The following is a 56,972-nucleotide window of genomic DNA, read 5'->3' as shown; positions in this document are numbered from 1 at the left end:
GTTGTTTGCCTACCTGGCAGTGGGCAAGCACAGCCTGGTCTGCGATCTGTCCACAGAGGAGGGGCAAGCGCTATTGTCGCGCGAGTTGGATCAAGCCGATGTTTTCATCGAGGATAGCGCGGTGCGTGATCGCGCAGGCCGTGGCCTGGAGCCGCAATCGCTCAATCAGCGATTCCCGTCGCTAGTGCATGTCAGTGTCCTCCCTTTTGGCGCAACGGGGGCCAAGGCGGATTGGGATGGCGTGGAATTGAACTTGATCCACGCTGGCGGAGAGGGGTATTTGCTGCCCAATGGTTTATCACATGAGTTGTTCCCCGATAGGCCGCCGTTAAAGATCTATGGCCATTTTGGTGCTTATCAGGGGGGAGCGATGGCGGCATTCTGCGCGCTATCGGCATGGTGGGCCGTGCCACAGAGAGGTGGACAGTATGTCGACGTGTCGGTGCAGGATGCCGTGCTGGCTGTCGGGGCGTTTGCCTTGCAACGATTGGGAGATGGCTCGTTGGAGCATCGCACTACGCGCAGTTTTCGCTATGGTGGCGTATTCGAGACACGGGATGGTTATGTTGAACTGCTGACATTGGAGGACAGGCAATGGCTGTCGCTGGTGCAGTTGTTGGGCAATCCAGAATGGGCCGGCGATGAGGCGCTGCGCGACCCGTTGGAGCGCAGCCGGCGCGGTCGTGAAATCAATGCGCATATACGTGCGTGGATGTCTATGCATCATGCCGACGACATCGTCATGCGGGCTCAGGAATTGGGGGTGCCTATTGCCAAGTATCGGACACCGAATGAAGTGATGGCGGGAGACCAGGAGCGGTCACGTGGGCTGTTTGCCCCAGCGGTGCTGGAAAGCGGCAAGCAGACCGATATTCTGGTGGCGCCCTTTCAGTTCAGGCGCTCGCCGCTGCCAGGCGGTGGTTGCGTGCCGGCGTTGAATGAAATGGCTGGGGAGGAAATGGTATGACTCTCGCAAATGCTCCACTGGCGGGCGTGCGCATTGCCGATTTCACCATTCACGCTGCAGGCCCGTTCTGTACGCATCTGTTGTCTCAGTTGGGTGCTGAGTGCATCAAAATAGAAAGCCGTACGCGCCCAGATGCTTTTCGCAAGCCGCACGCTGTTTATGGACGCATGTCGGCGGCGACGTTCGATCAGGTGTCCGCAAACAAGTTATCGGTGCGGCTGAATCTAAAACAACCCGAAGCTGTTGCCCTGGCCAAGCGCCTGGTGGCGGCATCGGATATTGCCGCGGAGAGCTTTCGTCCGGGAGTGATGGCGCGTTTGGGATTGGGGTTTGACGATTTATTGGCGGTCAAATCTGATCTGATTCTGCTGTCGTTGTCGTCTTGCGGTCAGAGCGGTCCCGACTCGCATTTTGCGGGGTATGCACCGTTGTTTGGTGCTTGGGGCGGTCTGGGGTGGATGAGCGGCTATAGCGATGGCCCGCCTATGGAAATGCGCCATGTGATGGATCACGCCGCCGGTGTGCACGCGGCGCTGGCTGTTGTCGCCGCGTTGAATCAACGGCGTCGCACCGGCCAAGCCCAGCATGTCGATCTGGCGGCGCGAGAGGTTGCCGCGGCCATGATAGGGGACGCGCTTGTGATGGCGTCCCAAGGTGAGACTCCTGCGCGCCCGGGTAACGGCGATGCCGGTATGGCGCCGCATGGGGTATATGCGACGGCGGACCCTGACCGCTGGTTGACCGTGGCGGTACGCACGGATGCGGAGTGGCGAACACTGGCGGCGCAGTTGGGGCCGGAGGCCGACGACCCTCGCTATGCCACAATGGCTCTGCGAGTGCGCTACCGCGATGAATTGGATGGATTGCTGACACGATGGCTGTCATCTCGCGATGCGGAGCAGACCGCCAGGCAATTGCAGGACGGCGGCCTGTGTGCGCATGTGTCCTGGAATATGCAGGACATTGCTGCCGATCCGCATTTGCGTGCCCGTGGTGTGGTGACCGAGGTGAGCGCACCCGATATCCCCGCCCGCCTGGCGGTAGGCGCGCCGGCGCGATTCAGTCGCACGGATGAGGTGGGCATACGACGGCTGACGCCGGCATTGGGACAGGACGAGGACTATGTGTTCGGCGAGCTGTTGGGATTGAGCCGGACACAGCGCGCGGATCTGGAGTCTCGCGAGATCATTCTGTGATATCCCGTGTGGATAGACCATCAAACAAATCAAGGAGCCGTAGATGAAAGAGGCTATTTACCTGGTGCTGGATATGGAAAATGATCTGGTCCACGCTGATGGGCCAAACGGCAAGGCGGCCTATGGAGAGCAGGTGCGCGGCCGCCGTATCCTGGAAAACACGCGCCGCGCCTTGGACAAGGCGCGCGCTGCAGGGGTAGATATAGGCTTTGTCCGTGTAGGCTTTTCTCCTGACTACCGCGAATGCCCGCCGAATTCCCCGATATTCTCGGGCGCGCGCAAGGCCGGAATCTTCAAGCTCGGGCATTGGGGAACCGAGGTTCATCCCGATCTGGGCAAGCAAGACAGCGATTTCGATATCGTCAAGCATCGCGTCAGTCCGTTCTATGCGACTAATTTGGAAGCCATTTTGCGGGCGCGCGGGATCAAACGGATCTATTGCTCCGGTATCTCGACCAATGCTGTGGTGCAGGCCGCCGTGCGGGAAGGGCATGATCGCGACTACGAGATCGTGGTGTTGGAAGACTGCTGCTGCGGGACATCGGCTGAGGAGCATGAAAATGCAATAAAAGGCTTGCAACGGTTCTGCCGGATCACGACTTCCGACGTCGTCGTGTTCGAGTGAGGTTTTACCCGGGTACCGTGTAAGCCTGGTCTAAACGTATAAAATGCATTAAATACGGAGTGTCAAAACTCGAGACAGATTTTCCGGCCGCGCACGGCCGCTTCGGGCTATTAGATGGAATATCGAACAAAAGAAGAACAGGTCGCGGATTATCTCCGCGAGCGCATTATTTCCGGCGTCTATCCGCGCGGCTCGCGTCTGAAACAGGCCGAGATTGCCGAGCAACTGAAGTTGAGCATCACGCCCGTGCGCGAGGCGCTGAAGCTGCTGGTGGCCGAGGGCTATATCAGTGGCGATTCCTATCGTGGCGCCCGTGTCGTGCCGTTCGATGCGGCGGCGTCGGCGGAAATCCTGCAGTTACGCTTGGTGCTCGAGTCGCAATTGGTTCGAGGCGCCATTGAAAAAATCACCACCGACGATATCGCCGAGCTGCGCGCATTGGCCGCGCAGTTTGCGGAAACGTTCGCGGCGGGCGATCGGGCCACCGCGCGGGGCGTGAATTACCGTTTTCACCGCCGTCTGTATGACATTGCACAGATGCCGCAGACGTTGCATTTTGTGCAGATTCTGTGGGCGCGCTATCCCTTTGACCTGATCAATTCGGTGTCAGGACGTGGCAAAGAGGCCGTGCACGAACACGACGAGATCCTGCAGGCCTTTGCCGCCGGCGACGCGTCGGCCGCCATGCTGGCCATGCGTAAACATATTGAGTCTGGCTGGACGGTGTTGAAGGCGATCAGCGAAGAGCAAGCGCGGGAGTAGCAGAGGGCAGGCTTGTCAGTGCACCCAATCTTCGTAAGTAAGGCCAGAGACACGGCCGAACTCACGGACATTATTTGTGATGAGAGTGCACCGCGCCGCGATTGCATGACCTGCAATCGCGGTGTCGTTTTCGCCAATGAGTAGACCGGATTGCGTGAGTTGCTGCTTTACCTCGATGGTCGCGTCCACAGCGCGTTGATCCCACGGCAGTACTGCATCCAATCGTCTGACAAATTCATCAACTAATGTTTTGTGTCGAGGAGAGGCTTTTTTGCCGATCTGCCCGTAGCGCATCTCAGCATAGGTGATCGCAGAAATAACGATCTGGTTGTTTCTTCCAACCTCTGCTGCCAATCGTTGCAACACACATGCCGGACGTTCTCTCATAATGAATGAGCATATGCAGGTGTCCAACATAAAGGTCGTCACAGTGTGAACCTGCCTTCATCGTTGACGACGGCCGGACGCTCTTGTAGAAAGTCCTGATCCGCGGCGGGCAGCTCGGCCAGGGATAGCCAGCTCGGACGCACTGGACGCAAGGTGATCACGTCTCCATTTCGGGTGATCTCTAATTCGCCCACACCTTCGTAGGCCATATCGTTAGGAAGACGGATAGCTTGGTTTTTACCGTTCTTGAAAATCGAAACAGTTCGCATGGCTGGTCCTTTGCATATGCTAGGCATATGTTATTTTGCCAGTTATGCATGGCATATGCAAGGCATATGTGACAAAAAGGTCACTGCGTCAACCTAACCCCAACATATCCGCCAGGCTCAATTCCGTCTGCTCTTCGTCCAGGTGGATATGGGATTCCAGTTCTCGCAGATGGTGGTCCATCTCTTGGACCGCCTGGGCAATCTTGCCCTGTTCCAAGTACTCGACAACCCGGGCGTGCTCGTCATGCTCGCAGGTGGCATTGCCGGGCGGTTGAAAGATCGCGACGACGAGGGCGCAGCGTGAGATGACCTCCATCAGATAGCGTGCCAATAGCGGGTTGCGTGAAAGCTCGCCGAGTTTCAGGTGAAATGCGCTGGCCAGGCGCGCCCATTCTGTCTGCGGCGCGTGATGCATGGCGCGGTGTTCGTCGCGCAGTTGGCGGCGCAATGCGGCGTAATCGGCACGCGTGGCGGATTGGGCGACCAAGGGCAGGATCGCTGCCTCGAGCGCCCGGCGTGCTTCGAAGAGCTTGCCTATTTCTTCGCGCGTGGGCATGGCGACGATGGCCCCGCGATTGGGGCGCAGCTCGACGACGTGGTCGTGGGCCAGGCGTTGCAACGCTTTTTGTACGATGCTGCGGCCCACGCCGAATAATTCGCATAAGGCCGCCTCGGGGAGCTTGGTGCCGGGCCGCAGGCGCTGGCTCATGACGCCACTGACCACGGATTGGTAGATGCGTGTCTCGGTGTCGTCGAGGGTGTCCAGGTTCGGCGCAGGCAGTGCCGCGGGCCGTACCCTGGGACGGCCTCGTGTAGGAGGGCTGCGGTCTTCAGGCATCGCGCGTACCTAATGCGGAAAGTTGTTGCCCGGCAGCGATGGCCAGGCGGATCAGTGCCAGATCGCTACCTGCAGGGCCCAGCAGCGAGATGCCCGCAGGCAAACCGTCCTCGCCGATAAAAGGAATGTTGACTTGCGGCAGTCCGGCCAGGCCAGCGATCGACGTGATGCGAAAGGTGTTGGCGCGGATGGCATCCACGGTCGCTGGATCGGCGGTGAGGGAAATCGCGGCGCTGGAGGCCGAGGGCAGAATGGCGATGCGATCCGCGCCCAGCAAGGTGCGAATCTGTTCGCGCAGGCCGGCTTGCCGCGATTGCGCCGTGGCCGCGGCCTCTGCGCTGACGTTTGCTGCCGCCTGCCAGCGCCCCTCGATGGCGGCGCCGAAGGTGGGGCGGGCGGTGGTTATCCAATCCTTGTGGGTTTGCCACGCATCGTAGGCCGACACGGTGACATAGGTCTGCCGCCAGATTTCCAACTCGGTGTCCGAGGTGGGAGCATGACTGATGGGCAGGCCAAAGTGGCCTTGCAGGGTATCAGTGACTTTGTCGATCAAGGGGGCAAAGGCGGCGTCGGCCTGTGCGCAGGCGTCGGTGAGTACGACGGCGCCACGCCACGCGATATCGTTTGAACCAGGCATCAGGACATCGCCAACGCGCAGGAAAACCTCGGCACGGCTGGCGAGCCACGTCATCGTGTCAAACAGTGGCGATAGCGGGACGACGCGCTCTGCGCTGAGCAAGCCATGTGTCGTGCGCAGTCCCCAGAGGCCACAATAACTGCCTGGCACGCGAGTGGAGCCTCCTGTGTCGGTCCCCAGTGCAAAATCAACTAGTCCCGCTCCGACGGCGGAGGCTGAACCGCTGGACGATCCGCCGGGGACGCGGTCGGGGGCGCGCGTATTGAGTGGCGTGCCATAGTGGACGTTTTCGCCTTGAATGCTGTAGGCCAGCTCGTCGGTCAGCGTTTTGCCGTGCAAGGTCGCGCCAGCGGTCAGCAACTGCGTGATCAGCGGACTATGCGCAGTGGCGGGTCCATGGGTGTCCAACCATGAAGGGTTGCCTGCGCCAGTACGGTGGCCTGCCACGTCGAACAGGTCTTTGGCAGCGAAACTCAAGCCGTTCAAGAGGCCGCTGCCGGTAGGTGCGAGGCTGAATCGGCCGTGCGGTACCCACGCGCCTACGGTGTCGTCGAAAGGTAGCGTGGTAGCGTTTGAGGATGAGTTCATGCTGCAGATTCCTGAGTGAGTGTATCGACGTGGGCGCAAATAGCACCGGGTGTGGTGAACCACACCTCGCCGCGATCGCGATGATGGGCAATGTGCGCCAGCGCGCGGCGCAGGTGCCGCAAGCGGTACGGTTGCCCGACGAGATAAGGATGCAAGGCTATGCCCATCACCAAGGGTTGCCGTTGCGATTGTTCAAGCATTTCATCGAAGTTGTCGATGATCAGTTGCGCGAAGTCTTTGCCATCCATGTGACGCGCGACGATCATGGGGATGTCGTTGACTTCTTGGGGATAGGGTACGGACCATAGCGATGATCCGCCGCGCGTGCGTAGCTGTGTGGGTTGATCGTCGTGGCACCAGTTCAGCGTATAGCGATAGCCTGTCTCGGCCAGCAGGTCTGGCGTCAGATGAGACTCGGCGATCCATGGGGATAACCATCCGCCGGGACGTACACCGGCAACCCGTTCAAAGCGCTCAGCGCAATGGCTCAGCAGCGCGCGCTCGGCGGCCTCTGTGTAGGTGCCCTGTTGTTCGGCATTGGTGTGCCCATGCGCGATCATTTCGTCGCCGCGGGCGACGCAGGCGTGGATGAGCTCGGGGCAGTGGTCGAGGATCGCGGTATTGGCAACGATGCCGGCGGGCAGGTCGAAACTGTCGAAAAGATCGAGGCAGCGCCAGGCGCCGACGCGATTACCGTATTCGCGCCAGGTGTAGTTCAGGACATCGGGCTCGTTGAAACTGGCGCCCAGTTTTGCGCCCATGCCGCTGCCAAAGGCAAAGTGTTCCAGGTTGAATCCCAGATAGACGGCGAGCCTGGCACCGCGTGGCCATGAATAGTCCTGACGGCGGTGAATCGGCGAATAATCGAACCGATGGTGGCTGGGCAACAAGCCGAATGTGCTGTCCGTATGTGATGTGTGGTCGGGAGGGGCGAAATCAATGGCCGGCATGGTTGAGTATCCTGCGATTCAAAGTGTGGCCAATCCTGCCCGGACCAGCATCCATTCCGCACTGTCGTTCCAGACGTCCATTTCCGTGATCAGGCCGTTGCGCACGACGTAGCGGTCGACATAACGGTTGCCTTCGAATGGTGTGCCGTCCAACCATTCTCCATATAGCGTGCCACGGTTGTAGACCACGGCATGGTCTGCGGTGGCTCCTGCGATCACGTCCGTGGATTCAAAACTTTTTTTCACCCAGGCATAGCGTGCCTTGTTAAATGCGGTGCATTCCGATGGGTCGCGCATCTCGCGGCCGCCTGTGAAGCGAATACGCAGATCGTCGCTGACGTATCGGCGAGCGCCTTCGGGGTCGGGTTTCATCAGTGTGATCAGGTAGGTATCGACCAAGGCGCCGGGATCATTCGCGTCGTGAGCGGTGTGCTGTTGTGGTGCGTCGTGCATCGTTTTCTCCCATTTGATGCGCCAATTCGGTGCATAAGAACTGCAATCGTGATGGGCTCAGAGAGGCCGGCATGTCGTGCTTCAACCTATTCTGACCGCATGATTTCCAAAGATTGTCGGCAATAACTCCATATGGATTGCCGACAAAAACTCATACGGAAATAAGCAAACAGCGTGCCAGGATGGTGGCAGAAAAAAACAATTGGCATGGCTTTTGCTTGAGTGCAGGGCAGGGCCACTTCAGCGCCTTTGACTACCACCACTTTCGGGAGCAATCCATGTCTCGCTTTTCTCGCCGCACATTTGTCTGCACGACTATCGCCCTGTTTTGTGCGGGGTTGGGGGCCGGCGCGCAGGCTGCCGAGCCGATCAAGATTGGTTTGATCACTGCGTTGTCCGGGCAGTCAGCGTTGGCGGGGGAGGCCATCACTCGTGGAATGCAGGTCGCCATCGACGAGATCAATGCAAAAGGCGGTTTGCTGGACGGCCGCAAGCTGGAGCTGGTGCGCCGTGATGATGAAGCCAATCCTGCCAAGGGCGTGGTCGCTGCACGCGAGTTGATCTACAAGGAAAAAGTCGCTGCGATTTTTGGCGGTCTGGATACGCCGGTATCCATGGCGATCGTGCCGTTGGTCAATCAAGCCAAAATGCCCTTTATCGGCCCATGGGCCGCAGGCACGCCGATCACCAAGAACGGCGCGAATCCTAACTACGTATTCCGTGTTTCCGCGGTTGACGAGGTCGTCGATGTCGCGATGGTGGACTATGCGCAAAAGACTTTCAACGCCTCGAAGTTCGGTCTGATCATGGTGAACAATCCGTGGGGCGAGTCGAATGAAAGAGGGCTGGTTGCGGCCTTGGCGGCCAAAGGCATCAAGCCTGTCGGCAGCGAGAAATTCGAGGGCAACGACGTCGATGTCGTGCCGCAATTGACGCGGTTGAAAGCCGCGGGCGCCGATGCGTTGTTCCTCGTGGGTAACGTCGGTCCCTCCGCACAGGTTGTGAAATCGTTGGATCGCATGGGGTGGAAAGTGCCCGTGGTGTCGCACTGGGGACCTGCCGGCGGCCGGTTTACCGAGCTCGCTGGCCCCAATGCCAAGGAAGTGCATTTCGTGCAGACGTATAGCTTCTTTGGCAAGCAATCGCCGGTCGGCGAAAAGGTCATCACGGCGCTGAAAGCCAAGTACTCCAACATCAAGGGACCTGAAGACATCACACCGGCCGTGGGCGTTGCGAATGCCTATGACGCGATGCAGTTGACGGCATTGGCGATTCAAAAGGCGGGTTCCACCGACGGCAATGCGATTCGCGAGGGTTTTTACAAGATCGACAACTACGACGGCTTGATCAAGCAATACAAGCAGCCGTTCTCGCCCGAGGTGCATGACGCATTGACCGCACAGGACTACGTCTGGGCGCAGTTCATTGATAACCGCATCTTGCCCGTCGGGCTGGCGAAATAACGTAATCGGTCGGAGCCTTTAATGCAGTTACTAGCGGCGCTAATCAGTGGACTGGGCCTGGGCAGCATGTATGGCCTGATGGCACTGGGCTTTCATGTGACCCATTCTGTTTCGGGTACGGTCAATTTTGCGCAGGGCAGCTCAATGATGTTGGGCGCTGTGCTGTGCTTTACCTTTGCCCAGACGCTGGGATGGGGAATGGGGCCTGCCATTGTGTTGGCGTTGCTGTGCTGCGCGTTGTATGGCTTGCTGGTGGAGTTCCTGGCGGTGAGACCGTTTGCCTCTCGTGGGTCCAACGCCTGGCTGATGTCTACGGTGGCGTTGGGCATTGTGCTGGACAACGTGGTGATGCATACCTTTGGCAAGGAGCCTCGCAGTTTGCCTTCGCCTCTGGCGGTGTCGCCGATCGAGGTGTCGGGTCTGGGATTGGGTGTTTATCCGCTGCAGCTGTTGATCCCGTTGATAGGCTTTGCGCTGGCGGCCGCGCTGCATGTGGTGGCGCGGCGTACCCGTTGGGGTACGGCGTTGCTGGCCGTGGTGCAGAACCGTGACGCGGCGCGTTTGATGGGCATTCCCATAAAACGCGCGGTGGCGGCGGCCTTTGCGGTGTCGACCGTGTTCGCCGGTATCGCGGGCATCTTGATCGCGCCTTTGTTCAACGTGAATGCCGATATGGGCACGCTGTTTGGCCTGAAGGCATTTGCCGTGGCGATCCTCGGAGGTATCTCCAGCGCATGGGGCGTGATGTTTGCCGGTTTGATTTTTGGTATTGCCGAAGCCATGGTCACGGTCACGCTAGGGTCCGGCTACACGCAGATTATTACGTTCGCATTGGTGATCGTGGTGTTGGCCGTCAGGCCCAATGGTTTGTTTGGACGGGCAGAGGTCAAGAAGGTATGAAGCTCAAATCTCTTGCAGCAGGAGCGGTGCTTGTCGCCGTGGCATTGGCGCTCGCGTTCACGCTCAATAGCTATTACGTCTTTGTGCTGGCCAATATCGCGTTGATTGCGATCGTCGGGATTGGCCTGAATGTGTTGTTGGGACTGACAGGACAGGTGTCTTTCGGGCATGTGGGGTTCTATGCCATAGGCGCCTACACCGTCGCGATTTTGACGACCAAGGCGGGTTGGAGTTTCTGGCCTGCTTGGGGGGCGGGTACCTTGATCGCGGCAGCGCTGGGCGCGGTATTGGCATTGCCCGCGTTGCGGGTAAAGGGACCGTACCTGGCGATGATCACGATCGCGTTCAGCTTCATCGTGCAGCACGCGATTGTGGAGATGCCCGATCTGACCGGTGGGCAGAACGGCATCATGGGCATCATGCCGCCGCAATTGGTCGCGAGTTGGGGGCCTGAGCAAACCGTGACGGTGTTGGCGGTGTTGGCGGCCGCGGTGTTGATGATTGGCTATGCCTTGCTGTCGCGTGGGACGTGGGGCGCGGCGATGCGCGCCGTGAACGATAGCGAGACCGCTGCGCAATCCATTGGACTGAATCCCTTGGTGGTCAAAACGGTGGCGTTCACCTTGTCGGCGGCGACGGCTGGATTGGCGGGCGGGTTGTTTGCGCCATTGTCCAGCTTCGTGACGGCGGAAACGTTCAGCTTCATGCAATCGATTCTGTTCGTGCTGGTGGTGATCGTGGGTGGCGCGGGGACGATTGTTGGTCCTATTGTGGGGGCCTTGATTGTCGGGATGTTGCCCGAGTTGCTCGCATCGTTGGAGAGTTATCGGTTGCTGTTCTTTGGCGCGCTGTTGTTGTTGGTGTTGTGGGTCGCGCCCGAGGGACTGGTGGGGTTGTGGCGTCAGGTGATTGCAAAGGTTCAGGGCGTGGCGCGTGTGGGTGGTGTCAGCGAGTTGGCTGACGGCGAGTCTGCTGCTGGCACGATGACAACGGCCCAGGTTGCGCCTGAGACGACTGCTGCTATCGGGACGCCCATAAATGCTGCCGCTGCTTCAGCCTCTGGGCATCGTGCCGGGGTCTCGACACCTGTTGATGCGGGCACGCTGGCGCTGCCACAACGCGAACGCGCGTCGTTGGCCGCAGATGGGCTCGGTATCACCTTTGGCGGCGTGCGCGCCGTCAGCGAGTTATCGATGCGTGTCCCTGTCGGCGCCGTGACAAGCCTGATCGGTCCTAACGGTGCGGGTAAAACAACGGCATTGAACATGCTCAGCGGGTTCTATCGGCCCTCGACCGGCAAAGTGACGTTGGGGAGCAAATCGTTGGCGGGTTTATCCGCATTCCGTATCGCGCGTGCCGGTATAGCGCGTACGTATCAAACGTCTCAATTGTTTGGCACGCTCAGCGTCGAGGATAACGTTGCCTTGGCGATGAGCCGCGGCCGTCTGGGTGGCTTGTTTGCATCGGGACGGTATCGCAGCGAGGCGGTGCGCCAGCAGGCGAGGGCGTTGCTGGCATTTTGCGGCTATGAGGGATCGCCTGCGATCAATGCGGCGGGCTTGGCGCACGTGGATCGCCGTTTGGTGGAAATTGCCCGTGCATTGGCCACGGATCCCGATGCGTTGCTGTTGGACGAGCCTGCGGCAGGACTGTCTCGCGAAGACAAAGATCGTCTGGCAACGCTGTTGCGACGTATCGCGGATGCGGGCATAGGCGTCGCCTTGGTCGAACACGACATGACGTTGGTGATGTCGATCTCGGATCAGCTGGTGGTGCTGGACGCAGGGCGCCGTCTGGCGGTGGGGACGCCATCCGAGGTGCAGAACGATCCGGCGGTCAAGCAAGCCTATCTGGGCGAGTCGCTCGAGGTGGGTTCCAAGGGATCAAGCGCGACACGAACACCTGGCGCGGAGCTGCTGGGCGTCGATGCGCTGGTGGCGGGCTATGGCGCCGAGCCCGTATTGCATGGCATCAGCCTGCAAGTACGTGCAGGAGAAATGGTCGCGCTGTTGGGCGCCAATGGCGCAGGCAAATCGACGTTGATGCGTACATTGGCCGGCCTGCACAGCAGCCAGTCGGGGGCAATGCATATCGATGGCCATCAACTGGAGGGCCGCGCTGCAGAGGATATCGTGGGCCTGGGGTTGGTGCTCGTTCCCGAAGGCCGTCAGGTTTTCCCCGAGCTGTCCGTACTGGACAACATCAGATTGGGAGCGTTTCTGGATCAGACGGATCGCGAGGCGCGTGTGGAAAGCATGCTGCAGCGATTTCCGCGATTGCGCGAGCGCTTGCATCAGCGCGCGGGCCTGTTGTCTGGTGGTGAACAGCAGATGCTGGCTGTGGCGCGCGGCTTGATGAGCCGTCCGCGTGTGCTGTTGCTGGATGAGCCCTCGCTGGGCTTGGCGCCTAAAGTCATTGCCGAGCTGTTTGCCGCGTTGGATCGTCTGCGTGACGAGAACATGACGATCTTGCTGGTGGATCAGATGGCAGGGTTGGCATTGGCCTTGGCCGATCGTGCCTATGTCATGGAAGGAGGGCATGTCGTGGCGCAAGGCACGGCAGCGGAGATTGCAGCTAATGACGAATTGGCAGAGGCTTATCTCGGCGGGCATGGGTAACGAGCGTGCTTATCGATTGAGTTGCCTGTGAGTGACAAGGGCTGAACCGCGTTACTTACGCGTGAGTCGGTATTCGCATAAGCGTGACGAATTGATCATTCATGCGCGAGACAGGCCATTCGGTTTGTGTGAGAATTTCTTCGGAGTCTTGGCGTTCGCTTTTGATCTGGCACGCTTGACTCCAGTCTTCTCGAACCGAGTAATATATGCACATGTCAGCGCGGAACATCAAATCTGTCGAGCTCGCCGATGGCCCCATGGCTACGGACGCTCCTCCTGAAAGCCCCTGTTCCCGGGGCGAAGAGGATCGGCGCGTCTATGATTTAGTGGCGAGAGGCATGAATAGCGGCCAGCCTATTCCCGTTGACGCGTCATATTTCATTGGCTTGCGCGCCCGTTTCCCGTCCAAACAGCCTGATTGATCTTGCTGCAGGTTGTCATTCAGCCGGACGCCTCGGCTGAGATTGAGGCTGCCGTAGATTATTACGCCTGGAAAGTTTCCGAGGCACTGGCAGAGCAATTTGTCACTGAGTTCCAAGCGGCGTGCGCTATCTTGGCCAGACGCCCGGGCATGGGTTCTTTACGCTTTGCGCATTTGCTGGAAGGCAGGCAACTGCGTACTTGGTCGTTGCGCCGTTTTCCCTATCGGTTGTTTTATGTGGTTGAGGCGGACATGCTCAATATCTTGGGGGTCGAGCATCAGCGACGTGACACGATGCCGACTTGAGATGACAACCGCTTGCTGAGGGCCAGAAAGGTGGCATAGCAATCGAGGGTTTTCCATGATGTAAATTGGCCATCAAGGTAAGTAGGATGTCCAACATCCTACAAATATATTGAGACAGCTCCATGATTTTTGCACCCCTCGATCGCTTCACCGTACTCGATCTGTCGCGCGTCCGTTCGGGGCCGACTGCCGTCCGGCAGTTTGCGGATTGGGGGGCGAATGTCATCAAGATCGAAGAGCCTAGCGAGGTCAAGGACGACAAGCCGGGTGGCGCCGCCAAGTTCAGCGACTATCAGAACACGCATCGCAACAAACGCAGTTTGACCTTGAACCTGAAGCATCCCGAGGGCAAGGCCATTTTCATGGACCTGGTCAAGCGCGCCGATGTGCTGGTGGAAAACTACCGGCCCTCGGTCAAGCGCAAGCTCGGGATTGATTATGCGTCGCTGCGCGAGATCAATCCGGGACTGGTCTACGCCAGTATTTCGGGCTTTGGCCAGGATGGTCCCTATGCAGACCGTCCCGGGTTGGATCAGATTGCCCAGGGGCTCAGCGGCCTGATGTCGGTGACAGGTGAGGCGGGACGCGGTCCCATGCGGGCAGGGATTCCCGTGGCCGATTTGAGCGCGGGCCTGTTTGCGGCGATTGGCATCATGATGGCCTTGCTGGATCGTGAACGGTCGGGGCAGGGCCGATGGGTGCAGACCTCGCTATTGCAGGCTCAGGTCTGGATGATGGATTTCCAGGCGACGCGCTGGTTGATCGATGGTGAGGTGCCTGGGCAATCAGGCAATGATCATCCCACCAGCGCGCCCACCGGCGTCTATCCCACGGCGGATGGCTATATCAACATCGCGGCCATGGGGTCCAGCATGTTTGCGCGATTGTGCGATGTGCTGGGCATGCCGGAAATGAATGCGGACCCGCGTTTTGCGTCGGCGGGACTGCGAGTGGAAAACCGGGCGGACCTGAATCGCGAAATCATCGCGCGTACGATGACTGCCAGCAGTGCGCAATGGATCGAGCGCTTGAATGCGGCGGGCGTGCCCTGCGGGCCGATTCTGTCGATGGATGCGGCATTCGAGAATGAGCAGGTACGGCATTTGGCCATGACGCGGCGCGTGCGTCATCCGCAACGCGGGGACATCGACATCATGGCGCCGCCGGTCGTATTCGGTGATGTTGAGATGCCGCCGGTGCATGCCGCGCCGGAAACGGGGGCGCATTCGGACGAGATTCTGCGCGAGCTGGGTCTGGATGCGGCGGCCTGCGAGCGTTTGCGTGCGGCTGGCGTCGTGTGACAACATCCGGTTCTCACACGCTTATTTGCCGGGACTTTCATGGCCAATCCGAAACCGACGACCGGATCAATGTTCGACAACTTGAGCCGGCCTGACAACCTGCCTGACGAGATCGCGCAGCAGATCCGTCAGAAAATCATCAGCCAGGCTTTCGAGCCGGGTCAGCGGTTGCCTACCGAGTTCGAGTTGTCGCAGTTGTTCGGCGTGAGCCGCAACGTGGTGCGCGAGGCGATTGCGCGGTTGAAACTGTCGGGGTATATCGAAACGAAGCGTGGCGTGGGCAGTTTTGTGGCGGCTGAGCCCGGGCCGCACAATTTCGAAATTCTGCCGGCCGATCTATTGCAGGCAGACGCCCTGGAGCATGTGTACCAATTGCGTGTGGAAATCGAAGCGGGCGCGGCGGCATTGGCGGCTCAGCAGCGCACAGAGGCTCAATTGGAGGCATTGCGCCAGGCGCTGTTGCGCGTGGACGCGGCGGGCGAAGACTGGCGTCATGGCGCGGATCGCGCGCTGGATTTTCATATGGCGGTGTGCCAGGCCACCAATAATCCGTATTTCGTCCGCCTGTTGTCGCTGTTTGGCCGCGCGATCGGCGATGCCGTTCGCACGTTGCGCTATAGCAGTGCCGGCACGGACCGCGTGGCCCAGATCGAAGCCGAGCATCATCGCATTTTTGACGCTATCGCCGCGCGCGATAGCGACGCCGCACGCGCCGCGATGCGCGAGCATCTGACCAATGGCATGCAGCGTCGGCATGCCTTGTTGCGAGGCAATGCCTGTGCGACAGAGTCAGAGTCAGCGGGGCGAGGATAGTCCTTTATCGATTTTTGCATTGGTTCATTGGTATGGCTTTGCCACGGCACACGGATTTCACCAGATCAGGATACAAGCATCATGAGCGCTGAACGCATTCTGCAAGACCGCATCACTGAAAATCTCATTGTTGAAAAACGTGGGGCTGCTGGATGGATTACGTTTAATGATCCGGGACGCCACAATGCGGTCTCGTTCGCTATGTGGGATGCCATTCCGCAGGCGTTGCAGGCATTCGCAGAGGATCCGGCCATACGCGTCGTCGTGTTGACCGGGGCCGGTGAACGGGCCTTTGTCAGCGGCGCCAATATTTCGCAGTTCGATACGCTGCGCTCGGGCGAGGACGCGGTGCTGGCGTATGAAAAAGTCGCAGAGACGGCGCAGCTGGCGCTGTACGACTACGACAAACCGACCATTGCGCGCATCAAGGGGTACTGCATCGGCGGCGGGCTGAACATCGCGCTGTGTTGTGACCTGCGCATTGCCTCGGATGACAGTTCATTTGCGATCCCTGCGGGCAAGCTGGGGTTGGGTTATCGAATGACAGCAATACGCAATCTCGTGACGGCGGTGGGGCCGGCGCGTGCGTTGGAGATCTTTCTGACGGCGGCGCGCTACACGGCCAGCGAGGCTCATGCCCGGGGCCTGTTGCATCAAATCGCGCCTGCCGAGGAACTGGATCAGATCGTGCAGGACTACGTATCGCAGATTTCCGCCAATGCGCCACTGACCTTGTTCGCCGGCAAGAAAATGATACGCCAGCTGCAGCAGCTGGGACCAGAGGTCGATACGCAGGCGATGCGCGAGCTGGTCATGGCCTGCTTTGAGAGCAACGATTATCGCGAAGGGCGCAAGGCATTTGCCGAGAAACGGCCGCCGGTGTTTACCGGGACCTGATCACGGCCGCTGAGTCAGCGGCATCAACGTTTCAGCCGAAGTAGAGATTCATGCCGGGCATCTGCCTGGCAGGGACGCGTGCGCTCGCCACGCGCAGAGCCCCCTGTGGGGACATGGAGTGCGAGCGAGTCTGGCATAGAGAACCGGTGCACGGTCGCATGCCGGATGAATTCAATACCAATAATCCGGAGACACGCATGACACGTAATTTCTTCAGAGGGTGTGCGGCGATGGCGTTGACGTTGACGGCGGTCGTGGGCAATGCGCCTGCAGCCTCGGCAGCCTATCCCCAGCAGCCCATACGCATTGTGGTCGGTTATGCCGCGGGCGGCACGACCGATATTCTGGCTCGTGTGTTGGGCGAGCAATTGGGTAAAGAGCTCAAACAATCGATCATCATTGAGAACAAACCCGGCGCGGCGGGAAACATCGCGGCATCGTATGTGCAGGATTCCAAGCCGGATGGCTATACGCTCTTCATGGCTACGGTATCCAGCCACGGGATTAATCCTGCTTTGTACAAACGGACCTTGGGTTATGACCCTATCAACGGATTCGAGCCAGTCGGTATGGTGGCATCGATTCCGTTATTGCTGATTGCCAATCCAAAGCTGCAGATCAAGAGCGTGGACGAGTTGGTCGCTCTGGCGAAATCGAAGCCTGGTCAATTGAATTATTCGTCCAGCGGCAATGGGTCCCCGGTGCATTTGGCGGGCGCGATGTTTGCCCAGCAGGCGCATCTGGATCTGGTGCACGTGCCGTATCGCGGCGGAGCGTTGGCGAATACGGCTGTGATGACGGGTGAGGCGCAGTTCAGTTTTGCAACCCTGCCAGGTGCGATATCGCAGGTCCGTGCGAATAATCTGATGGCGCTAGCCGTCACGACGAGCGAGCGCTCCCCGCAATTGCCCGACGTGCCGGCGTTAGGAGAGCTCGCCGGATTCAAGGGCTACGACATCAACACCTGGAATGCGTTGCTGGCCCCAAAGGGAACGCCACAGGCTGTGATCGATACGCTGAATGCCGCAGTCAATCGGGCGATGTCCTCGCCGTCGTTGCGTCAACACTTTGAAAAAGAGGGGGCTGTGCCGACCCAGAGTACACCGCAGGAGTTGCGTGCCTTCATTCGCAGCGAGTTGGATAAATGGGCAGGCGTGGTGCAGTCGGTGAATATCCGCGTGGATTGAGCCGGACGAGTTGTGGTTATGAGCGCGAAGAGCGTGGAAGATACGTGGCGAAAATCGGGGCCGCGTTTTTCGGAGCCGTCTATGATTTAACGGAGCATAGACGGTTCTATATAGAACGACGACGGCGGATCGACCGTTGTGCCAGCATTCCGACTAAGGCACACAGCGTAGAGACCACGGCGGATCCTGCCATGTCCATCGGCCAATGCAGTCCGGTGTAGACGCGCGCCCAGGCGACAATTGCGCCGAAAGCGGCCAGCACACCGGCTGTTTTCCAGCGGCGGTATAGCGCCATCGATGCTGCAATGGTCCAGATGAATGTGGCGTGCGAGCTCGGCATGGAGTTGTTGGCGGCGTGCTCAACCAAGGCCGGCCCGAATCCCGCCGCAAAAGGACGAGGGTGATAGGCGTATAGCTTGATGATGGATTCGACCAGGCGGGTACAGGCCAGGGCGATGGCGATCGCGATGGCAGGCTGCCAGTCACGCTCGCGCACGATCACTACCACTAGCACGGCAATGGCAAGATAGATGGGCAACTCTGTCATGAGCTTGCCCAGATAGACGCAGAGGTGAGAGGCGTCGGGCGCTGCACGCACAGACTCGAAGAGCCTGATATTCCAGTTTTCGAGCGCAGGGAGTGGATATAGGCCAGTCGTGGTCAAGTTCAGTGTTCGGCGAAAATTTCAGGGCGTCGCCAGTATGCTTGGCCGAGCGTCGAATTTTCGTTGAAGCGGTCTGGACGTTGACCGGCGGGCGGCTCTGGTCAGGTGCTGCCCAGCAAATCGTAGGAGTTCAGCAACTCATATACGATGGCGGGATTTCGATCCAGCCCGCGGCGTATGGCAGCGGGCAGCGTCTGCCGGGTCTTGTTGCACAGTCCGGGCTGGTCGGCGATATCGATTTGCAGGCCTCGTACGGTGCGGACTTCGTTCGGGCCCGGGGCCACTGTCAGAGACAGGCCCAACAATGCGTGCATGCGTTGCTGCATGTGCCGCAGGTCTTCCAGGCTGCTCAGGTTTTCTAGGCGTGCGACCAGTTTTTTTTCTTCTTCGCGGGTGAGCCTCAGAATGCGGATGTCCCCATCCGGCGTGGCGAGCAATCGCTCGCGATCGCAGATACAGGCCCCGGGCGGGCATTCCTGGCGGATGGGGAAAGGGACGTTCATAGCGCCTGAAACGGTACTACATTTACTTTGCGTAGACCAAATCACGCAGCCCCAGCGACAAGCCTGGCCAATAGGTGATCACCATCAAGCAGGCGATCACAACGAGTACGAACGGGATCAGGGGCTTGACGATGCGTTCCAGCGGTAGCTTGGCCACTGCGCAGGCGGCAAACAGATTCACACCAAAGGGCGGGGTAATCATGCCGAGCGCCAGGTTGACCACCATGATGACGCCGAAATGCACGGGTTCGATGCCGAACTGCATAGCCACGGGCAGCAGTAACGGGGCCAGCACGACGACCGAGGCCGACGTCTCGATGAACATCCCGATCACGAACAGGGCGGCATTCACGCCGAGCAGGAAAGCGGTCTTGTCATGAAAGAGCTGTGCTAGCCAAGCACCCAATGCATCGGGCACGCCGGCACGGTTGAGCAGGAAGCTGAAGACCCCCGCGTTGGCGATGATGAACATGATCACCGAGGTCGACACGACTGAGCGGTGCAGGGTCTCGGATAATGCGCGAAAGCTGAGCTTGCCGTAGACGAACTTGCCGACGATGACGGCGTACATCACTGCGACTACAGAGGCCTCGGTGGGGGTAAAGATACCGCCGTAGATGCCGCCCAGGATAATGACCGGCATCAAGAGAGCCAGCCAGGCGCGTTTGAATGCCGGCCATAGCGGCAGCCGGCCTTCGCCGTCACGTTTGCCCAGATTGTTGCGTTTGGCGTAGAGCCAGACATACAGCATCAAGGCGCCGCCGATAAGCAGGCCGGGTACCACGCCTGCAATGAACAGCTCGCCGGTCGAGGTATCGGTGGATACGGCAAACAGAATCATCGGGATCGACGGCGGAATGATGACGCCGAGCTCGGCGGCGCTGGCCTGCAGCGAGGCGGCAAAGGGAGCAGGGTAGCCGTGACGAATCATCGCCGGGATCAGGATCGCGCCTACGGCAAAGGTCGTCGCGACACTGGAGCCCGCTACGGCGGCAAAGATCATGCAGGTCAGCACGCAGGTGCAGGCCAGACCGCCTTGAATGCCGCCGACCACGCTTTTGGCGAACTCGACCATGCGTTCCGAGATGCCGCCGGCCTCCATGAGATTGCCGGCCAGGATAAAGAACGGAACCGCGACGAGGGGATATTTGTCCAGCGCCGCATAGAGTTGTTGCGCGATCACGAGCCACGGTAGCCCAGCGATCGATACGCCGGTGATGCTGGCCAGTCCGATGGCGACTGCTACGGGCACCGAGAGCCCGAAGAAGATCAGCATCGTGAGAATCATTAGTTGGGACATGACAGAAAGCCTGGATGCGATGCGTCTAAAGGAATGAGGAGAAATCAGCCTTGGGCGTCGTTGCGCACCGGGGCGGGCTCATCGGCGCCGAGTATCCATCGCGCCAATACCGCGATTGCGGCGAGCGATGCGCCGACGGGAATAGCCAGGTAAATCCAGGATATCGGGATGTTCAGACTGGGGACGTTTTGAAAACGCACGCGATACGTCATCTGGCCGCCGATCCAGGCGATGAATACCAGGAATGCGACGCAGATGATCGCGATGAGATGTTCCAGCAAACGTTGCTTGCGGCCCTTGAGCAAGTTGTGCAGCAGTTCGACGCTGATCATCGCGCCTTGACGAAAGGCCAGGGCGATGCCCAGCAGCACGGTCCAGATCAGCAGGGCGCGGGTCAGCACCTCGCTCCAGTCTGCCGGTGATTGCAGGATGAAGCGTGCAATGACTTGATAAAAGGCTGCCGCCGCCGAGGCGACGAGCAAAATCTGCGCGATGACCGATACGGTCTTGAACAAGCCGCGTTCGGCGAGACTGAGCATACGCATGGTGAATTCCAAATGCGGACGTGAGAGAGTGAATATCAAATAAGTGAGGCCGGGAAACCATGCAGGCAACCCGGCCGGGCCGAGACAGTCGGCTTACTTCGTATCGCGGATCGCGTCGATCAGCTTTTTGTCGAACTTTTTGTAGTACTCGGGATAAGCGGGTTCGACCGCGGCGGCGAATGCAGTGCGATCGACGTCCGTGGTGACTTGCATGCCTTCCTTGCGCAGTTGTTCGACGCCGGTTTTCTCGATGTTGTCGACGTAGTCGCGCATGGCCTGGGCGGAAAGCTTGCCTGCCTCTTTGAATTTGGCTTTGTCCTCGTCCGACAGGCTGTCATAGACGTTGGGCGACATCAGCACCAGGGCGGGGCCGTAGACGTGGCCGGTCAGTGACAGGTATTTCTGGACTTGCGAGAGCTTGGCCGAGGTGATCACCGACAGCGGGTTTTCCTGTCCATCGATGGTGCCTTGTTGCAAGGCGGTGGCGACCTCGGGCCACGCCATCGGCGTGGGCAGAATGCCAATCGCGCGGAAAGCCGTGATGTGAATGGGGTTTTCCGTGGTGCGGATTTTCAGGCCCTTGGCGTCGGCCGGCGTTTTCACGGGGCGGACGTTGTTGGTCAGGTGGCGGAAACCCTGCTCGCCCCAAGCCAGGGCGACGATGCCGCGGTCGGGGAATTTGGCGAGCATGTCCTGGCCAATCTGGCTGTCCAGGACATTACGGGCGTGTTGCAGGTCACGCAACAGGAACGGAATGTCGAACACGCCGGTTTCCGGCACAAAGTTCAGGGTCGCGCCCGTCGAGACAATGGCGAGGTCGATGGTGCCGATCTGCAGGCCCTCGATGACTTCGCGTTCGCCGCCCAGGGCGCTATTGGCGAATTGCTGGACCTTGTATTTGCCGCCGGTCGAGGCTTCGATGGATTTGGCAAAGGCATCGGCGCCTGCCCCATAGTGGGACGAGGTCGAGAGGGCATAAGCCATTTTCAGCGTATTCTGAGCGGCGGCGGGTAGCGCGGCGGTTACCGCGCAGGCGGCAAAAATCGTGGCGGCAAGCCAAGTCTTGCGCATGGTGTCTTCTCCTAGTTGGGGGAACGAATTCTAATGTTGTCGGTCGCATGTTACGCCCAGCGGGCATGATAGCGGCATTCACCTGACAATCGGCCATTGAAACGGCGATTGGTTACCATTGCGGAATGATGGATTTCCCTGATTCTCCTACTTCTGTGCAGCCGTCGGGGCCTGCGCGCGATACGCAACCGTCTGCGGCGTCGCCGTCGGACCGTCGCGAGACAAACCCGGCGCCAGGCAGCGCTGCGCCACCGCCTCGCGGCGGACGCAGAGGCCGTTTTCTGGCCACGCTGGCACAAGGGGCTCGCATGATGATGCGCGATGCGCGCGCGGGCGAGTTGCGGTTGCTGGTGCTGGCCTTGGTGGTGGCCGTGGCTGCTGTGACCAGTGTGGGGTTCCTGGCGGACCGGGTTGGCCGGGCGTTGGAGCGCGACGCCAGCCAGATGCTGGGGGCAGATCTGCTGCTCGATGCCGACGAGCCCATCTCTGCCGATTTCATCGCGGCCGCGCGCGACCGCGGGCTGGAGGTGTCCCGCACCCTGCAGTTTCCATCAATGGCCAGTGCCGGCGATGGGGCGCAACTGGTATCGCTCAAGGCGGTCGAGCCGGGCTACCCGCTGCGCGGCAGTTTGCGGGTCGCTGATGATCCGTACACCGAGGGGGCGGCGACGCGCGATATCCCCGCGCCGGGTACGGTGTGGGCCGACCCGCAGTTGCTGGCGCTGCTGGGCCTCAATGTCGGGGATACGATCGGCCTGGGCGACAGCCGGTTTCGCGTGGCGCGCGTTATTACTTATGAACCCGACCGGGGAATGCAGTTTGTGAACGTGGCGCCGCGCGTGATGATGCGGTCCGACGATTTGGCTGCGACTGGGCTGGTGACGCTGGGCAGCCGCATTGATTATGCCTTGCTGGCGGCCGGCGAGCCTGACGCGGTGGCGGCGTACTCCACGTGGCTGGGCGAGCATTTGCAGCGAGGGCAGAAGCTGGCCACGCTGGAATCGGGCCGTCCCGAGGTGCAGCGCACCTTGGATCGTGCGCAGCGCTTTTTGTCGCTGGTGGCGCTGCTGGCCGTGTTGATTTCGGCGGTGGCGGTGGCCCTGGCTGCCGGGCGGTTCATGATGCGGCATCGTGACGGGATCGCGGTGATGCGTTGCCTGGGGGCGGTGCAGCGGCAAGTCAGCCAGATGCTGGTGCTGGAGTTCACCCTGGTCGGGCTGGCCGCGTCGGCGGTGGGATGTCTGATCGGGTTCGCAGTCCATCAAGGGCTGGTGCTGGCCCTGGGCAGTCTCATTGATACTCAGTTGCCTGCGCCCTCGGGCGTGCCTGCCTTGCAGGGCCTGGTCACCGGCGTTTTGCTATTGCTGGGATTCGCTTTGCCATCGCTGGCACAGTTGCGTCATGTGCCACCCGCCCGGGTGTTGCGCCGCGACGCCGATACGCTGCGGGCTCGCAGTGTTATTGGGTATGTCTTTGGGGCCGTGGGCTTTGCCCTGTTGATCTGGTGGTTTGCAGGCAATGCGCGCTTAGGCGGGGTGGTCGCAGGCGGCTTTCTGGGGGCGTTCGGAGCGTTTGCGTTGGTCGCTTGGTTGTGTGTGCTGGGGCTGGCGCGGTTGCGCGGTCTGGCCGCAGGGATGCCGGCACTGCGTTTTGCATTGGCAGGAGTGGTGCGCCGCCGTGCCGCGACGATCACCCAGGTTTGTGCGTTGGCTATCGGGCTGATGGCGCTCTTGTTGCTGGCCATGACACGCACGGACCTGGTTGCGGGGTGGCAGCGCACGTTGCCGCCCGATGCGCCGAACCGCTTTCTGATCAATATTCAGCCTGATCAACGCCAGCCGGTGCAGGATTTCCTGACCGCGCATGGCATACAGAAGGCCACGCTATGGCCCATGATTCGCGGCCGTCTGGTTGCCGTTGATGGCAGCCCTGTCGGCCCGGCCGACTATGAGGAGCCTCGGGCCAAACGACTCGTCGATCGCGAATTCAACCTGTCATATGGCGATCAACTGCCTGCCGCCAATCGCATCGAGCAGGGCCGTTGGCTCAATCCTGCGGCGCGCGAGGTATCGTTGGAATCGGGGTTGGCGCAGACGCTGGGTTTATCTGTTGGCGATGTCCTGACCTTTGATATCGCGGGCCAGCAGGTCGATGTCACTGTATCGGGGACGCGCACGGTCGATTGGGACTCGATGCAGGTAAACTTTTTTGCGGTGCTGTCGCCTGCTGCGTTGGAGGGTTTGCCGCAGAGTTGGATTACGTCGTTTCATCTGCCGGCCGACCAGGCCGCGTTGCCGCGTGAACTGTTGCGGCAGTTTCCCAATTTGACAGTTTTCGACGTGGGCTCGATTCTGAATCAACTGCAGTCGGTGCTGGATCAGGTCATCACCGCTGTGCAATTGTTGTTCATCTTTACGTTGATGGCGGGCGTGTTGGTCCTGGCGGCGGCGTTGACGGCGACGCGGGACGAGCGCATCCGCGAGGCTGCCGTGTTGCGGGCGCTAGGGGCGACGCGTAATCAGTTGGCGCGGGCTCAGCGATTGGAGGTATTGGCGGTTGGCGGGCTGGCGGGGTTGTTGGCCGCGGCAGGCGCCAGCACGATTGCTTGGGCGTTATCGACCTATGTTTTCGATTTTCGGATTACGTTGAGCGTCTGGCCGTGGCTGGTCGGTGTGGGTGTCGGTATGCTGGCCGCTTGGGGCGGCGCTGCGCTGGCGTTGCGCGGGGTATTGCGTACGCCGCCTTTGCTGACGTTGCGAGAGGCCTGAGTCGCTGGGTGGCGATGTAGTCGCCTGGCGCGGTGCAAGGTCCAACGCCCTGATCTGATTTGTCGCCGGTGCGATAAGCTGTCGCGCCGGTTTTACGAGAAATGCAATGACTGTTACCCGTGTGCAACCCAAGACCGAGTCGCTGGAAACTTCGGTCACGTTGTTCGAGACCCTGGGCGGCGAACCTGCCATTCGTTCGCTGGTCGATCGTTTTTACGATTTGATGGAAATGGAGGCCGATTTCGCGGTGCTGCGAGGCGTGCATGGCCCCAGCCTGGACTCCGCCCGCGACAAGCTCTTTTTGTTCCTCTGTGGTTATTTTGGCGGCCCTAACTATTACATAGAGCGCTACGGGCATCCGCGTTTGCGAGCCCGCCACTTGCCGTTTTCCATCGGCCGCGTTGAGCGTGACCAGTGGCTGGCCTGCATGGGCCGGGCGATGCAGGACGAGGGAATGTCTCCTGAGTTGGTCGATCGTTTGTTAGAGGCCTTTTACGGCGTTGCCGATTGGATGCGTAACCGTGACGGCTGAGCGTGATCAGGACGCATCGGCGATTCAGAGACTGGCCTGGCAGGATCGGCCTGAGGGGGCCATGCTGTGCGATGTTCGTTTAGGGGTACCCGATCCCCGTCTGCTTGATCCGGCGTTTTATGGCGGTCGTGCCCGTCCGGTGGACGCGGGTGGGCGTCAGGCGGCCTGGTTTGTCGAGGGCGACAGCTGGCAAGGGGTCTTGCGTGGGTACCGCAGAGGCGGACTGGTTGCCAAGGTGAGCCGGGATGCCTATTTCTGGCAGGGTGAGGCTCGCACGCGCAGTTTTCGGGAATATCGGTTGCTGGCGATGATGCGTGAGCGCGGGCTCAGTGTGCCGGCGCCGCTGGCTGCGGCCTATTGGCGCCATGGGTTGACGTATCGGGCTGCGATCATTGTTGAACGGATTCCGGATGTTCGTCCGTTGGCGCATTTGTTGGATGAGCCTGTGTGGGATGCTGTGGCTACAGCGATCGCTGCTATGCACCGGTTGGGGGTGTGGCATGCGGATCTGAACGCTTTCAATATTCTGCTGGATGCTCGGGGGCAGGCCTGGCTGATCGATTTCGATCGCGGTACGGCAGGAGGGGTGTCTGCGCAGCGGCGACGGGCTAATCTGCTGCGGTTGCGGCGGTCGCTGGAGAAGGTGGGCGGTGAGCGTGGGGTTGCTTTGTGGGAGCGGGTGGATCGGGCTTATCGTGAGTGCATGGGGGATAGTGCTGGTTAGATTTGGGGTCTTGGTGTTCTAAAACCGCCGGGGTCTGCCGTGTAAAGGGGATGCCGACCCATTCGGCCGGTCTGGACGCCTGCGCGTCCAGACTTCCCTTCGCCTGGTGTGTCAGGCGGGGCGGCTGGGCAAACTCGCTCCGCTGCGCTCCACTCAAACATGCCCAGCCGACTTCCCCCCGCCTGACACACCAGGCTCGGCGGCCTCAACGGGTCGGCATCCCCTTTACACGGCAAACCCCGGCTCCGGTGTTTGGAATTCCACAATGCTCCTGCAGGGGCGGTCGTCGTGTGTCGGTGACATTTGAGTGGGCACCGGCGATGGTCGGCTAGCGTCAGCGGTCAGCCACTGTTGTGAGTTCCTGCCGGGGGCCAGAAAGCCGCACCGGGCCGTTGAGCGCGGATTTAGTCCGCGCAGCGGACCGAGCCCCCTGGTCATGGGGCGAGTCCGTGCGATAGGCCCGGTGCGGCTTTCTGGCCCCCGGCAGGAACGTCTAAATAGAGATCCCCTGCGCCTGTCTGGAACCATCTTCTCATGCCCGGATAGAGACTCTCTCCACCTGCCTGGACCAATCTCCCCCCTAATTCGCCGACAATCCCCCCGATCCCATAGTCAACCACCGGTAAAAAGGCTTTATCATTTTGCCCTTTAGCAATTTCGCATTCGCAGAATGCAGCAAAAGGGGCTCGCGATGAAGATAAAGGCGGGAATGCAGTGGACGCTAGGGGTAGCGTTGGCTGCGGCTGCTGCGTCCGGTGCATGGGCGCAGGACAAGGTCGTCAACGTTTACAACTGGGCGGAATACACGGCCCCGGACACGATTCCGGGGTTCGAGCGCGAGACGGGTATCAAGGTCCGCTACGACGTCTATGACAACAATGACACGCTGCAGGCCAAGCTGCTGACCGGGAAATCGGGCTACGACGTGGTCGTGCCGTCGACGCATTACGCCTCGCGTCAGATCCAGGGCGGCTTGTATCAAAAGCTGGACAAGTCCAAGATCCCCAACTGGTCGAATCTGGATCCCGACATCATGGCGCTGGTCGCTACGATCGATCCGGGTAATGAGCATGTGATTCCCTGGGGGTACGGCACCAACGGCCTCGGCTACAACGTTACCAAGGTCAAGCAGATCATGGGCGAGAACGCCGATCTGGCAAGCTGGGACATGTTGTTCAAGCCCGAAAACGCCGCCAAGCTGAAAGAATGCGGTATTTCCATGCTGGATGAGGCGGCGCAGGTGTTTCCTGCCGTGCTCAAATATTTGGGCAAAGACCCCAACAGCGAAAACGCCGACGATTACAAGGCCGCGCTGGATCTGTTGAAACAAATCCGCCCCTATATCCGCCAATTCAGTTCGTCGGGCTATATTGACGAGCTCGCGGTGGGCGATCTGTGCATGGTGTACGGTTTTTCGGGAGACGTGATGATCTCTCGCAAGCGTGCGCAAGACGCCAAGAAACCTTACGAAATCAACTATTTCATCCCCAAGGGCGGCGCGCCCGCGTGGTTCGATGTGATGGCTATTCCGAAAGACGCTCCTCATGTGGATGAGGCCCATGCCTTCATCAACTATATTGAGACGCCTAAGGTGCATGCGGCCATCACCAACACCATGTTCTATCCCAACGCCAACAAGGCCGCGCGGGAATTCGTGGTCAAGGATGTGGCCGAAAATCCGATGATTTATCCGCCGCCAGATGTTGCCAAGACACTGTATGTGATCAAGGCCCAGCCCATGAATATCCAGCGCCTGCAGACTCGCATGTGGGCGGAACTCAAGTCCGGACGATAGTGATCATGAGTGAAAGCCGTTACGCGGCGCAACATTCGGCAGACCCTGACGAGTTCGTCAAGGTCTCCGAATTGGTCAAGATTTTTGGCGACGTGGTCGCCGTGCGTTCGGTCAATCTGGCGGTCAAGCGCAATGAGATTTTTGCCTTGCTGGGCAGCTCCGGCTGCGGCAAGTCGACGTTGTTGCGCATGTTGGCGGGCTTTGAGGAGGCCACCTCGGGCCAGATCATGCTGGATGGCGAGGACATCACCAGTGTGCCGCCGTATCGGCGGCCGGTGAACATGATGTTCCAGTCGTATGCGCTGTTTCCTCATATGACGGTCGAAGCCAATGTGGCTTTTGGTCTGAAACAAGAGGGCGTGGACCGCGCGGAAATTCATGATCGCGTGTTCGAGGCGCTGAATCTGGTGCAGATGGCGGGCTATTCGCGCCGCAAGCCGCATCAATTGTCAGGCGGGCAACAGCAACGTGTCGCGCTGGCGCGCAGCCTGGTCAAGCGGCCGAAGCTGTTGTTGCTGGACGAGCCTATGTCTGCGCTGGATAAGCAGATCCGCCAAAAGACGCAGATCGAGCTGGTCAAGATTTTGGAGCAGGTCGGCGTGACTTGCATCATGGTGACGCACGATCAGGAAGAAGCCATGACCATGGCACATCGTCTGGCGGTCATGACCGAGGGTCAAATCGTGCAATGCGGCACGCCGCAGGATGTTTACGCGTTTCCGAATTCGCGCTTTGTGGCGGGCTTTATCGGTTCGACCAACTTGTTGACCGGCACGATTGTGGTGGATGAGCCCGATCATGTCGCGATCGAGTGCGCGGAGCTGACGCGTCCGCTTTATGTCAGCCATGGGGTGAGCGAACCGCTGGGTATGGAGGTTCACGTGTCTATCCGGCCGGAGCGGCTGGTGGTCTCGCGTGCTCAACCCGAGGGCGACTATAACTGGGCGCATGGCATGGTCAGCCATATGGCCTGGATGGGCAGCTACGCGCTGTATCAGATACGTCTGGACTCCGGCAAAGTCGTCGAGGCGAGCGTGCCCAGTCTGCAATTGGCCCTGATCGACGCGCCGGGCATTGACGAGGAGATCTACGTCAGTTGGAGCGCCGACAGCGCGACGGTGCTGGCGTCATGAAGCTGCCTGCACTACGCGACTTGATCCCGTCGGGGCGTACGCTGGCGATCGTGCCGCCGTATCTCTGGCTGGCGCTGTTTCTGCTGGTGCCGTTTTTTTTGGTGCTCAAAATCAGCTTTGCCGAGCTGCAGTTTGGCATCCCCCCGTATACGGCGCTGACGGAGTTCAAAGACGAGGCGGTGCAGTTCAGTCTGCATCTGGCGGGCTATATCCGGCTATTCACCGACAGCCTGTATTTGGACACATATCTGAGTTCGCTGAAGATGGCGGCCATCACGACGGTGTGCTGTGTACTGATCGGCTATCCGATGGCGTACTACATCGCGCGATCGTCGCCCTCGATACGCAATCTCCTGCTGTTGGGCGTGATTCTGCCGTTCTGGACGTCGCTGTTGCTGCGCGTCTATGCCTGGGTCGGCATTCTGCGTAATGATGGCTTGCTGAATAAGTTCTTGATGAGCATCGGGCTGATTTCCAGTCCGCTGGAAATTTATCGCACGGATCTGGCGGTCTACATCGGCTTGGTCTACGCGTATTTGCCGTTCTTTATCTTGCCTTTGTATGCCAATCTGGTGAAGATGGATTTGCGTTTGCTGGAGGCCGCCTACGATCTGGGCGCGCGCCCGTGGCAGGCCTTCTGGCGCATCACGGTGCCGCTGTCGCGTCCGGGGGTGATAGCCGGCGCCATGTTGGTGTTCATTCCGTCGGTAGGGGAATACGTCATTCCAGAAATGCTGGGTGGCGCCGATACCCTGATGATGGGGCGCGTGATGTGGAACGAGTTCTTCAATAATGCAGACTGGCCGATGGCGTCGGCGGTGACTTGCGTCATGGTGCTGCTGTTGCTGGTGCCGCTCGCGTTATTCCAGTACAGCCAGGTACGTCAACAAGACATGGCGACGCGGGGGCAAGCATGAAGGGGCCCAATAAAACGGCGCGCGGTTTGGCGTTGGGACTGGGTTACTTCTTTTTGTATGTGCCCATTCTCAGCTTGATGGTGTTTTCGTTCAACGACTCGCCGTTGGTCACGTCATGGAGCGGTTTTTCGTTCCGTTGGTATCACGCGTTGTTCAGCGACAGCGCGTTGCTGCGTGCGGCGTGGCTGTCGTTCAAGATCGCGGCATTGACGGCGACAGCGGCGGTGATCATCGGTACCTGGGCGGGCTATGTGCTGGGACGCATGGGACGGTTTCGCGGCTTTACCCTGTATTTAGGGATGCTCAGCGCGCCGCTGGTGATTCCCGAGGTCGTGCTGGGCATTTCGCTGCTGTTGATGTTTGTGGAAATGCGGGGACTGCTGGGCTGGCCGGCGGAAAATGGCACCTTTACCATCTGGGTAGGCCATGTCACGCTCTGCGTGGCGTATGTGGCGGTGGTGATCCAGGCTCGGATCCGCGATCTGGACCGCTCGCTTGAGGAGGCCGCGCTGGATCTGGGGGCGACGCCGTTGACGGTGTTTTTCCGGATTACGCTGCCTTTGATTGCGCCGGCCTTGATATCGGCCTGGTTGTTGTCGTTTACCCTCTCGTTGGATGACGTCGTGCTGGCGTCGTTTCTGTCGGGGCCTGGTTCGACGACCCTGCCTATGGAAGTGTTTTCGCGCGTACGGTTGGGACTCAAGCCCGAAGTGAACGCGCTGGCCACCCTGTTTATCCTGGCGGTGGGCATCTGCGTGATCGTGCTCAACCGTCTGCAACAGCGTAAGGAATCAGATTCAAAATGAAGCATCAGACAACGCTATACGGCTTGAACAAATGCAGCACTTGCGTCAAGGCGCGCGATTGGTTGTCGGCGCATGGTGTGGCGCACGAGTTCATCGATTACCGTGATCATCCCGTGCCCGCCGCCACACTGAAGGCCTGGGCAGGCAAGGTCGGTGGTTGGGAAAAACTGGTCAACCGTACCTCCATGACCTGGCGCGCCCTGTCTGATGAACGCAAGGCCGCGCAAACCGATGCCGAGTGGACGAAGCTCATTGCCGAGTATCCGGCCTTGGTGCGCCGTCCTGTGACGGTGACTGCCGATGGCGAAGTCACGGTCGGGTTCTCGGAAAAGCGCTACGGCGAGCGCTTTGCCTGACGATGGCAAAAGGTCCCGGGCCGGCGCTGCCCGACCATTTTTTTGATCGCGACCCCAGCCAGCTGGCGCGCGAATTGCTGGGCAAGGTCATCAGGCGCCGTCTGGACGGTTTGTGGCTGTCGGCGCGTATCATCGAAACCGAGGCGTATTACCTGACGGAAAAGGGCAGTCATGCCTCGCTGGGCTACACGCACAAGCGCCGCGCTTTGTTCATGGATGGCGGCACGGTGTACATGTATTACGCACGCGGCGGCGATTCGTTGAATTTCAGCGCAGGCGGGCCGGGCAATGCCGTGCTGATCAAGTCGGCGTATCCGTGGTCCGATGTCGTGTCTGGACCTGAGTCGTTGGCGCGTATGCAGGCACTGAATCCAGATGCCAAGGGACAGCCTCGGCCACCGGGCCGTCTGTGCGCAGGGCAAACGTTGCTATGCCGTGCGCTGGGCCTGAAAGTCCCCGAATGGGACGCACAGCGTTTCGATCCCAAGACCTTTTTTGTGGAAGACATCGGTCAATCGCCCGATCGTTTGATCAGCACGGCTCGCCTGGGTATTCCCGCGGGCCGGGACGAGCATTTGCGTTATCGCTATGTTGACCCGGTTTATGCGGCGTTTTGCACGCGTAATCCATTGCGTCGCGGGCAGGCGCCGCATCGCGACTATGACTGGATGGATCGCTACGGCGTGATCGTGCCCTGAGTCGCGGTCTGGGCTTCGTCGTATTGGCGTTGAATGCGAGCCCGCCATTCGGTGTATTTGCGGCGCATGCGCATTTTGTTCAACCGTTTGCTCCAGGCATACAACGGGATCAACGGCAGCACGCCGAATCCATCGATCAGATACATCCCTTTTTTGCCGTCGGCATTGTTGCCCAGCGCAATGTTTTTGGCAGAGAGGTCGCTGATGACGATATGCGCATCAATCAGGTCATCGAAAAAGGCGTCCAATTGATCGCTCAAGGTGGGAGAGATCCCCTCGCGGGCAATGATGGTGGCTAGCGTGGGGGCCAGCTGGCCATTGTCGTCGGTGATTTTTTCCACCAGTTGACCGAGCCCCAGTGTGGTTTGCGCCAGGCCGACCACGCGCGACATGGGGACGTTCCACACGCCCGACGGGACTGTCGTGGTGGTGACGTATTCAGAGAGCTCGTTCAGATAGACGCGATAGGCGCTTTCACGTTGGAACTGCTTGTAAAAGCGCTTGAGCGGCTTGCGTTCCAGATAGGCCGCGTAGGCGTCCATGTTGATGACCTTGATCAGCAACGCGGGTTCATGCGGATGCTGAAAGACGTAGCGGTCCGCGCCTCTGGCCAGTACCTGTGCGTGAGACAGGTCCAGAGGGCCGAACACGGCAGTAAAGCTGTTCGAGCGTATACAGGAGGTGTCTGCGGCGACGGGGGCAGGCAGGAGATCGGACTGTCTGGCGCCGTTCAAGGCATCCAGGGTAGAAAAATTTTGTTGCACAACGATGTTGGCGAATATTCTTTATGTTTCAGAATTGTCGAAGTTAAGCGGAATTTTCGCAACCTGAGGTTGCACTGGTGCCGATGGTCAGCCTCGGGCAAGAGCGATGCCGCACAGAGGAGGGGGCGTGGTGTAGGGGAGGCATATGCCTCGGATCTATAGCCTGGGATAGTGTTGTTCCCAGCCTACAATAGCGCTTTCAGGAGATTGCCCTTGATCGATGCTTTTCCGTGGGCGCAAGCCTTGCCTTGGATGACCGTGGCGGCCACTCTGGCCGCCTTAGTGAGTCTATTGATTCTAGTGCGCCTCTGGTTACGATCGCCTGAAGACTCGCACATCGATACCCTGATGGACGGCTTGGATCGCCTGGAGCGCGCGTTACGCGCGGATCTGGACGAAAGCCAACGGGGGCTGCGTACAGAGTTTGCCGAATCGACCCGTGGCTTGCGTACGGAGCTGGCGCAAGGCCAGGAATCATTGCGCGCCGCGTTGTCGCGCGACGCGCAGGCTGCGCGCGCCGAATATGCCGACTCCCTGGCACGGTTTTCGGCCCAATTCAGCGAAAGGCTGGAGGGCCTGGTGGCCTTGAATGACCGGCGTATGCAGGATGTGCGTCAGACGGTGGATCAGCGCTTGCAGGCTTTACAGGCAGACAACGGCGCGCGGCTGGATGAAATGCGGCGGACCGTCGATGAAAAACTGCATGCCACGCTGGAGCAGCGGCTCGGCGAGTCGTTCAAACTCGTGTCGGATCGACTGGATGCGGTGCACAAGGGATTGGGGGAAATGCAGTCGTTGGCTGCCGGCGTCGGCGATCTGAAGCGCGTGCTGACCAATGTGAAATCGCGCGGCACCTGGGGCGAGGTGCAGCTGGCCCGTTTGATTCAGGACGTCATGACGCCCGATCAATACGCCAGCAACGTCAAAACGGTGCCGGGCAGCGACGCGGTGGTAGAGTTCGCCATTCGGTTGCCAGGGCGCGCTGCAGGGGATGAGCCGGTGTGGCTGCCGATCGATGCCAAATTCCCCAAGGAAGAATACGAGCGCTTGATGGATGCTTACGACGCCGTGGATTCCGAAGGCGAACGTGCAGCGGGGGCGGCCCTGGCGCGAGCCGTGGAATTGCAGGCGCGCCAGATCGCTGCCAAATATGTGGCGCCACCGCATACGACTGATTTTGCGATCATGTTTTTACCGACAGAAGGCCTCTATGCCGAGGTTCTGCGCCGCCCCGGCTTGTTGGATAAATTGCAGAGTTTGCGTGTGAACGTGGCGGGACCGAGCAACCTGGCCGCGATGCTCAATAGCCTGCAGATGGGATTTCGCACGCTGGCGATCGAACAGCGCTCCTCCGAAGTTTGGCAGGTACTGCGTGCAGTGAAAACCGAGTTCGCGAAGTTCGGCGAGTCCTTGGCCAGTGTGAAAAAGACCTTGGATACGGCCAGCAGCAAATTGGGGCAGACGGAGGTGCGTACCCGGGCGATGCTGCGCAACCTGAAGACTGTCGAGGCCTTGCCCGACGAGGATGCGCAGCGGGTGCTGGGTGATGAGGGGTAAGTCGTCAATCGTGGTTGATGACGAACTGCACCTTTCCTGCCTGGCCTGATGTTGCTATGTCAAAGGCGGCTTCGTATTCGTGCAACGGAAACTCATGCGTGACGATGCGATCGAGCGCCGGAATCAGTGCAGGCAGCAGATCAATGGTGTCTTGCCACGTAGTGCGCAGGTGTCGTCCGTAGATACCTCGCACGGCGATTTCTCGCAGGATGACATGACGTGAAAGATCCAGGCCGATGTTGCCGTTCGGCAGGCCGGCCAGCAGCAGGGTGCCTCCGGGCCGGATAGCGGCCAACGCAGAGGCTATCCCTGCCTGGTTTCCGCTGGTGTCGATCGCTGCATCGACGCCACCATCACTGGGGTTTAATCTCATCAGCCGTTCATTGGCGTCGTCTGCGCTGGAATCGATGAGCGTGTCTGCGCCGACGGACTGCGCGAGCTGTAAACGCTGATGAGAGAGATCGGTCGCGATGATGTGTGTGGTACCGGTGGCTTTGGCGGCGGCGATGGCCAACAGGCCGATAGGTCCGCACCCGACGACGAGCAACTGTCCTGATCGTGCCTGTGATTCTCGAACGGCTCGCACACCGATGCCTAGAGGCTCCATGAGACAGGCATATTTGTGGTGAAGATCGGCCGGCAGAACACGCAGTAATTCCGACGGAACGATCGCATATTCGGCAAATGCACCGCAATCGAGGCGGCTGAATACCCGTAGATTCAGGCAGGTGTGGCCGCGGTCCGCGGCACATTGACTGCAGTGGCCACAGGGCAGATGCGTCTCGGCGGCGACTTTGTCCCCCGGTTTCATGTCGTGTACCTCATTGCCTCGATCGATGACAATGCCGCTGAATTCGTGCCCGAGCGCGAACGGAGGTTTGTAGCTTTTCGCGGCCCAGGCATTCCATCCGATGATGTGCAAATCCGTGCCGCAGATGGCCGCGCGGCTGATGCGCACCAGGACTTCGTTCGTCGCTAGAGCACGAAGCTGCCGGCGCGCCAGAGCAACGCCTCCGGGCATGGGTCGCTCTTTCATCAGGATCGGGTAACCCATGGGGAGGCTGAGCATGATGTCATTGCTCCTTGATGTTGGCGAACTCGGCGACGCGTTCCCAGACCTCGGCATCGTCGCGAATCTGAGTGGCCATGTCTTCGGAGGTGCCTGTCGATACGGTGGCGCCCAGGTCCTCTAGCCGGCTTTTTATCTCGGGCCGTTTGAGTGTGCGCTGCATGGCGTCATAGAGCGTGGCCTGGATGTCTTTAGGCAGGCCCGCAGGTGCCATGATGCCGTTCCAGAAGTCAGGTGCGTAGTCCTTGACGCCCAGTTCGTTAAAGGTGGGCAAGTCGGGTAATTGGGGACTGCGCGTTGCTGCCGCCAGACCGATAGGAGTGAGCTGCTTGGATTTTATGAAGGACATGGCCGAGGGCAGGGCGTCGAGCAAAATCGGCACTTGCCCGGCAACCACATCGCTCAATGCAGGGCCTGACCCGCGGTACGGAATGTGTGTGATGTTCAGGCCCGTCATCATTTTGAACTGCTCCATGGCCAGGTTCGTGGCGCCGCCCGCCCCTGAGCTGCCATAACTGTAGCGTCCGGGATTGGCCTGGAGGATCTGCATGAACTTCGGGTACGTGTTGCCTTCGAATTTGGGGTTGACCACAATCACGCCGGGAAAGCTCGAGAGCTTTGCGATCGGCGTGAAATCCTTGGTGATGTCGTAGTCCAGTTTTTTCACTGCACCGTTCGTGCCATGCGTACTGACATTCATCAGGCCAATGGTGTAGCCATCGGGCGTTGCGCGTGCCAGTTCCAGCGCACCGATCGAGCCGCCGGCGCCGCCACGATTGACCACGACGATAGGCTGTTTCAGCTCTTTGGATAGGCCTTCGGCAAAGATTCGTCCGACCACGTCTGTGGTGCCGCCGGGGGCGAACGGGATCACCAGTCGTATCGGGCCTGTCGGGTAGGCGGCTTGTGCCAGAGCGCTGCCGCCCAGCGTTGACAAAGCCATCGCCAGTCCCGTTATCAGCACCTTTCTGCGGGTGGGTTGCAACAGTTTCATTATGTCTCCTCCTGTGAAGCCTGCGTGATTGATTACACGGGGCGGTCGCCTTTTTGGACTTTTAGTGTGCGGTTATCGACTGCGGGCAGCATGCGGGCGGGATCGCGTGTCACGACGATGTCGATGACGGTGGGGCTCTCGCGATTCGCGAATCCTCTTTCGAATGCGCTGACCAATTGCTCGGGGTCTTCGACGCGGATACCCAGGCATCCCATGTGATTGGCAATATCCGCGTAGTTCATTTCATGCAGGTCTGACGACTGGTAGTTGCCTGCGCCGTAGACTGAGTGCTGCAGCGCCTTGACGTAGCCCGAGGCAGCGTTGTTAAAGACGCATAAAACGAAATTGGCGCCCAGGCGTTTGGCGGTTTCCATTTCGCCCATGGTCATGTTGAACCCGCCGTCGCCGGTCAGTGCGACGACGACACGTTCTGCGCCGACGCCGATCTTGGCGCCCATGCCACCAGGTACGCCGTAGCCGATGGAGGCGAATCCCCGGTCAGCGACAAAGTGCCGGCCAGCTTGTTTGGTGTCGAACAGCAGGGCTCCCCAATGTGCGGCAAAGCCTCCATCGGCCACCAGGACAGCGTCTTTGGGCAGGATCCGGTTGAGTTCGCCCAGGATGCGGCCGATGTTGACAGGAGTTTCTTTGGAGGTGGTGCGATCCTTGGCCGTCTCGTTCCATTGGGCCAGTTTTACCGGGACCTCAGCCAGGTACTCGGCGCGTTGTGCCCGGCGTGAATCCCCATTGCCGAGCGCGCTGGCAATGTCTTCGAGAGCGAGGCGTGCATCGCCTACCAAGGCGACATCGGCCTTGGTGGTGCGGCCGATTTCCTCTGCTACGACATCGATATGGATGAGCGGCGTGGCAGGGGGAATGATGGTGAATCGCTTGGTCGCCACCTCGCCTAATTTGCAGCCCACGACGATGAGGCAGTCGGACGAGGCGATCAGCTCATTGGCGATGCGGTCGTATCGTCCAAACACGCCTGCCGACAGTGGGTCTGTGCAGGCAATGGCGCCTTTGCCGCTCATCGTGTGCGCGACGGGAATGCCTTCGCTGCGGGCCAGCGCGAGCAGGGCTTCGTGTGCTTGAGAGATATGGACGCCGCCGCCCGCCAGAATGAGCGGGCGCCTGGCATTGCCGATCAGCGCAACGGCTCGCGCGAGATCGTCGCCTGCGGGGCGGGTGCGGCGTGACTGAAAGGTCGCGGTCGCGGGATCGGTGAACAGATCAGCGTCGTCGAACGTATGCTCGCCGTGAGAGATGTCTTCAGGAATGGCGATCACTACCGGACCGGGACGGCCCGAGGTCGCTACCGCAAAGGCGCGCCGCACGTGCTCGGGGATGCGTTGGATGGCTTCGACTCGGATGACTTCTTTGCACACGGGACGCAGGACTTCCAGTTGCCGGGCCTCCTGAGTCATGTTTTTCCAGGCATGATCGCGATGCGCATCGGCGACGATCGCGACGATGGGGATGCCGGCATTGAGCGACTCGGCCAGGCCTGTGACGAGATTGGTCGCCCCTGGCCCTAGCGTTGCGTCCACGATGCCGACGCGATTCGTGACGCGAGCGTAGGCGTCTGCGGCAAATACGCCGCAGCGTTCATCGTTGATCAAGGTGTGCCGCAGTCCGAGCGCCCGGCAGGCTTCGTAAAAGGGCAGCAATTGAAATCCACCCATTCCGAATAAAGGGCCGACTTCATATCGTTTCAGCATCTCTGCTACCGCTGCGCCACCACTCAAGTGGTGTTTTTGTGTCGTCATCTGTGTCTCCGTTGTTAGGTTTAATCGTGAGATAGCTGTAGTGCGAATGTCTGAGCGGTCATGCCTAACGAGGCGCCTGCCTCAATGGCAGTGCGATTCAGCGCCGATATCACGCCCGTGCGATAACTGGACTGCGCGTCGCCGATACGGGCGGTCCAGGCGCTGACGCAGGCTGCGGCAATGCCTCGTTCATCCAAGGCAGGCAGCCTCGACGTACCAGCCTGATCTATCCCGACGGCTGCATCGTTGAACACGATGGCGCGGACATCAACGCGCACGGCAGAGCCTGGATCATCGCCAAGCAAGCCTCCATGCGATCCGCAGATGACGATCTTTCCTGCATCTGTCGCGGTGATGAGCGAGTTGGAGTCGACCAGCGTGACCTCGCCGCCGTTGGATAAGCGCACGACACTGCGGTGTTCGGCGTCAGCGTGGGCGATGTCCGTCTCGAGCGGCCCCGGGGAAGCCCGGCAGGCCAGGGTTTCCAGCGCGTGACGGCATGTGTCTCCTATCACGACGCCCAGGCGTGCCGCGATGGCGTTGGCGTGGGAAATACGCCCGCGTTGATGACCGTCTTGGCCATTTCCGATACGGGCCGACAGATGGCCGATGGTGGCTGCAGGGATTCCGGCCGCTTCGAGAATGGGCAATGCGGCAACGCCGGCCTGTTCCAGGCCGACCCCTGCGTCACATAGGATGACGCCCCGCAATCCCATTGATAAGGCGAGCGAGCCGCAATAGCTGCCCCCGTGTGAGGCGCAGTACGCCACGGTGTCGTGAGTGTGCGGAGGGACTTGCGTGATGCTGTCGAAAATCAGTATATTCATTTATGTTCCGTTTAACGGAATAAATGGTCTGTTAAATGAAAGTATAGAGAGGCTGGTGGATAATTTCAATATGGAACACACAACAGGCAAGCCAACAGGGACACCTCACAGATGAAGGAATCAGCCACACAAGCGGAACTCGGGGGCGCGGAGCGCGGAGGGGAACATCAGAATTTGCGCCGCATGAGCCTGGCGCTCGATGCGCTTGCGCGCGCGCCGCAGGGATTGCGCTTGGCAGAGATTGTCAGCTTGACCAAGCTGGGCAAGACGACTGCTCATCGTCTGATGACCGGGCTGCAAGAGTTCGGGTGGGTGGAGTATGTGGAAGAGGACGGCAGCTATCAGTTGGGCTTTCGGCCATTGACACTGGCGTTGGCGGCCGCCGATCGGTATGGCCTGGGCCGCTTGGCCGCGGCACGCTTGCAGCGGATTGCCGATGACACCGAAGACACGGTGTATCTGAGCTTGCGCTCAGGGCTGGAGTCGATTTGCGTTGCGCGCTACGAAGGTGATTTTCCGGTCAAGACCCTGACCCTCTCTGTGGGGGCACGCCGGCCATTGGGGGTGGGAGCAGGCAGTCTGGCGCTGCTGGCTTTTCAAGATGAACAGACCATGCTGAACATTATTGACCGGACATCAGAGGCGCGCGCGCGGTATCACTTCAGTGACGCGACGCTGCAGAAATTGGTAGCCGATGCGCAAGCGCGCGGTTACGCATTGAACGACGGCATGCTCGTGAGCGGGATGAGTGCAGTCGGCGTTCCTATTCGTTCGTCGGCTGGGGTTCCCGTGGCGGCGATCAGTGTGGCCGCGATTTCGTCTCGTCTATCGGGTGATCGGCAGCATGAAGTTGCGCGCCGTTTGCAAGATGCTGTGACAGAGATTGAGTCTTCATGGCAAAGCGCGTTGGACCTGACAACATTGGGAGTATAAAAAGGGAAGTGATCGCCACGATCGCGCCACATCGAGGAGGCCCGTATGTCGACGTTTCAGACGCATATTGTCGGGAATCAGGTAGCGCCGCTGCAGGATTATTCCTTGTACGACACGGATATCGTGTTGCGGCAGGCGGTGCAGCGAGAGGGGGCGGCCGCGTGGGATGCCGCGTTGCGCGAGCACGGTGCGTGGCTGGGACGTGCCCACACATTAGAGGCGGGGGAGCAGGCGAATCGCTACTCGCCGCGTTGGGTGGGATACGACCGCAATGGTCATCGTGTTGATCAGGTGGAATTCAATGTGGCTTGGCATGAGTTGTTGTCGGGCATTGTGGCGCGGGGCTTGCATAGCCATGCCTGGCAGGCGCCCGCCACGCAATCCGCGCACGCACAGGCATCGGCGCGATTAGGTCGTCAGGTCGCGCGTGCTGCAGCTTACTTGATGCAGGGGCAGGTCGAGGCAGGTACGTTATGTCCGACGACGATGACGTTTGCGGCCGTGCCCTTGCTGCAAAACGAGCCGGCTGGAGCGATCGATTTTGCCCAGCAATGGCTGCCTGCATTGTTCTCCCATGAGTATGATCCCGCCGACGCGCCTATCTCGGCCAAGCGTGGCGCGTTGATCGGAATGGGGTTGACCGAAAAACAAGGCGGATCCGATCTACGCGCCATTACGACCCAGGCTGTGGCGCAGGGCGCGGAGGGGCGCGGCCAGGTATATCGATTGACGGGGCATAAATGGTTTCTTTCTGTGCCGCACGCGGATGCGCATCTGGTGTTGGCAGATACGGATGCGGGGCCAGGGTGTTTTTTTGTTCCGCGCTGGATTCCCGATGGGCCGCGCAATGAAGTGCGTATCCGTCGTTTGAAAGACAAGCTGGGCAATCGCAGCAATGCGAGCGGCGAGGTGGAGTTCGAACAGGCCTGGGGCATGCTGATGGGCGAGCCTGGACGCGGGCTGCCGTTGTTGTTGCAGATGGCTGCGACCACCCGTCTGGATTGTGTACTGGGCAGCGCGGCGCTGTTGCGCCAGGCTGTGGTGCAGGCGGCGCATCATGCGCAATACCGGCAGGTGTTTGGCCAACCTCTGGCGGCACAGCCCTTGATGCGTCAGGTGTTGGCGGATCTGGCCCTCGAAAGCGAGGCGGCAATGGTCTGGGCGATGCGTCTGGCGCGCGCGGTCGATCAGCGTGGCGACGAGACGGTGGGAGCCAACGCGCGAGCCTTGGTGCGCGTGGGGACCCCCGCTGCCAAGCTCTGGGTATGCAAGCGTGCCATCAATGCGATCGCGGAATGCATGGAGATCTGGGGCGGCAATGGCTATATCGAGGATGGCCCTTTGGCACGGCTATATCGCGAATCGCCGGTGAATTCGATCTGGGAAGGATCGGGGAACATCATGGCGTTGGACGTGTTGCGCGCGTTGCAGCGTGATGTCGAGGGGCTGGCGATGTTGCGGGCGGAACTGGATCTCGCGCGCGGCGCATGGCCGGCTTATGATCACGCTTTGGACGTGTGGCTGATGCAGGTGTCGGATCAGTTGCCCCAGGCTGCGACGGGATCGGCGCGGGCGGCAGTGGATGCCGTACAGGCCATTGATCCTGCTCAGGCGCGGCATGTGGCGGCGGGGCTGGCGCGATTGTGGCAGGCGGCGCTGCTGATTCAAACGGCGCCAGCGGCGGTGGCAGATGCGTTTGTGGCCAGCCGGCTCGTGCAGCCAGGTGGAATCGTCGGCGAATTGCCCGCCGGGCTGGATGTAGACGCGATTTTGGCGCGGGCCTGGCCGGGTATCTGCTAAATTGCTGCGCTGGCATCCCAGGTCGGATATGCGATCAGATGTGGGATATCGGCTTTTATTGACTTTTCGCGTGCTCCGGCGCGCTAGCGCACTATGCTTACTCAGCAAGAACTTAAGCAACAGGCCGCCGATGCGGCGCTGGCTCTGATTGAACCTCTGGTCGGCCCTGACGTCATCATCGGCGTGGGAACGGGATCGACCGCCGATCTTTTCATCGACGGCCTGGCCAGGTTTCGAGGGCGGTTGGGCGGTACCGTGGCCAGCTCCGAGCGCAGTGCCGCCCGCCTGGCGGGGCATGGGCTCAAGGTGCTGGACCTGAACGACGTGACCACCATGCCCGTCTATGTGGATGGGGCTGACGAGATCGACGGCCGCTTGCACATGATCAAAGGCGGCGGCGCGGCTCACACGCGCGAGAAAATCGTGGCGTCGGTAGCCGAGCAGTTCATCTGCATTGCCGACGAATCCAAACTGGTCGAGCGCCTGGGGCGTTTCCCCTTGCCGGTCGAGGTGATTCCGATGGCGCGCGAGTCGGTGGCACGTTCGCTGATTGCGCTGGGCGGTCAGCCCCAGCTGCGCGAAGGGGTTACGACGGATAACGGAAACATCATCCTGGATGTGTCGGGTTTGCAGATTGATGATGCGCCGAATCTGGAACTCATCGTGAACAATCTGGCGGGTGTGGTGACTTGCGGGCTGTTCGCACGCGTGGGGGCGCATATTGCGTTGTTAGCCACGCAGAACGGCATTCGGCGGCTTGAGCGATCCTGAGGTTTTGCCGCTTGCCCAGCGGCGCAGCCGGATTAATAATCTTGTCATAATTAAGTCATAACCTTGCGGGTCGGCAGGCCCATCACGCATTGCGCATTAAAGGGTAACGCCATGATCAAACCTACGCAGGGAGTCCGGATGACGGAGCACACTAACAAGCAATTCGACGCCGATCTGGAAAGCGTCCGTTCGCAGTTTTTGCAGATGGGCGGCGTGGTCGAGGCCATGATCCAGGAATCGGTCGACGCGGTCCCTACGGGCGACATGGATTTGGTCGAAAAGGTGCGCGAGCGCGAAAAGCAGGTCAACCGCTTTGAGGTCGAGATCGATGAGCGTATCGGCCTGATTCTGGCGCGCCATCAGCCGACGGCGATTGATTTGCGCACGTTGCTGGCCGTGTCCAAGATGCTGACGGACATGGAGCGTTGCGGCGACGAGGCTGAAAAAATCGCCAATACCGTTCGACGCATGTATGAGGCCGATCAACGCTTTATGCCGGTCATCGAGATACGCCATATGGCTGCCAGCGTGGGCCGTATGCTGCACGACGTGCTGGACTCGTTTGCCCGTCTGGATCCTGTGTTGGCTGCCCAGGTCGTTCGCAATGACAAAGAAGTCGATCGCGAATGGAAGGGCGCGCTGCGCAATCTGATCACCTACATGATGGAAGACCCGCGCACGATTTCGCGCGCCATCGATATGGTGTTCATCGCACGGGCGCTGGAACGCATTGGCGATCACGCCAAAAACATGGCCGAGCGCGTGATTTATCTGGTCAGGGGGGCGGATGTCCGCCATACCGGCGCTAAAAACGCCGAACGTCAGGCGCGCGGCGAGGTAGAGGCCGAGACCACGGAATCGAACGGCGAGGCGTGAGCCGCGCCGCCCGGGCCCGTCAGGGCCCGGGCATGATGATCATTGGGTCGCGATCATTCCGAGGGCGGCACGAAGCCCTGGGCTTCGACGCTGCCGTCTTCGAACAAAAAGCGTTCCATTTGCTGTTGCAGGTATTTGCGGGCGCGAGCGTCCGCGAGGTTCAGGCGGTTTTCGTTGACCAGACGCGTCTGGACCTGTTTCCACTCTTCCCAAGCCTCCTTGGAAATGCTTTGCCAGATGCGCGTGCCCATTTCACCGGGGTACGGCGGAAAATCGAGCCCTTCGGCTTCGCGTTTCAGTTTTACACAGTTGACGATACGGGACATGGTTTGCTGCCGGTTTGAATGAGATCCGTCATTTTACCGGGCTTGGCATTGGCGTGGGCGCAAGGGGCACAGCAGCGCGCCCGCTGGGCTTGCCGAACCGGGCGGCTCATATGAGCCGCCCGTGCAGCAGGACCGGTTCAGGGCTGGAGCAGCCCGTCAGCTAATCACAATTTTTTGATGAAAATCAGGCTGTTACGCGAACGGTTGTAATTGTTCTGCTTGCCACGGGGCAAATCTGCGATGCCGCCCTGGACAAAGCCGCGCTTGATAAACCAGTGCGAGGTGCGAGTGGTGAGCACGAACAGCCGCCGCGCGCCCATGGCCCGGGCACGCGACTCCATGTGCCGCAGCAGGATTTCGCCTTCGCCGGTGCCTTGCCATTCCGGATGCACGATGAGGCAGGCCATTTCTGCCATGTGCTCCTCGGGGTAGGGGTGCAGCGCCGCGCAGCCATAGATGACGCCGTCGTGCTCCAGTACCGTGAAGTGTTCCACCTCGCGTTCGATGACACTGCGCGGACGCGGCACCAGCGTGCCATCGGCCTCCAGGGGCTCGATCAGGCTCAAAATCGCGCCGACGTCGTCCAGTGTCGCGGGACGCAGGTCATCCAGCGTATCCTCGACCACCATGGTGCCCACGCCATCGTGGGTAAAGATTTCCAGCAGAACGCTGCCGTCCAGGGCGTAGGGCACCAGGTGTGCGCGGGCTACACCGCGTTTGACTGACAGCGAGGCGTGCCGCAGATAAAACGCGGTGTCTTCGTCCAGATCGCCTTGCTGCAACAGGGCATCGGCGTCGACGCGTGCGAGCTCGGTGTCCACCGATCCATCCGGTGACAGCACTCCTGGCGAACTGGAGAGAAAAATCAGTTTTTCGGCACGCAGGGCAACCGCGACACTGGTGGCGAGGTCCTCCATGGCCAGATTGAAGGCATCGCCAGTGGGCGAGAAGCCCAGGGGCGACAGCAGGACAATCGAGCCTCGTTCAATGGCGAACTTCAGCGCATCGACATCGATTTTGCGGACTTGCCCGGTGTGCTGGTAGTCCACCCCGTCGACCACGCCCGTGGGGCGGGCCGTGACGAAATTGCCCGAAATCACCCGGATATGCGAATGCGACATGGGCGTGTTGGGCAAGCCCTGGCTGAAGGCGGCTTCGATATCCAGGCGAATCTCGCCCGCTGCTTCTTTGGCGCATTCCAGCGCTGCGGGGTCGGTGGGCGCCATACCACGATCGAACTGCTGGGTGAATCCTTTCAGGCGCAGTTGCTCGTTCACCTGGGGGCGTGATCCGTGCACCAGGATCATGCGTACGCCCAGCGCGGACAACAGCGACAAGTCTTGTACCAGCGCATTGAGCGCTCCCGCCTGGACGAGTTCGCCGCCAAAGGCGATCACAAAGGTCTTGCCTCGGAATGCATGCACATACGGCGCCACGTCTCGGAACCATCGGACAAACTGGGCAGCGGCGAATTCGGGGGCTTCTTGGGCAGAGACGGTTTCTGGTTCCTGATCGGACATGATGGGCGGATGAGCTTCCTGAGGACGTAGGCACGCTCAAGGGCGTGGCCGGTGCCGCGTAGGGCGGCGCTGCACGAAATTATATGACCGTGACAGGGACAGGCCCTAAATCAATCGAATCAAAAAGGGTATCTATGCAACAGTTCTGCACCAGAGGGGCCTGATGGGGCGGCATTGAGCCCGGCTTCGTTCCATGGCGGCGGGACAACGGGCGCTCTCAGCGCAGGCATGACAAGTTTTTATAATGGCGGCTTAAAGGATAAATCGCACATGTCAGAAGTTTCCCCTCCGCCCGCGCGCGGCAAGACGCCAGGCAAGCGTGAGCAAGGTCCGCGCGATGTGCCTGCGTCAGGCAAGCGTGAGCAAGGCCAGCGACGCGATGCGCCCTCGCCAGGCGCGCCTGAACAGGCCCCGCCACGCGATGCGCCCACTTCGGGCAAGCGTCAGCATGGCCGGCGCGATGCACCGCGTTCGTCTGCGGCGGACAAGGCGCCGCCGCCCGAGCGGCCCATTCCCGTCATCACCTATCCCGAGGACTTGCCGGTCAGCGCGCGGCGAGAGGAGATCGCGCGTGCCATCGCCAGCCATCAGGTGGTGATCGTCAGCGGCGAAACCGGGTCGGGCAAGACGACGCAGTTACCCAAGATCTGCCTGGAATTGGGCCGTGGCCGCCAGCGCATGATCGGCCATACTCAGCCGCGCCGGCTGGCCGCCACGTCGGTCGCCAAACGCATCGCCGAGGAACTGAACAGCGCTCTAGGTGAAATTGTTGGTTACCAGGTGCGCTTCAATGATCGCACCGGCCCGAATGCTTCGGTGAAGCTGATGACGGACGGCATCTTGCTGGCCGAGTCGCAGCGTGATCCGTTGCTGCGCCGTTATGACACGCTGATCATCGATGAGGCGCACGAACGCAGCCTGAATATCGATTTTCTGCTGGGCTATCTGAAACAGCTGCTGCCGCGGCGTCCCGACCTGAAGGTCATTATTACTTCGGCGACGATTGATGCCGAACGTTTTGCGCGCCATTTTGCGTCTGAGATCGGCGGCACCTCGGGCGATTCGGTAGCAAGCAAGCGCGGACCGGATAGCGAAGGCCAGAAAGCTGGGGAAGATCGCTCGGGTCGCCCAGGACAGGGAAATAGTGCAGATGAGCGGAGCCGCGCAGGCAAGGGCGACAGGGGAGTATCCACCGATCATCCAGGACTGCGCCTTGCCCCCGTGATAGAAGTGTCGGGCCGGTTGTACCCAGTCGAGGTGCGCTATCGGCCGGTCCGCGATGAAACGGATGAGGGCGAGGATTCGCCCGGCAACAAGTCGAATCGCGAACGCTTGGCTGGTGACGAAGAACGCGATCTGATCGACGCAATTGTGGATGCGGTGGACGAATGCGCGCGCCATGGTCCTGGCGATGTGTTGGTATTCCTGCCTGGCGAGCGTGAGATTCGCGAGTCGGCAGAGGCGCTGCGCAAACATCATCCTGCAGGCACCGAAGTGCTGCCTTTGTATGCGCGCTTGTCACAGGCCGAGCAAGAGCAGATTTTCCATCCGCGCACCAACGCGCGCCGCATTGTGCTGGCGACCAACGTGGCCGAGACCTCGTTGACGGTGCCGGGCATTCGCTTTGTGATCGATAGCGGGCTGGCGCGTATCAAGCGCTATTCGTGGCGCAACAAGGTCGAGCAACTGCGTATTGAGCCGATCAGCCGCGCCTCGGCCAATCAGCGTGCCGGGCGCTGCGGGCGTATCGGACCGGGCGTGTGTATTCGTCTCTATGACGAACTGGACTTCAATGGCCGCGCGGCGTTCACCGATCCAGAGGTGCTGCGTTCTTCGCTGGCTTCCGTGATTCTGCGGATGAAGTCGCTCAGGCTCGACGAGATCGAACAGTTTCCGTTTGTCGAGGCGCCACCGGGGCGTGCCATCGCCGATGGTTATCATCTGCTGCAGGAGTTGGGCGCGATCGAGTCGGCGTCGGCTTCGGATGATGAGGAGGCGAACGAAGCCTCGCGCACGGGCTCGTCATATGTGTTGACCCACACGGGTCACGAGTTGGCCAAGCTGCCCGTCGATCCTCGCATTGGCCGCATGATTCTGGCGGCACGCGAGCAACAGTGCTTGGCGGAAATGCTGATCATCGCCTCGGCGCTGTCTGTGCAGGACCCGCGTGATCGTCCCATGGCAGAACGCGAGGCGGCGGAGGCCGCGCACGCCAAGTTCGCCGACGACAAATCCGAGTTCATGTCGTTTTTGAAGCTCTGGCGTTGGTATGGCGAACAAGTGCAGCACAAGGCTTCGCAACGCAAACTCGTAGCGTTGCTGCGCCAGAATTTCCTGTCGCCCATCCGTTTGCGTGAATGGCACGATGTGCATACGCAGCTGTCGGCGCTGGTGGGCGAGCAGGGGTGGCGAGTCAACCAGACCGAGGCGACGTATGAGCAGCTGCATCTTGCGTTGTTGTCGGGGTTGCTGGGCAATATCGGTTTCAAGAGCGACGAGGGCGGCTATTACCGCGGTGCGCGCGATATTCGCTTTCATATACACCCGGGTTCGCGTCAGGCGAAAAAAGGCGGCCGTTGGATCGTGGCCGCCGAGTTGGTCGAGACCACGCGGTTATATGCCCGCTGCGTGGCGCGTATTGAGCCTGTGTGGCTCGAGCGCGTGGCCTCGCATCTGCTGCGCCGCAATTGGTCCGATCCGCGCTGGGAAAAGAAGGCGGGGCAGGTGGTCGCCAATGAGCGTGCGACATTGTATGGCCTGATCGTCTACGCTGGCCGGCGCATTCAGTATGGCCGCGTCAATCCGCAGCATGCGCGTGAATTATTTATCCGTCAGGCCCTGGTGCCGGGCGAGATCGATACGCGCCTGCCATTCGTTGCGCACAATCGCAAACTGATTGCTGGCATTGAAAAGCTCGAACACCAGGCGCGTCGTCCCGATATTCTGGTTGACGATGAGTTGATCTACGCGTTCTACGACCGCCAATTACCTGAGGGGATTTCGCAGACGGCGAGCCTGGAAAAATGGGTGCACGGCCTGGATAAAGCGGCCGCTGCTGCGTTGATGCTCACGCGTGACGAGCTCATGCGGCACGAGGCGGCGGGCGTGACGACTGACGTGTTTCCGAAACAGGTGGAGTGGCAGGGCGTGGTCATGCCGCTGGACTACCATTTCGAGCCGGGTTCGCCGCGTGATGGGGTGACGTTGTCTGTGCCTTTGTTTGCGTTGAATCAGATCGATCCTGCTCGCTGTGAATGGCTGGTGCCGGGCATGCTGAAAGAAAAGGCACATCTGTTGCTGAAGTCGCTGCCGCAAAAGCTGCGGCGTCATTGTGTGCCTTTGCCTGATTACGCGGCCGGTTTCTATGATCGCTGGTACGACCGTATGGCGGATCCGCAACGGGGCTTGGTGGATGCTTTGATCGCTGATATGTGGGATCAGGTCCAGGTTCGTCCGGCTACCGGCGATTTCAAGTTGGAGACCTTGCCTGCCCACTTGTTCATGAATTTCAAAGTGGTTGACGAGCACGGACGTATGCTCGCGGCCGGACGCAATCTGGCGCAACTGAAGGCCGAGTTCGGCAAACAGGCACAAGCGACGTTCCAGCAGTTGGCGGTGCGCGATGCGGGGGTTGCCCAGGCATTGGCGCATGAGAACCTGACCTCGTGGTCTTTTGGCGCGTTGCCGGAGATCATGGAGATCAAGCGCAAGGGGCAGTCCGTCATTGGCTATCCGGCGCTGGTGGATCGTGGCACGCACTGCGATCTGGATGTGTTCGATGATCCTGACGAGGCCAGGCGCCATCATCGCTCGGGGTTGTTGCGGTTGTTCCGGATCGGGTTGCGTGACCAGGTGAAGTTTCTGGAAAAGAATTTGCCTGATCTCACCAAGATGAGCATGCTGTATATGAACTTGGGCACGCAAGAGGATCTGCGTGATCAGATCATTGATTGTGCGTTGGCGCAGGCTTGTTTGACGGATCCGTGGCCTGCCGACGAGCAGGCGTTTGAGGCGCGGCGGCAGGATGGCAAGGGGCGGCTGGGGTTGTTGGCCCAGGAGGTCGCTCGGCTGTCGCATGCGATTCTGACTGAGTATGCAGCGTTGCAGCGCAAGCTGCCTCAGGCTAAACCGCATGCGGCGGCTTATGCGGATCTGCAGCAGCAGATCGGGGCGCTGGTGCCGAAGTGGTTCATCCGCGATACGGCGTATGCGCATCTGGCGCATTTTGCGCGCTATCTGAAGGCTGCGGTGGCGCGTATCGATAAGCTGCGGGCTGATCCGGCCCGGGATGCGCGGTTGATGTCTGATATGGCGCCTTTGCTCACGCAGTATCAACGTGCGAGGGCTGCGTTGAAGGGGGCTTCGGATCCCGGGTTGGATGAGTTTCGGTGGTTGCTGGAGGAGTTGCGGGTGGCGTTGTTTGCGCAGGAATTGCGGACGCCTATGCCGGTTTCGGTGAAGCGGTTGGTGAAGGCTTGGGAGTCGTTGCGGAGGTAGCGTCGGGTGGGGTTCTTGAACCGCCGGGGGCTGGCGTGTAAAGGGTACGCCGACCCATTCGGCCGGTCTGGACGCCTGCGCGTCCAGACTTCCCTTCGCCTGGTATGTCAGGCGGGGCGGCTGGGCAAACTCGCTCCGCTGCGCTCCACTCAAACATGCCCAGCCGACTTCCCCCCGCCTGACACACCAGGCTCGGCGGCCTCAACGGGTCGGCGTACCCTTTACACGCCAGCCCCCGGCTCGCGGTGTTTGGAATTCCACAAGGCTCCTGCAGGGACGTCTAAATAGAGACTCGGTATGCCAGCAAAAAACTACGTGCTCAATCTTTCAACGTAGTCAGATCGACGATCTCTTCCTTGCCGTAAAACTTTACGCCGATATGAATTCGATCCCGCCCCTGCGAGCGTCGATGCCGGTTCGTATCGCGCAGTGAGTATACGCATCCGCAGTATTCCTGCTGATAGAAGTTTTCCCGCTTGGAAATCTCGATCATGCGCTGAGATCCGCCACCCTTGCGCCAGTTGTATGTCCAGTAGACCAGATCGTCATAACGGCCCGCTGCACGCTCGCCGCAGCCGTTGATCTGGTTCATGTCTTTCCAGCGCGAAATCCCCAGTGAGCTGGTGATCGTATCGAAGCCGTGTTCGTGCGCATACAGGGCCGTGCGCTCGAATCGCATGTCGAAACAGACTGTGCAGCGCTCGCCGCGCTCGGGTGAGTTTTCCAGCCCCTTGACCCGGTCGAACCAGTTATCCATGTCGTAGTCGGCGTCGATGAACTCGATGCCGTGTTGCTCGGCAAAGCGGATGTTTTCCTGCTTGCGGATCTCGTATTCTTTGACAGGATGGATGTTGGGGTTGTAGAAAAAAATCGAATAATCGATGCCCGATGCCTGCATGGCTTCCATGACTTCGCCGGAACAGGGCGCGCAGCACGAGTGCATCAGCACCTTGCGGCGGCCGGTGGGCAGTTCGAGTTGGGGACGCACGAATTCAGACATGGCAGGCAGGGAGGTGGCGGTAAAAACCCTTATTTTACGATGATTTGCGAGTGCCCCATAGAGCACTCGCCCGACGTGTCTGTCCCCGAGACACACCGCGTGGCCAGCGCAAGGTCGGGTTCAGGAGGGAGCAGAGCCGCTTCTTCTGGGGGAGCCTCGAAACTCGATGCGGCCCGGTATTTCCTCGGGAGAGTGCCTACGTTATCCCAATACCGTGTTCCACAGTGCGGTGACCGCCGCGCGTTCGTCGATCAATCGATCTTGAGGCACACGAGCTTTTTCGACGCCTTGCAAACGTAGTTGGTGCTGCGTGCGTCGCAGGGTGCGGTAAGCGTCGCCGGCAAGCTGGGCCAGATCGGCGGGGATCAGCCCGGCCTCTGCGGCCAGGCGCAATAGGGCGATATTGCCCAGGTTGTTGACCAGTACTCGATGGGTGGCGGCGTGGCAGAGCACCAGGTATTGGGTGACAAACTCGACGTCGACCATGCCGCCGCGATCGTGTTTCAAATCGAAATCGCCGCTCTGGTTGGGATGTCCGGCGCTGATTTTGTCGCGCATGGCCAGGACTTCGTTGCGCAAGGCGGCGGCGTCGCGGGGTTGGACGAGGACGTCGGCGCGAATGCGCTCGAAGTGCGCACCGATGCTGGTGTCGCCGGCAGCATAGCGGGCCCGGGTCAGGGCCTGGTGTTCCCAGGCCCAGGCGTGTTTCAGCTGGTATTGTTCAAAGGCTTCGACGGACACGGCCAAGAGACCGGCATCGCCGTCGGGGCGCAGGCGCAGGTCGGTTTCGTACAGGCGGCCCGACGAGGTCATGGTGGAGAGCCACGAGGTCATGCGGCGGCCCAGTTTGGCGTAGACCTCGGCGGCGTCATCGCGGGGATCGTCAAAGAGGAATACCAGGTCCAGATCGGAGGCGTAGCCCAGTTCTTTGCCGCCGAGTTTGCCGTAGGCAATGATGGCGAACAGCGGCGCCGCGCCGGCTTTTTTGTTGACCAGCGGCCAGACGCGGTGAATGGTTTCGGCCAGCAGCATGTCGGCTAGGGCGGATAGCTGGTCGCCGAGTGCTTCGACGGTGAGTTCGCCTTCGAGGTCCTGGGCCAGCAGTTGGAAACTCGCCTGGCGCTGGACGTCACGCATCAGGTTCATCTGCCGCTCGATATCCGGCTCACCATCGGGCAGCTTGCAGGCATCGAGGTCGGCAGAGAGCTGGCGTGCGATCTGCGCGAAATCCAGCGGCTGGAATAGGGTGCGCCAATCGATCAGGCTGTCCAGCAGCAACGGATGCTGCGTCAGGTATTGAGCTGCCCAGGGGCTGGCAGCGACCATGCGGGCCACGCGCGCCAGCGTATCCGGGAATTCGGCCAGCAAGGCCAGGTAGGCGCTGCGCTGCGCGATGGTTTCGATCAGGTCGAGCAGGCGCGCGGCGGCTTGTTGCGGGGCCGATGTCTGCCGGGCTGCCTCGATGGCGGCGGGCAGCAGTGTTTCCAGGCGGCGCCGGCTGCTTTCGGGCAGGGTGCGTACGCGCAGGCTGTTCAGCAGCGATTCGGCGCGGCGCAGCAGGTCGTCGGCGTCGTTGCCAAAGGCTTGCTTGATTTGTTCTGCCAGACGGCTTTCCGCATCGTGTTCGTCGTCGGCGGACGACTGAGCATCCGAGGCGTGACCGGATCTTGCGGTGGAGGAGGGGTGATCGTCGGCATCGCCCATGCCGGCCAGCCGGAAAGCGTTGCGAAACGTCTGTTCTACAAAGGTCCGGTGTTCCGTCAAGGTACGCTCGAATTCCTCGGCGCCCAGTCCCAGCGCACTTGCCAGGCGTGCGCGCTGCTCGGCATCGCCAGGCAAGAGATGGGTTTGCTCGTCTTCACGATACTGCAGTGTATGTTCGACGCGGCGCAGAAAGCGGTAGGCGTTTTCCAGGCGCTGTGCATCGTCGGTGCTGATCAGGCCGGCATCGCGTTCGGCGTGCAGTGCCTGCAACAGGCCGCGCCGCTGCAGGGCAGGCATGCGGCCGCCGCGGATGAGCTGGAATAATTGCACGACGAACTCGATTTCACGGATGCCGCCGTCGCCGAGTTTGATGTTGTTGGCGCTGTCTACGCCGTTGCGCGCCAGGGCGCGGCGCTGCCAGTCCTGGCGGATGCGTTCGCGCAGGGCGCGCAAGGACGCCAGGGCATCGAAGTCAAAATATTTGCGATACACAAAGGGCACGCGCAAGCTTTCGAGCTGGCGGGCTTGTGCGGTGGAGTCGCTATCGGGAAAGGCCTGCGCCGGAATCAAGCGTGCCTTGAGCCAGGCATAGCGCTCCCACTCGCGGCCTTGGGCGACGAGATAGTGTTCGAGCGCGTCCAGGCTCCACGCAGGTGGGCCGGAGTCGCCGTCGGGGCGCAGGCGCAGGTCGGTGCGAAACACCTGGCCGTGGGCGTCGGCCTCTGACAGCACAGGCATCATGCGGCGCGTGAGACGCCCATAGAACTCGTGATGGCTGATGCGGCGGGGGCCGTCGGTTTCACCTTCTTCGCCATACAGCATGATCAGATCGATATCTGATGAGACGTTCAACTCGCGACCGCCAAGCTTGCCCATGCCGAGGATCAGCATTTCCTGAGGGGCACCGGTGGCAGGATCGCGCGGGATGCCGTGCGTCTCGGCCAGTTCTGCTGCGACGCTGCGGTAAGTGATCGCCACTGCCAGGTCCGCGAGGGCCGTCATGGCGCCTACGACTTCTTCCAGTGTGGCCTGGCCGGCCAGGTCGCGCACCATCAGCGTCGTGAACACGCGCTCGCGCAGTTTGCGCAGGACCTCGCGGCATTGAGGGACCGGCAGGACGGCCGAGGCCTCGGCGCCTGCCAGTTCCGCTTGCCAAGCGGCCAGCACGTTCGGTGTGACGGGATGATGGCTGGCGACTTCCAGCCAGGCAGCCAGATCGGGATGGGTATCGACACGGCGGCGCAGATAACCGGACCAGGCCAGGGCGGGGGCGAGCAGAGAGGCAGACATGGGAGGAAGTGCAGACGGAAAGACGCGTTTCAGGTATAAGGGGACGATACCCCAAGAAGTTCTTTCTGCCCACTGCTCTGTGTCGTTAATTGCCAAAGTCTTCCGTTGTCTATTCTGGACCGGGTTCGCCGTTTATATTGCCGCGGCCGCTGTTCTGCTCGGTTTGCGATATTGGATCCTGCCCAATATCGATCAGTGGCGTCCTCGCATTGAGGCGTATGCCAGCGAGGAACTGGGCGCGCGTGTGCAGATTGGCGAGCTGAGAGCGGATTGGCGCGGTTTGAATCCGAGTCTGCGATTGACCTCGTTGGTGGTGTACGGTTCGGACAACGAGCCGGTGCTGACCTTGCCAACGGTCTCGGCGGTGTTGGGTTGGCGCAGCGTACTGGTGTTGTCGCCGCGTTTGCTCAGCCTGCGGGTGGATGGCCCAGAGTTATGGGTTCGTCGCGATGTGGCCGATCATTTGTGGGTGGCGGGCCAATCGATTGATCTCAATACTGGTGCAGATGATGAGCGTGGCCGCTCGCCGTTGGTGCGCTGGTTGGCGAATCAACGTGATCTGGCCTTGGTCGGGGCGACGGTGCATTGGCAGGATGAGCTGCGTCAGGCCCCTGATGTGGCGTTGCGTAATGTCAGTCTGCGGCTTTACAACGGGCTGCTGACTCACCGCTTTGCCTTGTCGGCAGAGCCGCCTGCCGCGCTCGCGAGTGAGGTGATGCTGCGGGGCAATGTTTATCGCAATCCTCTGCAGGCGGGTGCACCGCGTTGGACGGGTGAGCTTTATGCGGAAATCAAGGATGCTGAGCCCGAGGCCTGGGCGCCTTGGCTTTCGGTGCCGGCTGTTTCGGGCCGGGGGGCAGCACGTGCGTGGTTGACTTTGGATGAGGGCAAGATCACTGACCTCACTGCGGATGCGGCATTGCGCGAGGTGAGCTGGCACGCGACGGATGATGCTAATGCAACGCCTACGCCAACGAATGACGCGGCGGCGGGGTCTGCTGCATCCCAAGCGGCACCGCATACTGCCACATCGTCTCAGGCGCTGGCGTTTCGCCTGGAGTCCGGCACATTTCATCTGCAAGGGCCGCCCGGCAGCGTCACACAATGGGACGGTGTGCCACTGGCGCCCGCGGCAGAGGACGCTGGCATGACTGTCCGTGCCGAGTTGGCGGGTTTGCAGGCCAATCTGCCCGAGACGTTCGATCCTGCCTTGCTGCAGGTCGATACGTTGCGTCTGGACGCGACTGTGCGTCATCCGTCGCAGCAGCCTTTGGTGGTTGACGTCAGGCAGCTTGATTTGGCCAATGATGATTTGGATGCCCGTCTGAATGGGCGCTGGACCGGGCAGGGCAAGACCATCGCGGGCACGGCGGATTTTCAGGGAAATCTGGCTCGCGGCAGTATGTCGGCGATTCACAAGTACTTGCCTCTGACCGTGAACGCCGATGCGCGTGAATGGCTGGCACGTGGCTTGCCCGCGGGACATATCCGCGATGCTTCGGTCACGGTGAAAGGCGACCTGGACGAATTCCCCTTTGAGGATAAAGAGGATCATGGCCAGTTTCGTATTGCGGGCGCCTACAGCGGAGCGATCGTTGACTATGCGCCGCCGCACGGCCGCAACAAGGGCTGGCCGCGGCTGGAAAACGTCTCGGGCAATTTTGCCGTGGACAAAGTCAGCCTGTCGCTGGACACGCCGGGCGGAGCGATTGCGCACATCGGCGAGGACCATACGCTGACGATCGGGGCGGTGCGAGCCTCGATTCCAGACATGGAGCACGCCTCGACGCTGCATCTCGACGGTGAGATCTCCGGTGCCGTGCCAGCCTATTTAGCGCTGGCAAATCATTATCAATTGGGGCAGTTGCTGGACGGCATACTCGATACGGCCGAGGGCACCGGTGCGTGGCGAGTGCCGTTGAAGCTCGAGGTGCCGCTGCTGAATGCGGAAGACTCCAAGGTCGATGGACGGATCGTATTTGCGGGCAATGATTTCCGTTTTGTGCCGCAGATGCCGATGCTGCGGGACGTGCAGGGCGAATTGATGTTTTCCGAACGTGGGCTGCGGGTCGATGCGCTACGCACCGAGTTTCTGGGTGGACAGGCACGTATCAGCGGCAGGCTCGAGCAACGCCAGGATACTTTGCGTGTCGAGGGGACCGTGCCTGCCTCGGGACTGGCGCAATGGGTGCGTAATCCCCTGATGGAGCGCTTGTCTGGCCAGACTTCGTATCGCGGGCATGTCGGATATGGGCCGGGCGGAATATTGGACCTCGCCCTGGATTCGGATCTGACTGGGATGGCGATAGACCTGCCCGCACCGGTAGGCAAAACCAAGACGGCCTCGTTGCCGCTGAAAGCGAGTTGGGGCGCGGCGAGCGCGGCCGATAGCGGCAAGCGCGATCAACTATCGGTGAGCCTTGGGGGCAACGTCGCCTTGTTGCTGGAACATGATCGCGCTGCGCGCGGCAGTTACTTCACACGCGGCGCATTGGGTGTGAGCCGGCCGGCGGTGTTGCCTGCGGCTGCCGGGATGCTGGTCGATGTGCAAATGCCGGAACTGGATCTGGATGCCTGGCAACAGGTCGCCGACGAGGCCGAGGGCACCAAAAAGTCGGACTCAGACAAAGCCGCTGCGCGCTCGGAAGTATTGCCCATGCTGAATCGGATCAATTTGACGACGCAGCATCTGCGCGTAGCGGGTTGGTCGATGGACAATTTGACGCTTGCTGCGACGCGTCCTCAGCCCGCGCAGTGGCAGGTGTCGCTGAATTCCAAGCAGGCAGCCGGTTCTCTATCCTGGCAGGAAGCCTCCGGCGCCATTGCAGGGCGTGTCACCGCGCGGCTCAAACACCTGGCCCTGGGTGAGGACTCAGACGTCGCGACCAGCATGCCCGTCAAGGATGGGCCGACGCCCGACGATGACTTGTCGGATATCCCGGCGATCGACCTGCAGGCGGACCAGTTTTCGCTGTACGGCAGTAATGTCGGCAAGCTCGAGGTCTTGGGAACCAATCTGGAAAGAGGCCAGTTATGGCGCCTGGACAAACTGCATATCGGTAATGAGTCGGCTACGTTGGATGCGACGGGAAATTGGAGCCTCAAAGGGGCGCAGCGTGGCCTGAGCGTGGATGCCAAAGCCCAATTCAAGGATCTGGGCGCGTTTGTGGACCGTATCGGCTACAAGGATTATGTGGGCGGCGGCAGCGGTTCGATCGTAGGCAAGGTGACATGGCGCGATCTGCCCTGGACGCACGATCTGGCCAACCTCGAAGGCAACGTGCAGATCAGCCTGGACAAGGGGCGTTTCTTGAACGTGAATTCGCGCAGCGCCCGTTTGCTGGAGCTTCTGTCCCTGCAGTCATTGCAGCGCCTGGCCAAACTAGAGGCGAATCCGGCCGACGCATGGCGGGACGGTTTTCCTTTTGATACGATCCGGGGCGATATGGCCTTGAGCCGAGGGATCGCGCATACCGAGGGCTACAAACTCAACGGTCCGGTGGCGACGATTGTGTTGGCCGGGGATACCGACATCGTGGCCGAGCAGTGGAATATGAAAGCGGTCGTGATTCCCAATCTGGATGCCAGCGGCGCAGCCGTCGTGACAGCGTTGGCCGTGAATCCTTTGATCGGTCTTGGGGCGTTCGTGACGCAATGGTTACTGAAACAACCGCTGGCTCATGCGATGACGATGGAGTATGCCGTAACGGGATCGTGGGACGACCCCAAGGTCGATCCGGTCGAGACAAAGCCTGCACCTGGCCGCTCATCGAACCGAGACTATATCGAGCATTAAAAAATGCCCGTACGGTTGTAGTCTGTGGCATGCGTAGAGTGGAGTTCTTTTGGCGCAGGAGGTCGGCGTGTAAAAGCCCCGCCGGGCCT

Annotated in this window: 48 protein-coding genes (1 of these 48 running past the window's edge); 28 read left to right on the top strand and 20 right to left on the bottom strand. The window is 60.5% G+C overall.

Annotated features, from left to right (window positions below; genetic code table 11):
- From ACYVI2_RS04495 to ACYVI2_RS04480, 4 genes are all read left to right on the top strand, one after another.
- Positions 1 to 967, top strand: the 3' portion of a protein-coding gene (locus ACYVI2_RS04495; protein WP_415819451.1) for a CoA transferase. The gene continues 200 nt to the left of window position 1, outside the view; only the last 967 of its 1,167 coding nucleotides appear in the window; its start codon lies off the left edge, out of view; the stop codon is at positions 965 to 967.
- Positions 964 to 2,163, top strand: a complete 1,200-nt coding sequence (locus ACYVI2_RS04490; protein WP_415819450.1) for a CaiB/BaiF CoA transferase family protein — start codon at positions 964 to 966, stop codon at positions 2,161 to 2,163. Before ACYVI2_RS04495 ends, ACYVI2_RS04490 begins: the two co-directional genes overlap by 4 nt.
- A gap of 43 nt (positions 2,164 to 2,206) precedes the next feature.
- On the top strand, positions 2,207 to 2,788 hold the full coding sequence (locus ACYVI2_RS04485) for a cysteine hydrolase family protein (RefSeq protein ID WP_415819449.1): 582 nt from the start codon (positions 2,207 to 2,209) through the stop codon (positions 2,786 to 2,788).
- A 114-nt stretch (positions 2,789 to 2,902) separates the two neighbouring features.
- Entirely contained in the window at positions 2,903 to 3,550 is a 648-nt protein-coding gene (locus ACYVI2_RS04480; protein WP_415819448.1) for a GntR family transcriptional regulator, read from the top strand.
- A 15-nt stretch (positions 3,551 to 3,565) separates the two neighbouring features.
- Here the strand turns inward: ACYVI2_RS04480 and ACYVI2_RS04475 are convergent, their stop codons facing one another.
- The 6 genes from ACYVI2_RS04475 to ACYVI2_RS04450 all read right to left on the bottom strand — a co-directional run bounded on the left by ACYVI2_RS04475 (position 3,566) and on the right by ACYVI2_RS04450 (position 7,672).
- Complete coding sequence (locus ACYVI2_RS04475; protein ID WP_415819581.1) at positions 3,566 to 3,967, bottom strand: type II toxin-antitoxin system VapC family toxin; 402 nt, start codon at positions 3,965 to 3,967, stop codon at positions 3,566 to 3,568.
- An 8-nt stretch (positions 3,968 to 3,975) separates the two neighbouring features.
- Positions 3,976 to 4,206: a type II toxin-antitoxin system VapB family antitoxin gene (gene vapB / locus ACYVI2_RS04470; protein ID WP_415819447.1), complete on the bottom strand. Its 231-nt coding sequence runs from the start codon at positions 4,204 to 4,206 to the stop codon at positions 3,976 to 3,978.
- Between the two features lie 88 nt (positions 4,207 to 4,294).
- On the bottom strand, positions 4,295 to 5,044 hold the full coding sequence (locus tag ACYVI2_RS04465) for a GntR family transcriptional regulator (RefSeq protein WP_415819446.1): 750 nt from the start codon (positions 5,042 to 5,044) through the stop codon (positions 4,295 to 4,297).
- Positions 5,037 to 6,269: an amidase gene (locus ACYVI2_RS04460; protein WP_415819445.1), complete on the bottom strand. Its 1,233-nt coding sequence runs from the start codon at positions 6,267 to 6,269 to the stop codon at positions 5,037 to 5,039. The genes ACYVI2_RS04465 and ACYVI2_RS04460 overlap by 8 nt, the downstream gene beginning before the upstream one ends.
- Positions 6,266 to 7,219 (bottom strand): polysaccharide deacetylase family protein, encoded by a 954-nt coding sequence (locus tag ACYVI2_RS04455; RefSeq protein ID WP_415819444.1) that lies wholly within the window; start codon positions 7,217 to 7,219, stop codon positions 6,266 to 6,268. Before ACYVI2_RS04455 ends, ACYVI2_RS04460 begins: the two co-directional genes overlap by 4 nt.
- A gap of 18 nt (positions 7,220 to 7,237) precedes the next feature.
- Entirely contained in the window at positions 7,238 to 7,672 is a 435-nt protein-coding gene (locus ACYVI2_RS04450) for a nuclear transport factor 2-like protein (RefSeq protein WP_415819443.1), read from the bottom strand.
- Between the two features lie 278 nt (positions 7,673 to 7,950).
- On the opposite strand from ACYVI2_RS04450, the gene ACYVI2_RS04445 reads away from it, so the two are divergent.
- The 8 genes from ACYVI2_RS04445 (at position 7,951) to ACYVI2_RS04410 (ending at position 17,578) form a co-directional block, all read left to right on the top strand.
- A complete protein-coding gene (locus ACYVI2_RS04445; protein WP_415819442.1) occupies positions 7,951 to 9,135 on the top strand; it encodes an ABC transporter substrate-binding protein in 1,185 nt (394 codons plus the stop codon).
- A 21-nt stretch (positions 9,136 to 9,156) separates the two neighbouring features.
- Complete coding sequence (locus tag ACYVI2_RS04440) at positions 9,157 to 10,035, top strand: branched-chain amino acid ABC transporter permease (RefSeq protein ID WP_415819441.1); 879 nt, start codon at positions 9,157 to 9,159, stop codon at positions 10,033 to 10,035.
- Complete coding sequence (locus ACYVI2_RS04435) at positions 10,032 to 12,653, top strand: branched-chain amino acid ABC transporter ATP-binding protein/permease (RefSeq protein WP_415819440.1); 2,622 nt, start codon at positions 10,032 to 10,034, stop codon at positions 12,651 to 12,653. Before ACYVI2_RS04440 ends, ACYVI2_RS04435 begins: the two co-directional genes overlap by 4 nt.
- 424 nt (positions 12,654 to 13,077) lie before the next feature.
- Positions 13,078 to 13,380, top strand: a complete 303-nt coding sequence (locus tag ACYVI2_RS04430; protein WP_415819439.1) for a type II toxin-antitoxin system RelE/ParE family toxin — start codon at positions 13,078 to 13,080, stop codon at positions 13,378 to 13,380.
- A 122-nt stretch (positions 13,381 to 13,502) separates the two neighbouring features.
- Positions 13,503 to 14,681, top strand: coding sequence for a CaiB/BaiF CoA transferase family protein (locus ACYVI2_RS04425; protein WP_415819438.1), 1,179 nt, complete (start codon positions 13,503 to 13,505; stop codon positions 14,679 to 14,681).
- A gap of 39 nt (positions 14,682 to 14,720) precedes the next feature.
- Positions 14,721 to 15,494 carry a FadR/GntR family transcriptional regulator gene (locus ACYVI2_RS04420; RefSeq protein ID WP_415819437.1) on the top strand — a complete coding sequence of 258 codons (774 nt, stop codon included), beginning with the start codon at positions 14,721 to 14,723 and terminating at the stop codon, positions 15,492 to 15,494.
- 81 nt (positions 15,495 to 15,575) lie between these two features.
- Positions 15,576 to 16,391, top strand: a complete 816-nt coding sequence (locus ACYVI2_RS04415; protein ID WP_415819436.1) for an enoyl-CoA hydratase — start codon at positions 15,576 to 15,578, stop codon at positions 16,389 to 16,391.
- 197 nt (positions 16,392 to 16,588) lie between these two features.
- Entirely contained in the window at positions 16,589 to 17,578 is a 990-nt protein-coding gene (locus ACYVI2_RS04410; protein ID WP_415819435.1) for a Bug family tripartite tricarboxylate transporter substrate binding protein, read from the top strand.
- 106 nt (positions 17,579 to 17,684) lie between these two features.
- On the opposite strand, the gene ACYVI2_RS04405 is transcribed toward ACYVI2_RS04410, so the two are convergent.
- The 5 genes from ACYVI2_RS04405 to ACYVI2_RS04385 form a co-directional block, all read right to left on the bottom strand.
- Positions 17,685 to 18,242 (bottom strand): phosphatase PAP2 family protein, encoded by a 558-nt coding sequence (locus tag ACYVI2_RS04405; RefSeq protein ID WP_415819434.1) that lies wholly within the window; start codon positions 18,240 to 18,242, stop codon positions 17,685 to 17,687.
- Between the two features lie 101 nt (positions 18,243 to 18,343).
- Positions 18,344 to 18,745, bottom strand: a complete 402-nt coding sequence (locus ACYVI2_RS04400; RefSeq protein ID WP_415819433.1) for a hypothetical protein — start codon at positions 18,743 to 18,745, stop codon at positions 18,344 to 18,346.
- 22 nt (positions 18,746 to 18,767) lie between these two features.
- Positions 18,768 to 20,045, bottom strand: coding sequence for a TRAP transporter large permease (locus ACYVI2_RS04395; protein ID WP_415819432.1), 1,278 nt, complete (start codon positions 20,043 to 20,045; stop codon positions 18,768 to 18,770).
- Between the two features lie 44 nt (positions 20,046 to 20,089).
- On the bottom strand, positions 20,090 to 20,590 hold the full coding sequence (locus ACYVI2_RS04390; protein WP_415819431.1) for a TRAP transporter small permease: 501 nt from the start codon (positions 20,588 to 20,590) through the stop codon (positions 20,090 to 20,092).
- Between the two features lie 93 nt (positions 20,591 to 20,683).
- Complete coding sequence (locus ACYVI2_RS04385) at positions 20,684 to 21,661, bottom strand: TRAP transporter substrate-binding protein (protein WP_415819430.1); 978 nt, start codon at positions 21,659 to 21,661, stop codon at positions 20,684 to 20,686.
- Positions 21,662 to 21,969: 308 nt separating this feature from the next.
- Between ACYVI2_RS04385 and ACYVI2_RS04380 the strand changes: the two genes are divergently transcribed.
- From ACYVI2_RS04380 to ACYVI2_RS04340, 9 genes are all read left to right on the top strand, one after another.
- On the top strand, positions 21,970 to 24,429 hold the full coding sequence (locus ACYVI2_RS04380; protein WP_415819580.1) for an ABC transporter permease: 2,460 nt from the start codon (positions 21,970 to 21,972) through the stop codon (positions 24,427 to 24,429).
- Between the two features lie 106 nt (positions 24,430 to 24,535).
- On the top strand, positions 24,536 to 24,961 hold the full coding sequence (locus tag ACYVI2_RS04375) for a group II truncated hemoglobin (RefSeq protein ID WP_415819429.1): 426 nt from the start codon (positions 24,536 to 24,538) through the stop codon (positions 24,959 to 24,961).
- 61 nt (positions 24,962 to 25,022) lie between these two features.
- Positions 25,023 to 25,685, top strand: a complete 663-nt coding sequence (locus ACYVI2_RS04370; protein ID WP_415819579.1) for a 3-deoxy-D-manno-octulosonic acid kinase — start codon at positions 25,023 to 25,025, stop codon at positions 25,683 to 25,685.
- Positions 25,686 to 26,376: 691 nt separating this feature from the next.
- On the top strand, positions 26,377 to 27,480 hold the full coding sequence (locus ACYVI2_RS04365) for a polyamine ABC transporter substrate-binding protein (protein ID WP_415822131.1): 1,104 nt from the start codon (positions 26,377 to 26,379) through the stop codon (positions 27,478 to 27,480).
- A 5-nt stretch (positions 27,481 to 27,485) separates the two neighbouring features.
- Complete coding sequence (locus ACYVI2_RS04360; RefSeq protein ID WP_415822133.1) at positions 27,486 to 28,613, top strand: ABC transporter ATP-binding protein; 1,128 nt, start codon at positions 27,486 to 27,488, stop codon at positions 28,611 to 28,613.
- Positions 28,610 to 29,530, top strand: a complete 921-nt coding sequence (locus ACYVI2_RS04355) for an ABC transporter permease subunit (protein WP_415808922.1) — start codon at positions 28,610 to 28,612, stop codon at positions 29,528 to 29,530. The genes ACYVI2_RS04360 and ACYVI2_RS04355 overlap by 4 nt, the downstream gene beginning before the upstream one ends.
- Positions 29,527 to 30,336: an ABC transporter permease subunit gene (locus ACYVI2_RS04350; RefSeq protein WP_415822134.1), complete on the top strand. Its 810-nt coding sequence runs from the start codon at positions 29,527 to 29,529 to the stop codon at positions 30,334 to 30,336. Before ACYVI2_RS04355 ends, ACYVI2_RS04350 begins: the two co-directional genes overlap by 4 nt.
- Positions 30,333 to 30,692, top strand: a complete 360-nt coding sequence (locus ACYVI2_RS04345) for an arsenate reductase (RefSeq protein WP_415822136.1) — start codon at positions 30,333 to 30,335, stop codon at positions 30,690 to 30,692. Before ACYVI2_RS04350 ends, ACYVI2_RS04345 begins: the two co-directional genes overlap by 4 nt.
- Positions 30,693 to 30,694: 2 nt before the next feature.
- Positions 30,695 to 31,390: a DNA-3-methyladenine glycosylase gene (locus tag ACYVI2_RS04340; RefSeq protein ID WP_415822137.1), complete on the top strand. Its 696-nt coding sequence runs from the start codon at positions 30,695 to 30,697 to the stop codon at positions 31,388 to 31,390.
- On the opposite strand, the gene ACYVI2_RS04335 is transcribed toward ACYVI2_RS04340, so the two are convergent.
- Positions 31,369 to 32,064 carry a YrbL family protein gene (locus tag ACYVI2_RS04335; RefSeq protein WP_415822153.1) on the bottom strand — a complete coding sequence of 232 codons (696 nt, stop codon included), beginning with the start codon at positions 32,062 to 32,064 and terminating at the stop codon, positions 31,369 to 31,371. The two genes, ACYVI2_RS04340 and ACYVI2_RS04335, sit on opposite strands and share 22 nt — an antisense overlap.
- 342 nt (positions 32,065 to 32,406) lie before the next feature.
- Here ACYVI2_RS04335 and ACYVI2_RS04330 point away from each other — a divergent pair, with 342 nt between their 5' ends.
- On the top strand, positions 32,407 to 33,711 hold the full coding sequence (locus ACYVI2_RS04330; RefSeq protein WP_415822155.1) for a DNA recombination protein RmuC: 1,305 nt from the start codon (positions 32,407 to 32,409) through the stop codon (positions 33,709 to 33,711).
- A 4-nt stretch (positions 33,712 to 33,715) separates the two neighbouring features.
- Here the strand turns inward: ACYVI2_RS04330 and ACYVI2_RS04325 are convergent, their stop codons facing one another.
- From ACYVI2_RS04325 to ACYVI2_RS04310, 4 genes are read right to left on the bottom strand one after another with little or no spacing between them, the layout of a single operon-like run.
- The gene (locus ACYVI2_RS04325) at positions 33,716 to 34,780 is read right to left on the bottom strand and encodes a zinc-binding dehydrogenase (protein WP_415822138.1); all 1,065 of its coding nucleotides are present in this window, start codon (positions 34,778 to 34,780) and stop codon (positions 33,716 to 33,718) included.
- 4 nt (positions 34,781 to 34,784) lie between these two features.
- The gene (locus tag ACYVI2_RS04320; RefSeq protein ID WP_415822140.1) at positions 34,785 to 35,774 is read right to left on the bottom strand and encodes a Bug family tripartite tricarboxylate transporter substrate binding protein; all 990 of its coding nucleotides are present in this window, start codon (positions 35,772 to 35,774) and stop codon (positions 34,785 to 34,787) included.
- 32 nt (positions 35,775 to 35,806) lie between these two features.
- Entirely contained in the window at positions 35,807 to 37,543 is a 1,737-nt protein-coding gene (locus tag ACYVI2_RS04315) for a thiamine pyrophosphate-binding protein (protein WP_415822141.1), read from the bottom strand.
- A gap of 20 nt (positions 37,544 to 37,563) precedes the next feature.
- Positions 37,564 to 38,370: a hypothetical protein gene (locus ACYVI2_RS04310; RefSeq protein WP_415822142.1), complete on the bottom strand. Its 807-nt coding sequence runs from the start codon at positions 38,368 to 38,370 to the stop codon at positions 37,564 to 37,566.
- A 111-nt stretch (positions 38,371 to 38,481) separates the two neighbouring features.
- On the opposite strand from ACYVI2_RS04310, the gene ACYVI2_RS04305 reads away from it, so the two are divergent.
- From ACYVI2_RS04305 to phoU, 4 genes are all read left to right on the top strand, one after another.
- On the top strand, positions 38,482 to 39,303 hold the full coding sequence (locus tag ACYVI2_RS04305) for an IclR family transcriptional regulator (protein ID WP_415822143.1): 822 nt from the start codon (positions 38,482 to 38,484) through the stop codon (positions 39,301 to 39,303).
- A 45-nt stretch (positions 39,304 to 39,348) separates the two neighbouring features.
- Complete coding sequence (locus tag ACYVI2_RS04300) at positions 39,349 to 41,103, top strand: acyl-CoA dehydrogenase family protein (RefSeq protein ID WP_415822144.1); 1,755 nt, start codon at positions 39,349 to 39,351, stop codon at positions 41,101 to 41,103.
- A 93-nt stretch (positions 41,104 to 41,196) separates the two neighbouring features.
- Entirely contained in the window at positions 41,197 to 41,874 is a 678-nt protein-coding gene (gene rpiA, locus ACYVI2_RS04295) for a ribose-5-phosphate isomerase RpiA (RefSeq protein ID WP_415822145.1), read from the top strand.
- Between the two features lie 138 nt (positions 41,875 to 42,012).
- Positions 42,013 to 42,750, top strand: a complete 738-nt coding sequence (gene phoU, locus ACYVI2_RS04290) for a phosphate signaling complex protein PhoU (RefSeq protein ID WP_415822146.1) — start codon at positions 42,013 to 42,015, stop codon at positions 42,748 to 42,750.
- 53 nt (positions 42,751 to 42,803) lie between these two features.
- Here the strand turns inward: phoU and ACYVI2_RS04285 are convergent, their stop codons facing one another.
- Entirely contained in the window at positions 42,804 to 43,076 is a 273-nt protein-coding gene (locus tag ACYVI2_RS04285) for an oxidative damage protection protein (protein WP_415822147.1), read from the bottom strand.
- A gap of 164 nt (positions 43,077 to 43,240) precedes the next feature.
- On the bottom strand, positions 43,241 to 44,596 hold the full coding sequence (gene argA / locus ACYVI2_RS04280) for an amino-acid N-acetyltransferase (RefSeq protein WP_415822148.1): 1,356 nt from the start codon (positions 44,594 to 44,596) through the stop codon (positions 43,241 to 43,243).
- 270 nt (positions 44,597 to 44,866) lie between these two features.
- Here argA and hrpA point away from each other — a divergent pair, with 270 nt between their 5' ends.
- A complete protein-coding gene (hrpA, locus tag ACYVI2_RS04275) occupies positions 44,867 to 49,093 on the top strand; it encodes an ATP-dependent RNA helicase HrpA (RefSeq protein WP_415822149.1) in 4,227 nt (1,408 codons plus the stop codon).
- A gap of 319 nt (positions 49,094 to 49,412) precedes the next feature.
- Here the strand turns inward: hrpA and ACYVI2_RS04270 are convergent, their stop codons facing one another.
- Together ACYVI2_RS04270 and glnE are read right to left on the bottom strand one after the other, a co-directional pair.
- Positions 49,413 to 50,093 carry an epoxyqueuosine reductase QueH gene (locus ACYVI2_RS04270; RefSeq protein ID WP_415822156.1) on the bottom strand — a complete coding sequence of 227 codons (681 nt, stop codon included), beginning with the start codon at positions 50,091 to 50,093 and terminating at the stop codon, positions 49,413 to 49,415.
- 201 nt (positions 50,094 to 50,294) lie between these two features.
- Complete coding sequence (gene glnE / locus ACYVI2_RS04265) at positions 50,295 to 53,087, bottom strand: bifunctional [glutamate--ammonia ligase]-adenylyl-L-tyrosine phosphorylase/[glutamate--ammonia-ligase] adenylyltransferase (RefSeq protein WP_415822150.1); 2,793 nt, start codon at positions 53,085 to 53,087, stop codon at positions 50,295 to 50,297.
- Between glnE and ACYVI2_RS04260 the strand changes: the two genes are divergently transcribed.
- Complete coding sequence (locus ACYVI2_RS04260; protein WP_460490269.1) at positions 53,086 to 56,883, top strand: YhdP family protein; 3,798 nt, start codon at positions 53,086 to 53,088, stop codon at positions 56,881 to 56,883. The two genes, glnE and ACYVI2_RS04260, sit on opposite strands and share 2 nt — an antisense overlap.
- Positions 56,884 to 56,972: the final 89 nt, after the last annotated feature.

The organism is Bordetella tumbae, assembly GCF_054780995.1.
This window is presented reverse-complemented; position numbering and strand designations above follow the sequence as displayed.

Excerpts from the sequence above, each read along its gene's own strand:
- ACYVI2_RS04490 (WP_415819450.1), top strand. The coding sequence starts at position 964 with ATGACTCTCGCAAATGCTCCACTGGCGGGCGTGCGCATTGCCGATTTC.
- ACYVI2_RS04485 (WP_415819449.1), top strand. The coding sequence starts at position 2,207 with ATGAAAGAGGCTATTTACCTGGTGCTGGATATGGAAAATGATCTGGTC.
- ACYVI2_RS04480 (WP_415819448.1), top strand. The coding sequence starts at position 2,903 with ATGGAATATCGAACAAAAGAAGAACAGGTCGCGGATTATCTCCGCGAG.
- ACYVI2_RS04475 (WP_415819581.1), bottom strand. The coding sequence starts at position 3,967 with ATGTTGGACACCTGCATATGCTCATTCATTATGAGAGAACGTCCGGCA.
- vapB (WP_415819447.1), bottom strand. The coding sequence starts at position 4,206 with ATGCGAACTGTTTCGATTTTCAAGAACGGTAAAAACCAAGCTATCCGT.
- ACYVI2_RS04465 (WP_415819446.1), bottom strand. The coding sequence starts at position 5,044 with ATGCCTGAAGACCGCAGCCCTCCTACACGAGGCCGTCCCAGGGTACGG.
- ACYVI2_RS04460 (WP_415819445.1), bottom strand. The coding sequence starts at position 6,269 with ATGAACTCATCCTCAAACGCTACCACGCTACCTTTCGACGACACCGTA.
- ACYVI2_RS04455 (WP_415819444.1), bottom strand. The coding sequence starts at position 7,219 with ATGCCGGCCATTGATTTCGCCCCTCCCGACCACACATCACATACGGAC.
- ACYVI2_RS04450 (WP_415819443.1), bottom strand. The coding sequence starts at position 7,672 with ATGCACGACGCACCACAACAGCACACCGCTCACGACGCGAATGATCCC.
- ACYVI2_RS04445 (WP_415819442.1), top strand. The coding sequence starts at position 7,951 with ATGTCTCGCTTTTCTCGCCGCACATTTGTCTGCACGACTATCGCCCTG.
- ACYVI2_RS04440 (WP_415819441.1), top strand. The coding sequence starts at position 9,157 with ATGCAGTTACTAGCGGCGCTAATCAGTGGACTGGGCCTGGGCAGCATG.
- ACYVI2_RS04435 (WP_415819440.1), top strand. The coding sequence starts at position 10,032 with ATGAAGCTCAAATCTCTTGCAGCAGGAGCGGTGCTTGTCGCCGTGGCA.
- ACYVI2_RS04425 (WP_415819438.1), top strand. The coding sequence starts at position 13,503 with ATGATTTTTGCACCCCTCGATCGCTTCACCGTACTCGATCTGTCGCGC.
- ACYVI2_RS04420 (WP_415819437.1), top strand. The coding sequence starts at position 14,721 with ATGGCCAATCCGAAACCGACGACCGGATCAATGTTCGACAACTTGAGC.
- ACYVI2_RS04415 (WP_415819436.1), top strand. The coding sequence starts at position 15,576 with ATGAGCGCTGAACGCATTCTGCAAGACCGCATCACTGAAAATCTCATT.
- ACYVI2_RS04410 (WP_415819435.1), top strand. The coding sequence starts at position 16,589 with ATGACACGTAATTTCTTCAGAGGGTGTGCGGCGATGGCGTTGACGTTG.
- ACYVI2_RS04400 (WP_415819433.1), bottom strand. The coding sequence starts at position 18,745 with ATGAACGTCCCTTTCCCCATCCGCCAGGAATGCCCGCCCGGGGCCTGT.
- ACYVI2_RS04395 (WP_415819432.1), bottom strand. The coding sequence starts at position 20,045 with ATGTCCCAACTAATGATTCTCACGATGCTGATCTTCTTCGGGCTCTCG.
- ACYVI2_RS04390 (WP_415819431.1), bottom strand. The coding sequence starts at position 20,590 with ATGCGTATGCTCAGTCTCGCCGAACGCGGCTTGTTCAAGACCGTATCG.
- ACYVI2_RS04385 (WP_415819430.1), bottom strand. The coding sequence starts at position 21,661 with ATGCGCAAGACTTGGCTTGCCGCCACGATTTTTGCCGCCTGCGCGGTA.
- ACYVI2_RS04380 (WP_415819580.1), top strand. The coding sequence starts at position 21,970 with ATGATGATGCGCGATGCGCGCGCGGGCGAGTTGCGGTTGCTGGTGCTG.
- ACYVI2_RS04375 (WP_415819429.1), top strand. The coding sequence starts at position 24,536 with ATGACTGTTACCCGTGTGCAACCCAAGACCGAGTCGCTGGAAACTTCG.
- ACYVI2_RS04370 (WP_415819579.1), top strand. The coding sequence starts at position 25,023 with ATGCTGTGCGATGTTCGTTTAGGGGTACCCGATCCCCGTCTGCTTGAT.
- ACYVI2_RS04365 (WP_415822131.1), top strand. The coding sequence starts at position 26,377 with ATGAAGATAAAGGCGGGAATGCAGTGGACGCTAGGGGTAGCGTTGGCT.
- ACYVI2_RS04360 (WP_415822133.1), top strand. The coding sequence starts at position 27,486 with ATGAGTGAAAGCCGTTACGCGGCGCAACATTCGGCAGACCCTGACGAG.
- ACYVI2_RS04355 (WP_415808922.1), top strand. The coding sequence starts at position 28,610 with ATGAAGCTGCCTGCACTACGCGACTTGATCCCGTCGGGGCGTACGCTG.
- ACYVI2_RS04350 (WP_415822134.1), top strand. The coding sequence starts at position 29,527 with ATGAAGGGGCCCAATAAAACGGCGCGCGGTTTGGCGTTGGGACTGGGT.
- ACYVI2_RS04345 (WP_415822136.1), top strand. The coding sequence starts at position 30,333 with ATGAAGCATCAGACAACGCTATACGGCTTGAACAAATGCAGCACTTGC.
- ACYVI2_RS04340 (WP_415822137.1), top strand. The coding sequence starts at position 30,695 with ATGGCAAAAGGTCCCGGGCCGGCGCTGCCCGACCATTTTTTTGATCGC.
- ACYVI2_RS04330 (WP_415822155.1), top strand. The coding sequence starts at position 32,407 with ATGACCGTGGCGGCCACTCTGGCCGCCTTAGTGAGTCTATTGATTCTA.
- ACYVI2_RS04325 (WP_415822138.1), bottom strand. The coding sequence starts at position 34,780 with ATGCTCAGCCTCCCCATGGGTTACCCGATCCTGATGAAAGAGCGACCC.
- ACYVI2_RS04320 (WP_415822140.1), bottom strand. The coding sequence starts at position 35,774 with ATGAAACTGTTGCAACCCACCCGCAGAAAGGTGCTGATAACGGGACTG.
- ACYVI2_RS04315 (WP_415822141.1), bottom strand. The coding sequence starts at position 37,543 with ATGACGACACAAAAACACCACTTGAGTGGTGGCGCAGCGGTAGCAGAG.
- ACYVI2_RS04310 (WP_415822142.1), bottom strand. The coding sequence starts at position 38,370 with ATGAATATACTGATTTTCGACAGCATCACGCAAGTCCCTCCGCACACT.
- ACYVI2_RS04305 (WP_415822143.1), top strand. The coding sequence starts at position 38,482 with ATGAAGGAATCAGCCACACAAGCGGAACTCGGGGGCGCGGAGCGCGGA.
- ACYVI2_RS04300 (WP_415822144.1), top strand. The coding sequence starts at position 39,349 with ATGTCGACGTTTCAGACGCATATTGTCGGGAATCAGGTAGCGCCGCTG.
- rpiA (WP_415822145.1), top strand. The coding sequence starts at position 41,197 with ATGCTTACTCAGCAAGAACTTAAGCAACAGGCCGCCGATGCGGCGCTG.
- phoU (WP_415822146.1), top strand. The coding sequence starts at position 42,013 with ATGACGGAGCACACTAACAAGCAATTCGACGCCGATCTGGAAAGCGTC.
- ACYVI2_RS04285 (WP_415822147.1), bottom strand. The coding sequence starts at position 43,076 with ATGTCCCGTATCGTCAACTGTGTAAAACTGAAACGCGAAGCCGAAGGG.
- argA (WP_415822148.1), bottom strand. The coding sequence starts at position 44,596 with ATGTCCGATCAGGAACCAGAAACCGTCTCTGCCCAAGAAGCCCCCGAA.
- hrpA (WP_415822149.1), top strand. The coding sequence starts at position 44,867 with ATGTCAGAAGTTTCCCCTCCGCCCGCGCGCGGCAAGACGCCAGGCAAG.
- ACYVI2_RS04270 (WP_415822156.1), bottom strand. The coding sequence starts at position 50,093 with ATGTCTGAATTCGTGCGTCCCCAACTCGAACTGCCCACCGGCCGCCGC.
- ACYVI2_RS04260 (WP_460490269.1), top strand. The coding sequence starts at position 53,086 with ATGGGAGGAAGTGCAGACGGAAAGACGCGTTTCAGGTATAAGGGGACG.
- glnE (WP_415822150.1), bottom strand. The coding sequence starts at position 53,087 with ATGTCTGCCTCTCTGCTCGCCCCCGCCCTGGCCTGGTCCGGTTATCTG.